At 62.5% G+C, this 52,502-nt stretch carries 52 protein-coding genes and 1 pseudogene; 19 read left to right on the top strand and 34 right to left on the bottom strand.

The window, feature by feature from the left end; translation table 11 throughout:
• Window positions 1–218: 218 nt before the first annotated feature.
• The 7 genes from MJ602_RS15730 to MJ602_RS15700 form a co-directional block, all read right to left on the bottom strand.
• Window positions 219–1,313, bottom strand: a complete 1,095-nt coding sequence (locus tag MJ602_RS15730; protein ID WP_243021713.1) for a protein-glutamate methylesterase/protein-glutamine glutaminase — start codon at window positions 1,311–1,313, stop codon at window positions 219–221.
• A gap of 14 nt (window positions 1,314–1,327) precedes the next feature.
• Window positions 1,328–2,056, bottom strand: a complete 729-nt coding sequence (cheD, locus tag MJ602_RS15725) for a chemoreceptor glutamine deamidase CheD (protein WP_162015228.1) — start codon at window positions 2,054–2,056, stop codon at window positions 1,328–1,330.
• A gap of 60 nt (window positions 2,057–2,116) precedes the next feature.
• The gene (locus MJ602_RS15720) at window positions 2,117–3,016 is read right to left on the bottom strand and encodes a CheR family methyltransferase (RefSeq protein WP_423246721.1); all 900 of its coding nucleotides are present in this window, start codon (window positions 3,014–3,016) and stop codon (window positions 2,117–2,119) included.
• Window positions 3,017–3,102: 86 nt separating this feature from the next.
• On the bottom strand, window positions 3,103–3,588 hold the full coding sequence (locus MJ602_RS15715; RefSeq protein WP_162015226.1) for a chemotaxis protein CheW: 486 nt from the start codon (window positions 3,586–3,588) through the stop codon (window positions 3,103–3,105).
• A gap of 44 nt (window positions 3,589–3,632) precedes the next feature.
• Window positions 3,633–5,747, bottom strand: coding sequence for a chemotaxis protein CheW (locus MJ602_RS15710; protein WP_243021711.1), 2,115 nt, complete (start codon window positions 5,745–5,747; stop codon window positions 3,633–3,635).
• Between the two features lie 39 nt (window positions 5,748–5,786).
• Window positions 5,787–6,149 (bottom strand): response regulator, encoded by a 363-nt coding sequence (locus MJ602_RS15705; RefSeq protein WP_162015224.1) that lies wholly within the window; start codon window positions 6,147–6,149, stop codon window positions 5,787–5,789.
• Window positions 6,150–6,210: 61 nt separating this feature from the next.
• A complete protein-coding gene (locus tag MJ602_RS15700) occupies window positions 6,211–6,657 on the bottom strand; it encodes a hypothetical protein (RefSeq protein ID WP_162015223.1) in 447 nt (148 codons plus the stop codon).
• A gap of 165 nt (window positions 6,658–6,822) precedes the next feature.
• On the opposite strand from MJ602_RS15700, the gene MJ602_RS15695 reads away from it, so the two are divergent.
• Both MJ602_RS15695 and MJ602_RS15690 read left to right on the top strand, forming a co-directional pair.
• The gene (locus MJ602_RS15695) at window positions 6,823–7,941 is read left to right on the top strand and encodes a hybrid sensor histidine kinase/response regulator (protein ID WP_423246720.1); all 1,119 of its coding nucleotides are present in this window, start codon (window positions 6,823–6,825) and stop codon (window positions 7,939–7,941) included.
• Entirely contained in the window at window positions 7,938–8,567 is a 630-nt protein-coding gene (locus MJ602_RS15690) for a response regulator (protein ID WP_162015221.1), read from the top strand. Before MJ602_RS15695 ends, MJ602_RS15690 begins: the two co-directional genes overlap by 4 nt.
• 73 nt (window positions 8,568–8,640) lie before the next feature.
• Here MJ602_RS15690 and fliR read toward each other — a convergent pair whose 3' ends face one another.
• From fliR to fliF, 13 genes are all read right to left on the bottom strand, one after another.
• The gene (gene fliR, locus MJ602_RS15685) at window positions 8,641–9,405 is read right to left on the bottom strand and encodes a flagellar biosynthetic protein FliR (protein WP_243021709.1); all 765 of its coding nucleotides are present in this window, start codon (window positions 9,403–9,405) and stop codon (window positions 8,641–8,643) included.
• A gap of 25 nt (window positions 9,406–9,430) precedes the next feature.
• Complete coding sequence (gene fliQ / locus MJ602_RS15680; protein WP_162015219.1) at window positions 9,431–9,700, bottom strand: flagellar biosynthesis protein FliQ; 270 nt, start codon at window positions 9,698–9,700, stop codon at window positions 9,431–9,433.
• 21 nt (window positions 9,701–9,721) lie between these two features.
• Window positions 9,722–10,480, bottom strand: a complete 759-nt coding sequence (fliP, locus tag MJ602_RS15675; RefSeq protein ID WP_242455275.1) for a flagellar type III secretion system pore protein FliP — start codon at window positions 10,478–10,480, stop codon at window positions 9,722–9,724.
• A complete protein-coding gene (locus MJ602_RS15670) occupies window positions 10,470–10,817 on the bottom strand; it encodes a flagellar biosynthetic protein FliO (protein ID WP_162015218.1) in 348 nt (115 codons plus the stop codon). Before MJ602_RS15670 ends, fliP begins: the two co-directional genes overlap by 11 nt.
• Before the next feature lie 7 nt (window positions 10,818–10,824).
• Window positions 10,825–11,271, bottom strand: a complete 447-nt coding sequence (gene fliN / locus MJ602_RS15665) for a flagellar motor switch protein FliN (RefSeq protein WP_243021708.1) — start codon at window positions 11,269–11,271, stop codon at window positions 10,825–10,827.
• Entirely contained in the window at window positions 11,261–12,265 is a 1,005-nt protein-coding gene (gene fliM, locus MJ602_RS15660) for a flagellar motor switch protein FliM (protein WP_243021707.1), read from the bottom strand. Before fliM ends, fliN begins: the two co-directional genes overlap by 11 nt.
• An 18-nt stretch (window positions 12,266–12,283) precedes the next feature.
• Complete coding sequence (locus MJ602_RS15655; protein WP_243021706.1) at window positions 12,284–12,847, bottom strand: flagellar basal body-associated FliL family protein; 564 nt, start codon at window positions 12,845–12,847, stop codon at window positions 12,284–12,286.
• 176 nt (window positions 12,848–13,023) lie between these two features.
• Complete coding sequence (locus MJ602_RS15650) at window positions 13,024–14,340, bottom strand: flagellar hook-length control protein FliK (RefSeq protein ID WP_243021705.1); 1,317 nt, start codon at window positions 14,338–14,340, stop codon at window positions 13,024–13,026.
• An 18-nt stretch (window positions 14,341–14,358) separates the two neighbouring features.
• Window positions 14,359–14,808 carry a flagellar export protein FliJ gene (gene fliJ / locus MJ602_RS15645; protein WP_243021704.1) on the bottom strand — a complete coding sequence of 150 codons (450 nt, stop codon included), beginning with the start codon at window positions 14,806–14,808 and terminating at the stop codon, window positions 14,359–14,361.
• 14 nt (window positions 14,809–14,822) lie between these two features.
• A complete protein-coding gene (fliI, locus tag MJ602_RS15640; RefSeq protein WP_423246719.1) occupies window positions 14,823–16,232 on the bottom strand; it encodes a flagellar protein export ATPase FliI in 1,410 nt (469 codons plus the stop codon).
• The gene (locus tag MJ602_RS15635; RefSeq protein WP_243021703.1) at window positions 16,213–16,944 is read right to left on the bottom strand and encodes a FliH/SctL family protein; all 732 of its coding nucleotides are present in this window, start codon (window positions 16,942–16,944) and stop codon (window positions 16,213–16,215) included. The genes fliI and MJ602_RS15635 overlap by 20 nt, the downstream gene beginning before the upstream one ends.
• Entirely contained in the window at window positions 16,925–17,920 is a 996-nt protein-coding gene (fliG, locus tag MJ602_RS15630) for a flagellar motor switch protein FliG (protein WP_243021702.1), read from the bottom strand. The genes MJ602_RS15635 and fliG overlap by 20 nt, the downstream gene beginning before the upstream one ends.
• Before the next feature lie 27 nt (window positions 17,921–17,947).
• Complete coding sequence (fliF, locus tag MJ602_RS15625) at window positions 17,948–19,639, bottom strand: flagellar basal-body MS-ring/collar protein FliF (RefSeq protein WP_243021701.1); 1,692 nt, start codon at window positions 19,637–19,639, stop codon at window positions 17,948–17,950.
• Between the two features lie 177 nt (window positions 19,640–19,816).
• Here fliF and fliE point away from each other — a divergent pair, with 177 nt between their 5' ends.
• Window positions 19,817–20,128 (top strand): flagellar hook-basal body complex protein FliE, encoded by a 312-nt coding sequence (gene fliE, locus MJ602_RS15620; protein ID WP_162015209.1) that lies wholly within the window; start codon window positions 19,817–19,819, stop codon window positions 20,126–20,128.
• Between the two features lie 145 nt (window positions 20,129–20,273).
• Here the strand turns inward: fliE and MJ602_RS15615 are convergent, their stop codons facing one another.
• From MJ602_RS15615 to MJ602_RS15600, 4 genes are all read right to left on the bottom strand, one after another.
• Window positions 20,274–20,573 (bottom strand): flagellar protein FliT, encoded by a 300-nt coding sequence (locus tag MJ602_RS15615; protein WP_162015208.1) that lies wholly within the window; start codon window positions 20,571–20,573, stop codon window positions 20,274–20,276.
• Window positions 20,574–20,575: 2 nt separating this feature from the next.
• A complete protein-coding gene (gene fliS / locus MJ602_RS15610) occupies window positions 20,576–21,022 on the bottom strand; it encodes a flagellar export chaperone FliS (protein WP_243021700.1) in 447 nt (148 codons plus the stop codon).
• Window positions 21,023–21,086: 64 nt separating this feature from the next.
• Window positions 21,087–22,499, bottom strand: a complete 1,413-nt coding sequence (fliD, locus tag MJ602_RS15605) for a flagellar filament capping protein FliD (protein ID WP_243021714.1) — start codon at window positions 22,497–22,499, stop codon at window positions 21,087–21,089.
• Between the two features lie 205 nt (window positions 22,500–22,704).
• Window positions 22,705–24,228 carry a flagellin N-terminal helical domain-containing protein gene (locus MJ602_RS15600; protein ID WP_243021699.1) on the bottom strand — a complete coding sequence of 508 codons (1,524 nt, stop codon included), beginning with the start codon at window positions 24,226–24,228 and terminating at the stop codon, window positions 22,705–22,707.
• Window positions 24,229–24,551: 323 nt separating this feature from the next.
• Between MJ602_RS15600 and MJ602_RS15595 the strand changes: the two genes are divergently transcribed.
• Both MJ602_RS15595 and MJ602_RS15590 read left to right on the top strand, forming a co-directional pair.
• Window positions 24,552–26,075: a flagellin N-terminal helical domain-containing protein gene (locus tag MJ602_RS15595; protein ID WP_243021698.1), complete on the top strand. Its 1,524-nt coding sequence runs from the start codon at window positions 24,552–24,554 to the stop codon at window positions 26,073–26,075.
• Window positions 26,076–26,175: 100 nt separating this feature from the next.
• Window positions 26,176–28,362, top strand: a complete 2,187-nt coding sequence (locus MJ602_RS15590; protein ID WP_243021697.1) for an O-linked N-acetylglucosamine transferase, SPINDLY family protein — start codon at window positions 26,176–26,178, stop codon at window positions 28,360–28,362.
• 100 nt (window positions 28,363–28,462) lie between these two features.
• Here the strand turns inward: MJ602_RS15590 and MJ602_RS15585 are convergent, their stop codons facing one another.
• Genes MJ602_RS15585 through rfbF form a run of 7 tightly spaced genes read right to left on the bottom strand, consistent with a single transcriptional unit; the run spans window position 28,463 to window position 34,829 of the window.
• On the bottom strand, window positions 28,463–29,134 hold the full coding sequence (locus MJ602_RS15585; RefSeq protein ID WP_243021696.1) for an LbetaH domain-containing protein: 672 nt from the start codon (window positions 29,132–29,134) through the stop codon (window positions 28,463–28,465).
• 2 nt (window positions 29,135–29,136) lie between these two features.
• Complete coding sequence (locus tag MJ602_RS15580) at window positions 29,137–30,039, bottom strand: NAD-dependent epimerase/dehydratase family protein (protein WP_243021695.1); 903 nt, start codon at window positions 30,037–30,039, stop codon at window positions 29,137–29,139.
• A gap of 15 nt (window positions 30,040–30,054) precedes the next feature.
• Complete coding sequence (locus MJ602_RS15575; RefSeq protein WP_243021694.1) at window positions 30,055–31,143, bottom strand: FkbM family methyltransferase; 1,089 nt, start codon at window positions 31,141–31,143, stop codon at window positions 30,055–30,057.
• Window positions 31,144–31,187: 44 nt separating this feature from the next.
• The gene (locus MJ602_RS15570) at window positions 31,188–32,429 is read right to left on the bottom strand and encodes a class I SAM-dependent methyltransferase (protein ID WP_243021693.1); all 1,242 of its coding nucleotides are present in this window, start codon (window positions 32,427–32,429) and stop codon (window positions 31,188–31,190) included.
• Window positions 32,426–32,989, bottom strand: a complete 564-nt coding sequence (locus tag MJ602_RS15565; RefSeq protein WP_243021692.1) for a dTDP-4-dehydrorhamnose 3,5-epimerase family protein — start codon at window positions 32,987–32,989, stop codon at window positions 32,426–32,428. Before MJ602_RS15565 ends, MJ602_RS15570 begins: the two co-directional genes overlap by 4 nt.
• Entirely contained in the window at window positions 32,986–34,059 is a 1,074-nt protein-coding gene (rfbG, locus tag MJ602_RS15560) for a CDP-glucose 4,6-dehydratase (RefSeq protein ID WP_243021691.1), read from the bottom strand. Before rfbG ends, MJ602_RS15565 begins: the two co-directional genes overlap by 4 nt.
• Window positions 34,059–34,829, bottom strand: coding sequence for a glucose-1-phosphate cytidylyltransferase (rfbF, locus tag MJ602_RS15555; RefSeq protein ID WP_243021690.1), 771 nt, complete (start codon window positions 34,827–34,829; stop codon window positions 34,059–34,061). Before rfbF ends, rfbG begins: the two co-directional genes overlap by 1 nt.
• Window positions 34,830–35,061: 232 nt before the next feature.
• Between rfbF and motA the strand changes: the two genes are divergently transcribed.
• The 9 genes from motA (at window position 35,062) to MJ602_RS15510 (ending at window position 44,319) form a co-directional block, all read left to right on the top strand.
• The gene (motA, locus tag MJ602_RS15550; protein ID WP_243021689.1) at window positions 35,062–35,922 is read left to right on the top strand and encodes a flagellar motor stator protein MotA; all 861 of its coding nucleotides are present in this window, start codon (window positions 35,062–35,064) and stop codon (window positions 35,920–35,922) included.
• A 24-nt stretch (window positions 35,923–35,946) separates the two neighbouring features.
• Window positions 35,947–36,885, top strand: coding sequence for a flagellar motor protein MotB (gene motB, locus MJ602_RS15545; protein ID WP_243021688.1), 939 nt, complete (start codon window positions 35,947–35,949; stop codon window positions 36,883–36,885).
• Window positions 36,886–36,951: 66 nt separating this feature from the next.
• Window positions 36,952–37,338 (top strand): chemotaxis response regulator CheY, encoded by a 387-nt coding sequence (cheY, locus tag MJ602_RS15540; RefSeq protein ID WP_162015193.1) that lies wholly within the window; start codon window positions 36,952–36,954, stop codon window positions 37,336–37,338.
• Window positions 37,339–37,343: 5 nt separating this feature from the next.
• A complete protein-coding gene (locus tag MJ602_RS15535; protein WP_243021687.1) occupies window positions 37,344–37,979 on the top strand; it encodes a protein phosphatase CheZ in 636 nt (211 codons plus the stop codon).
• 112 nt (window positions 37,980–38,091) lie between these two features.
• Window positions 38,092–39,246 carry an EscU/YscU/HrcU family type III secretion system export apparatus switch protein gene (locus MJ602_RS15530; RefSeq protein ID WP_243021686.1) on the top strand — a complete coding sequence of 385 codons (1,155 nt, stop codon included), beginning with the start codon at window positions 38,092–38,094 and terminating at the stop codon, window positions 39,244–39,246.
• On the top strand, window positions 39,243–41,324 hold the full coding sequence (gene flhA / locus MJ602_RS15525; protein WP_162015191.1) for a flagellar biosynthesis protein FlhA: 2,082 nt from the start codon (window positions 39,243–39,245) through the stop codon (window positions 41,322–41,324). Before MJ602_RS15530 ends, flhA begins: the two co-directional genes overlap by 4 nt.
• Window positions 41,321–42,802, top strand: a complete 1,482-nt coding sequence (flhF, locus tag MJ602_RS15520) for a flagellar biosynthesis GTPase FlhF (RefSeq protein WP_243021685.1) — start codon at window positions 41,321–41,323, stop codon at window positions 42,800–42,802. The genes flhA and flhF overlap by 4 nt, the downstream gene beginning before the upstream one ends.
• Window positions 42,795–43,595 (top strand): hypothetical protein, encoded by an 801-nt coding sequence (locus MJ602_RS15515; RefSeq protein WP_162015189.1) that lies wholly within the window; start codon window positions 42,795–42,797, stop codon window positions 43,593–43,595. Before flhF ends, MJ602_RS15515 begins: the two co-directional genes overlap by 8 nt.
• Before the next feature lies 1 nt (window position 43,596).
• Window positions 43,597–44,319, top strand: coding sequence for an RNA polymerase sigma factor FliA (locus MJ602_RS15510; RefSeq protein WP_277950287.1), 723 nt, complete (start codon window positions 43,597–43,599; stop codon window positions 44,317–44,319).
• A 100-nt stretch (window positions 44,320–44,419) separates the two neighbouring features.
• Here MJ602_RS15510 and groL read toward each other — a convergent pair whose 3' ends face one another.
• On the bottom strand, window positions 44,420–46,066 hold the full coding sequence (gene groL / locus MJ602_RS15505; protein ID WP_162015187.1) for a chaperonin GroEL: 1,647 nt from the start codon (window positions 46,064–46,066) through the stop codon (window positions 44,420–44,422).
• Window positions 46,067–46,158: 92 nt separating this feature from the next.
• A complete protein-coding gene (locus tag MJ602_RS15500) occupies window positions 46,159–46,449 on the bottom strand; it encodes a co-chaperone GroES (RefSeq protein ID WP_119964467.1) in 291 nt (96 codons plus the stop codon).
• Window positions 46,450–46,857: 408 nt separating this feature from the next.
• On the opposite strand from MJ602_RS15500, the gene MJ602_RS15495 reads away from it, so the two are divergent.
• From MJ602_RS15495 to MJ602_RS15475, 5 genes are all read left to right on the top strand, one after another.
• Entirely contained in the window at window positions 46,858–47,142 is a 285-nt protein-coding gene (locus MJ602_RS15495) for a DUF4148 domain-containing protein (protein WP_243021684.1), read from the top strand.
• 87 nt (window positions 47,143–47,229) lie between these two features.
• Window positions 47,230–48,525, top strand: a complete 1,296-nt coding sequence (locus MJ602_RS15490) for an SPOR domain-containing protein (protein WP_243021683.1) — start codon at window positions 47,230–47,232, stop codon at window positions 48,523–48,525.
• A gap of 125 nt (window positions 48,526–48,650) precedes the next feature.
• Complete coding sequence (locus tag MJ602_RS15485) at window positions 48,651–49,457, top strand: hypothetical protein (protein WP_243021682.1); 807 nt, start codon at window positions 48,651–48,653, stop codon at window positions 49,455–49,457.
• A 33-nt stretch (window positions 49,458–49,490) separates the two neighbouring features.
• A complete protein-coding gene (locus MJ602_RS15480) occupies window positions 49,491–50,450 on the top strand; it encodes a sensor domain-containing diguanylate cyclase (protein ID WP_243021681.1) in 960 nt (319 codons plus the stop codon).
• A gap of 553 nt (window positions 50,451–51,003) precedes the next feature.
• Complete coding sequence (locus tag MJ602_RS15475; protein ID WP_243021680.1) at window positions 51,004–51,285, top strand: YlcI/YnfO family protein; 282 nt, start codon at window positions 51,004–51,006, stop codon at window positions 51,283–51,285.
• A gap of 939 nt (window positions 51,286–52,224) precedes the next feature.
• Here MJ602_RS15475 and MJ602_RS15470 read toward each other — a convergent pair.
• A pseudogene (locus tag MJ602_RS15470) lies at window positions 52,225–52,440 on the bottom strand (DNA/RNA non-specific endonuclease); the annotation flags it as partial.
• Window positions 52,441–52,502 lie beyond the last annotated feature (62 nt).

Raw genomic sequence — 52,502 nt, 5'->3', positions numbered from 1 at the left:
AACCAGAACCACCGCAAGCAGCAACCTTCTGTTCAGCGAAGCCTTGCATTGTACATCGGTTTTTAACCAACTTTCAAGTCACAAGGAACTTTTTTGCCCCACCGCCCAAATCCAACAAAACCGTCAGCTCCAAGCAGCGAAGCCCACTAGTGTATCACGGAAATGCCTCACTCACCATGCACCCCCTGGATCGCTCGACCCTCCTGACAAACTGAGACTCAGATCCGGTGCATGACCTTGTCGGACTGACTGCGCAGGCGTGCGACCAGGGCAGGCGCAATTTGATTCAAGGGCAGTACTTCATCCGCAGCACCATGGGCGATGGCCTCACGGGGCATTCCAAAGACGATACAACTGGCCTCATCCTGCACATAGTTGTAACTGCCAGCATCCTTCATCTCGCGCATGGCTGTTGCACCGTCCGCGCCCATTCCCGTCAACATGACGCCATAGGCATTTCGGCCCACCATTGCCGCAGCTGACTTGAACAGGACTTCTACCGAGGGCTTGTGACGGTTGACCGGGGGGCTATCATCCACCACGGCCACATAGTTAGCTCCACTGCGGCTGATATGGAATTGCTTTCCCCCCGGAGCAATATAGGCATGGCCTGGCAGAATGCGCTCGCCATTCACTGCTTCTTTGACAGTGATCTGGCACAAGCTGTTGAGTCGAGCAGCAAAACTGGTGGTGAAACCTGCGGGCATGTGCTGCGTGATCACGATGGCCGGAGAATCGGCAGGCATGTGCACCAGTATTTCCTTGATTGCCTCTGTTCCCCCCGTCGATGCGCCGATAAAGATCACCTTTTCCGTCGAGAGCCGCCCTAACAAACCGGCCGCAGGCGTGGTTGGATTGCCACTTGTCACCGCACTGGCCGCAGGATCCCGCGCGGAGGCTCTGCGCACTTGCGCCACAGCAGCCACACGGATCTTGTCCACAATCTGTCCCGCCAGGTCACTGAGGCCCGTCGCCACACCCACGCGAGGCTTGGCGACAAAATCCACCGCCCCCAGTTCCAGCGCTCTAAGGGTCACTTCGGCCCCCTGCTCGGTCAGCGTGGAGATCATCACCACCGGCATTGGTCGCAGGCGCATAAGTCGGCCGAGAAAATCAATGCCATCCATGCGCGGCATCTCGACATCCAGCGTAATGACATCGGGATTGAGTTCTCGGATCATCTCACGCGCCACGAGCGGATCGTTGGCGGTGCCAATGCACTCCATGTCATGTTGGCGATTGATGATCTCGCACAGGAGACTGCGAACCAGCGCAGAATCATCCACCACCACCACTCGTATCTTCTTGCTCATCGAATCCCTGTAGTTCAAAAAAGGTCCACAGACCCGCCCGCAGTGGCAGTGGCAACCGTGGCCGCATTGCCACGCTTTTCCTGCGCCACCAGCTCTTCGGGGTGAGCGTGTGCCAGCCGCTTGACCATGGCCTTGCCCGTCACAGGGAAAAAGCACACCTTGCGCGGATAGATGTCGAGAACATCTTCCGAAACCACCGGGATGCGCTCCGTGTGGAGGTAGTTGACCACGAACTGGGTATTGCGCTCGCCCACATTCATGGTAGTGAAGCTGTGCATAACCTGCGCTCCACCAAAAATCTTGGCCTGCATGGTCTCACGGCGCGCACCGAGCTTGAGCATCTCGTTGATCAACAGCTCCATGGCGTAGGAGCCGTATCTCCCCGACACATCCAAAGAATCCCCCTCCGGCAGCATGAAGTGATTCATACCGCCCACACGCATGCGACTGTCCCACAGACAGGCGGCAATGCATGAACCCAACACCGTCATGATCACCAGATCTTCGTGAGAAACGTAGTACTCGCCCGGCAGCACCTTCACTGCGTTGTACTGGAAATGATGATCGAAGAAGAAGAACGAAGCCTGCCCTGGCTTGACCGGGCGAGATTTCAGCTCATCCAGCGCCACCCGAGGCGCTGGGGAGGCACTGGTGGGATAGATATCGGGAGACAGAGGCGCAATGCGCGGTGCGCGGCGACGGTCAGGCATCCCGGAGGCATGGAGGGGTGGCGCGTTCGACATGGTGTTGACCGGAATGGATGCGTTTATAAAAAGTAGTGGACTGGACAGTAGTTGCGGCACTTAACGGCGCTCATAGACCGTCTTGCCTCGCAGGGTGAAAAGATCGCGGGACTCACTGAAGTTCTCTGCATGCCCCACAAACAGCATGCCCCCTGGCTTGAGAACCCTGTGAATCCGCTCCAGCACACGACGCTGCGTCGGTCCGTCGAAATAAATCATCACGTTGCGACAGAAAACCACATCGAAAGGCTCACGAAACGGCCAATCGTCGCGGATCAGATTGACGCTGATGAAATCGATCATGCGGCCCAGTTCAGGCTTGACACGGACCATGCCCGCATTGCTGCCCTTACCGCGCAGGAAGAAGCGCTGCAAGCGCTCCTGGCTCAAACCTTTGATGGATTCAAGCCGGTACACCCCTTGGGCTGCAGTAGCCAAGACACGCGAATCGATATCACTGGCGGTCAGCTTGAAGGAAGGGTTGTTTCCCAAGGCCTCCATCGCCGTCATCACGATGGAATATGGCTCTTCGCCCGTGGATGCCGCACTGCACCAGACGCTCCAGGGCGAACCAGCGGGCCGCGAACGCAGATGCGCCGAAAAAATGTCGAAGTGATGAGACTCTCGGAAGAATGATGTGAGATTGGTGGTCAGCGCGTTGACAAACTCCTGCCATTCATTCCCGTCGTGAGATTCCAACCACCCCAAATAATCATTGAAACTGGTATGTCCGGTCTCACGCAGTCTGCGCGACAAACGGCTATAGACCATGGCGTGCTTGCCGTCATGCAAACTGATCCCTGCACGTTGGTAGATCAGGGATTTGACCCGCGCAAAATCAGCATCCGTCCAGACGAACTCCCGGCCTTGGGCCAAAGGACCTGCAGTGGACGCAGCAGGCTCACGCGCTGGCCTGCGGCGCTCGGGTGCTAGCTCTGCAGAAGCATCTGTTTGGCGCAACATGCTGGATCTTTCCGATAAGGGCGACCGCTCGGGTCATACGCAGAAGGTGTGGAGGCGCCGTGCCGTGGCACAGCCCCTGTACCTCAACTCGCCGATGCCAGCCCCATGTCCAAGCCAGACATCAGCTTTTCGATGTCCAACAGAATGAGCATGCGCTCGCCCACCGAACCCAGGCCCATGATGCAATCGTTGTCGATCACGCTTTCAATGTCCGGTGCCGGACGAATACTCTCCGCTGAAAGCTCCATCACATCGCTGACGGAATCGACCACGATCCCCACTACACGGTTACGCAGGTTCAGGATGATGACCACGGTGAAACTGTTGTACTCAGCCTTGGAGCAGTTGAATTTCAAGCGCATGTCCACGATCGGGATGATGGTGCCACGCAGGTTCACCACCCCTTTGATGAACGCCGGCGCATGGGCAATGCGCGTTGGTGGCTCATAGCCGCGAATCTCCTGTACCTTCAGGATGTCGATGCCATATTCTTCCTGATCCAAGCGAAAGGTCAGGTATTCACGTGCACCCGTGGTTGTCGTTTCAGTGTTTTTTTCCATCACGTTCATGGGAATTCCTCCTCACTTGAGTGCATTCAAACCAGCTCCGCGCCTCAATGGCGCGCGCGCCTGACCAAGCCGCCAATGTCCAGAATCAAGGCAACCCGCCCATCCCCCAGGATCGTCGCCCCAGACACATTGGGTACCTTGCGGTAGTTGGATTCCAGGTTCTTGACCACAACCTGGTGTTGCCCCAGCAGCTCATCGACCAGCAAAGCGACACGGTTACCGTCGTCTTCGACCACCACCATGATGTTGCTCGACTTGTCCATGTCGAACCGTGGCACCTCGAACACTTTTTCCACCGCAATGACGGGCATGTACTCCTCGCGCACCTTCACCAGTTGCGAGCCCTGGGCCACGGTATTGACATCATCGGGGTTGACTTGGAAAGACTCGACCACGGACGACAAGGGCAAGATGTACACCTCGTCGCCAACACCCACCGACATGCCGTCCATGATGGCAAGGGTCAGTGGCAGACGGACAGACACCTTGGTTCCGTAGCCCTCAGAGGAATCGATCTCCACCGTGCCATTGAGGGCTGCAATATTGCGCTTGACCACGTCCATGCCCACGCCACGCCCGGACACATCCGTCACAGTGTCAGCGGTGGAGAAGCCTGGTGCAAAAATGAGTTGCCAGACTTCCTGATCGCTCATCTGGTCAGACACGTCCATCCCCCGCTCGCGGGCTTTGTTGAGGATCTTCTCGCGTGACAGGCCACGCCCATCGTCGCGCACCTCGATGACGATAGAGCCCCCCTGGTGCGATGCGGACAGCGTGATAGTGCCGTGCTCTGACTTACCCTTGGCAAGGCGTTCTGCGGGCATTTCAATTCCATGATCCCCGCTGTTGCGCACCAAGTGCGTGAGAGGATCGGTGATTTTTTCAACCAAGCCCTTGTCCAGTTCGGTCGCCTCACCCAGGGTCACCAGCTCCACCTTCTTGCCCAACTTGTTGGCCAAATCACGCAACATGCGAGGGAATCGGCTGAATACGATGGACATGGGAATCATGCGAATCGACATGACCGATTCCTGGAGATCCCGGGTGTTGCGATCCAGATCAGCCAAACCAGAAAGCAGCTGCTGATACACGGCCGGGTCCAACCCCTGGCTGTTCTGTGCAAGCATGGCTTGGGTAATGACCAGCTCCCCCACCAGGTTGATCAACTGATCCACCTTGCTTACCGAGACACGAATGGTGTTGGACTCCATTTGTGCCTGGGATCCCGCCTTGGCTTCCACGGCAGGCTTGGGTGCGATGCGTGTGACTGCAGAGGTCGGCTCAATGGCCCCCAAGGCATTGGCGGGTTTGCTGCCTGGCGCACCAGGTGCATCTGCAAAGAAGCCGAAGGCGCCATGTTCAGGGCTCTCTTCCGAGCCGGGGGCGGAGGGAGCTGTTGCAGGTGCCGAGGCATCCTGGATCTGTATCTGCTCCTTGGAGACGTGGAAAGCGAACAGGTCCAACAGATCGTTGTCTGTGGACGAGGTCTCCACAGCAAACACCCGCACCGAGGGGTTGTCGCCAGGCACATCGGCAATGGTCCCAAGGCCGGGAATGTCTCGGAAAAGTTCTTTGATGGCTTCAGCCTGCTCCGTTCGCTCGACCGGTCCAATGCGAATCTGCAAGGACCGAACACCGGGCTTGGCCGCAGGCGCCGCTGGCGCTGCCGGCGCCGGTACTGGCGCTACGGGCACTGGTGCTGCCACAACGGCCTGTAGTTTGGCCGTCTCCACCGGCACCTGCCCTGCGGCAAGCACGCTGATACGTTGCACCAGATCTGCGGTCGAAGGCGGCTCATCCTGGGCGCCGGACTGGTGCCGCGCCAACAGGCTGCGAGACGCGTCAGCAGACTCCAGCAGCACATCCACCATCTGAGGAATGGGCTGGAGTTCATGGCGCCGCAGGCGATCGAGCAGAGACTCCATCTGGTGCGTCAACTCGGCCACATCGGCGAATCCGAAGGTAGCCGCTCCACCTTTGATGGAATGGGCGCAACGGAATATGCCGTTGAGCTCCTCGTCGTTGGCCTGCTCCAAATCCAGATCGAGCAGCATCTGCTCCATCTGGTCCAGATTCTCGGCCGCCTCCTCAAAGAAGATTTGGTAAAACTGTGACAGGTCGAAATCGGCGCCTGCACCTTCTTGGTGAACTTCTGCCATGGGGGACTCCTGTGTGCGTGCCGCCTGCGACCGCGCCGATCAGCGGATCACCTTCTTGAGCACTTCGATCAAGCGATTCGGATCGAAGGGCTTGACCAGCCAGCCGGTAGCGCCCGCAGCCTTGCCAGCCTGCTTCATCTGATCACTCGATTCGGTGGTCAGGATAAGGATGGGAATGGTCTTGAACCGCGGGTCCTCCCGCAGCTTGCGCGTCAGGCCGATACCGTCGAGCCGGGGCATGTTCTGGTCGGCGAGCACGAGGTCGATGTGGTGGGTCTGCGCCTTTTCCAGCGCATCCTGTCCATCGACCGCCTCGACCACCTGGTAGCCGGCACCCGTCAAGGTGAAAGAAACCATCTTCCGCATGGACGGAGAGTCATCTACGGCGAGGATCGAATGCATTTATTGCTCCAACGGTCTTATTGGTTGCTGAATATATCGGGGTTTGCGAGCTTGTCTGCCATCAGAACAAATCGATGGAGCCCGCATCCATCTCACTCTGGGTCACAGGATTGGGTCGATCCGGCGCCATTTCCACAAAGGACGCCGCTTCCTCTCCATCCTCCTGGCCCATGGATTCTGCGGCCAGTCGAAAAGCACAAGACTGCAGCACCTTGGTGGTGTGCCAGATCAATTGCGAGGCCATGTCCTGGAATTGCAGTTCCGTGACTGCGCTGCGCAGGGCCTCGCGGGCCGCCTGAAGTTCCGGTGAATCCCCCACATTGGACTCGGTCAGGTTTTGATTGGCAACGCCAAAGCGCTCCAACAGGTTGTCCGTGGCATGGCTGATCAGCCCTTCAAGGCGGTGCAGGTCATGCATGACCACGAGCAGCGAATCCTGCACTTCGGCAGCCACCATCACAGGCAGGCGAACCTCCGGACCCCCAGGACTTGTTGGCTCTGATTCCATCGCTCCTCCATTGCCGCTGATGGTGACAAGATACACGAATCTCTCTCACCGCCCTACGAGTAAAACCCGAAGCCCTGCCACACCAGTGGCACCCCTGGCCCATTCCATCGCTTACGCTCTCCGAACCAGAGGACCGACAACGTTGTTTGTACCAATTTGTATCCTATGATAGCCCTAACCATGCAAGATGGTGCAACAGATACAACTTTGCGCATCCTTCATTTGGAGGACTCGCCCGCAGATCAGCAACTGACCCGGCTGACGCTGCGCCGTGCAGGCTGGAACGCAGACATCCTGGCCGTCGATACCCTGCAGGCTTTTCAGGATGCACTGGACCACATGGACTGCGATGTGGTGCTGGCGGACTACCATCTGCCCGGCTTTACCGCGCTGGACGCTTGGGCATTGCTGACCCAGCACTCCGATCCCCCCCCGTTCATCCTGCTTTCCGGTGCCATTGGCGAAGCCGCTGCGGTAGAGGCCATCCGCCAGGGCATGGCGGACTATGTGCTCAAGGACGACCTCGCCCGCCTGCCCCACGTCATTGAACGGGCGTTGGAAGTACACAACGCCCGCAAGGCCCAGGCCCGCGCCGCAGCGGAGTTGGCCATGTCACGCCAAAGCCTGGCCGAGCTGACCGAACACCTGCAAACCTCCATCGAGCAGGAGCGCGCCGCCATCGCGCGCGAAATCCACGATGACATCGGCGGCGCACTGACGGCCGTTCTGTTCGACCTGTCCTGGATCGGACGCCATGCGCAACAGGCACCGGTGCAGGAGCACGCCCAAGCCGCCACCGCCATGCTGCAGCACGCCCTGGGGGCCAGCCAGCGCATCATGATGAACCTGCGCCCTCCCATGCTGGACCAGGGGCTGGTGGCCGCCCTGCAATGGCTGGCCGACAATTTTGGCCAGCGCACGGGTATCGCTGTGACCCTGCAACTGTGCAGCGCGCGCATGGATCTGACCGACGCCGTGCAGCTGGTGGCCTACCGCACCGCGCAGGAAGCCCTTACCAACATCTCCAAGTATGCCCAGGCCACGAGTGTGCGCATGGAGCTGACCGATACCGAGGACGTGCTGACACTGGAAGTGACCGACAACGGCCGGGGCTTCGACCCCGCCGCTCCGGCCCGGCCCCGGTCCTTCGGCCTGCAGGGACTGCGCGAACGTGCACGGACCGTGGGCGGCTGGCTGGATGTGAGCAGCCGTCCTGGCCAGGGCAGCTCGGTGATACTCTCGGTGCCCCTGCACCCCCTGCCAGACTCTGGAGAAGTCCCATGATCCGCGTTGTGCTGTGTGACGACCACGCCGTGGTGCGCCGCGGCATCCGCGACACCCTGGCCGAGTCCCCCGATATCGAAGTCACCGCCGAAGCAGGCAGCTACCCCGAGCTGCGCGAAGCGCTGCGCACCGCACCCTGCGACATCCTGCTGCTCGACCTGAACATGCCCGGCCGCAGCGGACTGGAGGTGCTGGCCAGCCTCAAGGAGACACACTCGTCCATCAAAGTGCTGGTGGTGTCCATGAACCCGGAAGACCAGTACGCCGTACGCTGCCTGCGCGCCGGTGCCCAGGGCTATGCCAGCAAGGCCGCTGACCCGGTGGCGCTGATCGAGGCCGTGCACACCCTGGCCCATGGACGCAAATACCTGACGCCCGAAGTCGCCCAGATGCTGGCCGAGAGCGTTGCCCAGCCCGAAGACGTAGCGCTGCACACCACGCTGTCGGAACGGGAGTTGCAGACCCTGCTCAAGATCGCCTCCGGCCGCAAGCTGTCGGAAATCGCCGAGGAACTGATGCTCAGCCCCAAGACCGTGAGCGTGTACCGCGCGCGCGTGCTGGAAAAGCTCAAACTCACCAACAACGCCGAACTCACGGCCTACGCCATCCGCAACGCACTGGTGTAATAGTTACAGAATAAATACGGCGATAGCGCCCTATTTACAAGAGCTAGTAGCTATGATTTTTATAGCATTTCGACTATAAACCGATCGTATCCAACGCCCGCTGGAACAACGTGAGCACAGGCTGCTCCAGCATGGGCAGGGTCGCAGCAATGCCCAGCAGACCCACGCTGAGTGTGACCGGAAAACCCACAGCATAGATGTTCATCTGCGGCGCAATGCGCGAGATGACACCCATGGTCAGGTTCACGAACAGCAGCAACGCAATCATGGGCAGCGCAATCCACAGGGCGCTGGAAAACAGTGCGGCGCCCATCTCGTGCAAGCGCATCTGCTGCAGCGACTGCAGGAAGTTGCCGTCGGTCGGAAAACGCTGGAAGCTCTCAACCACCGCCATCAACACCATCAGGTGGCCGTTGATGACCACGAACAGCAGCATGGCCAGGTAACCATAGAACCGCGCCACAGCGCTGACCTGCGCGTTGGTGGTGGGATCGAAGAAGGCAGCGAAGTTCAGGCCCATCTGCAGGCCCACCACCTCCCCCGCCAGCTCCACGGCGGCAAAGACCAGGCGCATGGCAAAGCCGATGGCCAGCCCGACGGCCACCTGCTGCGCAACGGCACCCAAGGCCTGGGGGCCGTTGATCGACACCACCGGCTGATCCGTCAACACGGCCTGGGCGCAGAGCGCCACGAAGAAAGCCAGGCCAATCTTGGCGCGCATGGGCACGGCACGCATGGAAAACAGCGGCGCCACCGAGAACAGCGCCAGCACACGCAGAAACGGCCAGAGGATGGGCGAGATCCATGCCACCAGTTGCGATTCGGCAAAAGTGATCATGGCGCGGGAGCGGAACGCGCGGTGTTCAGCCGATGACCGAGGGAATGGACTCGATGGTGCGCCGGATGTAGTCCACCAGCGTGGTCACCATCCACGGTCCGGCAATGGCAAACACCGCCACTGCGGCCACCAGCTTGGGCACAAAGGCGAGCGTGGCTTCATGGATCTGGGTGATGGCCTGGAAAATACTCACCACCAGACCCACGCCCATCACCACGCCCAGCACGGGCATGGCAATCATCAGGAGCAGCGTGAGCGCATCGCTGCCGATCGTGAGCACCATCTGGGCCGTCATGGCTGCATTCCTACAAAGTTCCTAAGTGACAAAACTGGCCGCCAGCGAGCCAATGAGCAGGTTCCACCCATCGGCCAGCACAAAGAGCATGAGCTTGAAGGGCAGTGCCACCAGCACGGGCGAGAGCATCATCATGCCCAGCGACATAAGGATGCTGGACACCACCATGTCGATGACCAGAAAAGGGATGAAGATCAAAAAACCGATCTGAAACGCGGACTTGAGCTCGCTGGTGACAAACGCCGGAATCAATACCCGCATGGGCGCCGTTTCGGCGGAAACCGACGCATCGAGCTTGGCCAGCCGCGCAAACAAGGCAAAGTCGGACTGGCGCGTCTGCTTGAGCATGAAGCTGCGCATGGGCGCCTGGGCGCGATCGACGGCCTGCTCAAAACTGATGGCGTCCTTGGTGTAGGGCAGGTAGGCGTCCTGGTACACCTTGTCCAGCGTCGGCCCCATCACGAAAAAAGTCAGAAACAGCGACAGACCAATGATCACCTGGTTGGGTGGCGCCGACTGTGTTCCCAGCGCCTGGCGCAGCAGCGACAGCACGATCACGATGCGCGTGAACCCCGTCATCATCAACAAGATGGCCGGCAGGAACGACAGCGCCGTAAAGAACAACAGCGTCTGGATAGGCACCGAAAAGCTCGTGCCGTTGCTGCCAGAGCCCACCAGCACCGGCAGGCTGCCCCCCGACTGCGCCCAGGCCGACACCTGCCAGGTGCACAGCACCAGCGACGTCAGGACACGAATGGCACGCCACCCTTCACGGCGCATGGTGCGGCTCCGGTGGCGCAGGAATGCGCGTCTGCTCCTGCAGGGCGCGGGCAAAGTCCGGCGCGGGCACAGGCGCGGCGGGTGCAGAGAGCACATGCAGGCACTGGATGTTCTGCGCCGTCACGCCCAACACCAGCAAAGTGCGGGCGTTCTCGGGCCCGACCTCCACGGTCACCACACGCTGGTGCGGACCCACGGCCACGGCAGATACCACCTTGGACACCATGCCCCCACCGGCCATGCCACCGGCTTGGCGCTGCTGCAAGCGCCGCACCAGCCAGGGCAAGGCGGCCATGGCCGCCATGAACAGCACTACGGCGACCAGCGCCTGGGTCATCGCTCCATCAGCCACGGCTGAGCCTGCGCAAACGCTCGGAAGGGGTCACCACATCGGTCAAGCGGATACCGAATTTGTCGTTCACCACCACGACCTCGCCCTGGGCGATGAGGTAGCCGTTGACCAGCACGTCCATGGGCTCGCCGGCCAGCGCGTCCAACTCCACCACCGACCCCTGGGCCAGTTGAAGAATGTATTTGATGGGCACCTTGGTGCGCCCCAGCTCCACAGACAACTGGACCGGAATGTCCAGCACCATGTTGATGTCCTGGGTGGGCGCGTCATTGCTGGCCCCGGAAAAGGGCATGGCCGCACCACCCGTCAGCGGACCGCCCTGCTCAGCGGCACCCGACTCTTCGGTGCGCTTTTGCTCCTCCAGCGCCTCGGCCCAATCGGCAAAAGGGTCGTCTGCGGCGTCGCCGGGCTTGTTGTCGGGGTTTTCTTCAGAGGCCATTCTTCTCTCCCATCCAGCCCGCATCGCCAGTGCGCAGGCACTCTTCGATGCGGATCGCGTATTTGTTGTTGTGCGTGCCGTACTGGCAATCGAACACAGGAACCCCACCAACGGAGGCACGGATGCGCGGCTGGCGATCCAGCTCGATGAAATCGCCGGGCTTCATGGCGAGCAACTGCTCCACGGTGGTATCGGTTTTGGCCAGCTCGGCCACCAGGGTGACTTCAGCGGCCTGGATTTCGCGCGACAGCACACGCACCCAGCGCCGGTCCACCTCGATCGAATCGCCCTGGGTGGACGAATACAGCACATCGCGGATGGGCTCCAGCGTGGCGTAGGGCATGCATACATGGATGGCGCCTGACAGATCGCCGATTTCCAGCTGGAACGCCGTGGACACCACGATCTCGCTGGGCGTGGCAATGTTGGCAAACTGGGGTTGCATCTCGGAGCGCTGGTAATCCAGCTCCAAGGGGTAAATACCGTGCCAAGCCTTCTTGTATTCGGTGCAGATCACATCGACCAGGCGGTTGATGACACGCTGCTCGGTGGGTGAAAAATCCCGGCCCTCGATACGCGTCTGGAACTTGCCCACGCCCCCGAACAAGGTGTCGATGACACCAAACACCAGCGAGGGCTCGCACACAATGAGTCCGCTGCCGCGCAGCGGCCGGATGGCGACGATGTTGAAGTTGGTGGGAACCGCCAACTCGCGCAAGAAGGCGCTGTAGCGCTGTACAGCCACCGTACCCACCGAGATTTCAGGACTGCGGCGGATGAAGTTGAACAGGCCGATGCGAAAGTTGCGTGCAAACCGCTCGTTGACGATCTCCATCGTCGGCATGCGGCCACGGACGATGCGCTCCTGACTGGAGATGTCGTAGTTGCGCACCTCCCCGTTTTCGAGAACCTCTTGCTCGGTCTTCTGGCTCTCCCCCGTGACCCCTTCCAAGAGGGCATCGACCTCTTCCTGCGATAAGAACGATTCGCTCATGGCGTACTCCTGTGCAGGTCACTGGATGATGAAGCTGGAGAACAGCACCCGTCGCACCGGGTTGGCCGCCTTTTTCGCGCGGGGACGTTCTTCCGCATCGTCGGCCTCGGCATCCTTGGGTTTGGCTTTGGCCACTTCAAAACCCAGCGGTCGCGAGACCTCACGCAAGATGTCGTTCGCCAGTTTTTCCTTGCCCTCACGCGTCAGCAGCTCTTCGGCCGTGCGCTGCGAAGCCAGCAGCAACACCCCATTGCGTATGGTGGGCATGTTCTGCTTGACCAGGGTTTCGGTCTTGAGATCCGCCAACTCCAAGGTAATACCCAACTGGGCAAACCGCTCGCCCCCGTTGTCCGCCAGGTTGACCACCAACATGTCCAAAGGCAGAAACACGGAAGGCGTTGCTGGCTCGGCAGCCTTGGCAGGCGCTTCCTCGCCCTCTTCGCTGTGGGCCTTGCTTTTGAGAAACCAGAAGGCACCGCCCCCACCTACGACCAGCAGCAACACCAGCGCGCCGACAATGATCAGCAGCTTCTTGCTCTTGGCGGGCTTCTTGGCGGTATCGGCAGGTGCGTTGGTGGACACGTTGTGGTTCCCAGCTTCAGGTACAGGCACTTGCGGCGCGTTGGAGCAACGTCAATGCCGCAGGCATGGCCCATTATTGGGCACATGCCAATGCATGATAGCCAGAATAAAACGGCAAAACCACGGCATTCTGGGGTGCTGCGCGTGCCTGCCCCCCCGCCCGTGATGCCAGAGGCTCAGACGAAGAGATCCACGGCGCGATCGGTCAGCACACGGACGCCGACCCGGGCTGTGGTGCCCGCCTCACCCGCCCGCGCAGCAGTCCCCGAGGGTTGGCCCGACTGCCCGGGTGACCGCTCCTGCTGACCACCCTGGCGTCCCGCGGACAGGCCCACGGTCAAACCAGCCAGCTCCAGGCCCTGCTGGCGCAGCAGCTCACGCAGTTGGGATTGGTCTGCATCCAGCACATCGCGCGCTTGCGCCTGGTCGGCCATGAGCGACACATGCGCCTCGTTGCCCTGCAAGGCCACGCTGACGTCCACCAGGCCCCCTTCATGCTCCACCGTGAGCTGGGCCTTCTGCAGGTTCTGGTTCACCCAGTACGTCACCTGTTCGGTCAAGGCCTCCTCGGCGGCCACCATGGCCGCTTCGTAAGAGGCTTCTGCGCCCGGCAGCTGCGCGGCTTCCGTGGAGCCCAACTCGGTTCCAGGGGCTGCGCCACCTTGTTGTTGCCCCAGGCTCTGCCCTTGCTCCTGGGAACGTGTGGAATGGGGAGCAGCAACGGCAGCGCCGCCTGCGACCGACGGATCCAGCGCCTCAACTGGCACAGGGCCAGCCTCACGTGGCCCACCAGCCCCACCCAACAAAGCGCCCTGCGCCTGCAAGACCGCAGGCGCCACAGCGCTGGCGGACGGCGCAACGGCCCCATCACCGCCACCGGCCACCGCCAGCTTGGTGGCACCCGCCTTGCCAGTGAGTGCCCTGTCCTGCAAGGAAAGCGCCGCGCCCACGACTGCTGCGCCCTTGCCCCACAGGCCTGCCGACGACTTTGCCGCCGCTATACCGCCGCCCTCGGCAGAGAGAACCGCCCCCCCCGCCACGGCTGCATCCATGCGTGTCGTCTGGGCTACGAGGCCGTCTGCCAGCACTTGTGCAAGCACGCCCGACAGATTGCCTCCCTCGGCGCCCAAGAGATTCACCGCTGCCGGCAAAGCACCGCTCCCGGCTTGCCCCGCCAACGGCACCGCGCCCTGCACACCCGCTGGCTGTGCAGGCAATCCCTGCTGCGCCAGCAACCCCGCCTGCAACAGGCCCTGCGCGATCTCGGCCGAGGTGGGCACGCTATCCTGGGGAGTGGTGCCATCGGACTGCGACAACAAGCCTTCGTTGCCTGCCACGGTGATGGCGCCCTCGTCCCCCCCCATCGCTGCGAGCAAGGCGAGAAACCCCCCGGCCGCCGCGCTGTCGTCGCCAGTCGGAGGCTGTCCGGGCTTCTGCCGAGCGATGGCTGCGGCGTTGTGGGCGGGTTGTCCGGGAACACGTGTGGTTTCCATGATTTTTCTCCTGGGCCTTCAATGGCCGTGGGCGGACGACCGATGCCGCAAGGCGGCACGCTCATCGGTCATCTTCTGGTCCCGCCGGGCCTGCGCCTGGAGGGCTTCCATCTGTCGCTTTTCCAGCAGCTTGCGCAGACTGGCCAACCGGACCTCGGCGTCGCGCAATTGCTGCTGTGCCAAGGCGACTCGCTGGGCATGGTCGTCCACCACGCCCGACTGCAACCCTGCCGCATGGTCCAACCGGCCCATGAAGTGGTAGTGGTGGAACATCACCTCGGGGGCGACAGTGGCCTGCGCCCGCATGCCCCAGCGGCTCTCGGTCTCCTGTGCATAGCCCTGGAGCACCTGCAGTTGGTCCTGGGCGGCGCGCTGCGCGCCCTGGGCATGCTGCAGCACGCGGCGCGCCTCGTCGCGCTGGCGGGTGGCCATTTCCACGGCCACAGACAGTGCGTTGGGCTTGGTCATGTTCTTGCCTCGCCTCACTGTTGCAGCACTGCGCCCATGGCGTCAATGCTGTCTTCAAAGGTGGCGGCCTCGAACATGCCCTGCTGCAAGAAGGCTTGCTGGGCAGGCTGCAGGCGAATGGCCTCGTCCAGCAGCGGGTCCGAACCGCTGAGGTAAGCGCCCACCTGCACCAGGTCGCGGCTCTTCTGGTAGCGCGAATAGATGGCGCGGAACTGCCGCGCCAGCTCGAAGTGATCGCGCGTGACGACGTTATGCATCACGCGCGATGCCGATTGTTCAATGTCGATGGCCGGGAAATGCCCACTTTCTGCCAGGGCGCGCGAGAGCACGATGTGCCCGTCCAGAATGGCGCGGGCGGCATCGGCAATGGGGTCCTGCTGGTCGTCCCCTTCGGACAACACGGTGTAGAACGCCGTGATGGAGCCCACCCCGTGCAGCCCGTTACCGCTGCGCTCCACCAGCTGGGGCAACTTGGCAAAACACGAGGGCGGGTAGCCCTTGGTAGCCGGTGGTTCGCCAATGGCCAGGGCAATTTCGCGCTGCGCCATGGCGTAGCGGGTGAGCGAATCCATGAGCAAGAGCACATGCTTGCCTTGGTCTCGGAAGTATTCAGCCACCGCCGTGGCATAGGCTGCGCCCTGCATGCGCAGCAGCGGGGGGGCATCGGCCGGTGCGGCCACCACCACAGCCCGACCGCGGTCCTGCGCGCCCAGAATGTCTTCCACAAATTCCTTGACCTCACGGCCGCGCTCGCCAATGAGGCCCACCACAATGACGTCGGCCCGGGTGTAACGCGCCATCATGCCCAGCAGCACGCTCTTGCCCACCCCCGAGCCCGCAAACAGGCCCAGGCGTTGCCCACGGCCCACTGTGAGCAGCGCATTGATGGCGCGCACTCCGGTGTCCAGCGGTTCGCGCACGGGGTCGCGATCCATGGCGTTGATCTGGCTGCGCCCCATGGGCTCGGCGGCCACATCCCGCAGGGGACCGGCGTGGTCCAGAGGATTGCCCTGCGCATCGACCACCCGCCCCAGCAGCCCTTCGCCCAGCGGTACACGCAAGGCGCCCACGCGGTTGACGGGCCGCACAGGCTCACCCAGGCGCGGCACGGGCACATACGGGGCCGCAGGCACTACCGCCGCTCCGCTGGACAGGCCGTGGATGTCGCCCGCCGGCATCAGAAAGGCCCTCTCACCCGAAAAGCCCACCACCTCTGCCAGCACCGGCGCTTTGCCAGGCATCTGCACCAGGCACTGCGAGCCCACGGGCACACGAATGCCCACGGCTTCCAGCACCAGACCGGTCAGGCGCGTCAGCGTGCCGCGCGCCTCCAGATCGGGGCCATCGGCAACGAGGGCCCGGGCGCTCCGCAGGTATTCCTGCCAGGGCGATGGAGCAAGGGGCTCAGTCGTGGCGTTCGTCACTGCCGTGCTCCCAGGGCTGCGCCAGGCCCAACGGGGCAATGGCGCGCTGCCAGCGCTTGTCCAGACTGCCGTCAATGACCATGCCCGCCTGCTCCACCAGGCAGCCACCAGGCGCCACCGACGCATCGGCCACCCACTGCACGCGCTGCGCAGTGGGCTGTTGCTGCAAGGCCGCTTCGAGCAGGGCATGGTCCTGCGGGTTCAGGCGCACCGTGGCTGTGCCGCTGTCCACCGAAAGCATGGACAGTGCTTCGCGCACCACCGGCAGCAATGCCTGGGTATCCGCCTGCAGCTCCCGGCGCACGACCTGGCGCGCAATTTCGCTGGCGAGCTCCAGCACGTCCTGCGCGGCCGTTTGCTGCAACTGGTCGAGCCGCATTTGGAAGCCTCGCACAACGGCCTCGACCCGCTGGGCAGCCTCTGCGCCCTGCTGGGCAATGTAATCGTCCAGGCGTTGCTGCCACTCCAGGCTGGCCTGGGCATGGCCTTGCGCCTGCCCCTCGGCAAAGGCATCGGTGCGCGCCTGCTCCAGGGCCTGCTGGTACTCCGCTTCGATGAGCGCAGGATCGGGGGGGGCGGGTTCGGGGGCTTCCTCTGGAACGGGTTCGGAGCCATCGACGGCGCCAAACTTCCACTGCGTGACATCGCCCACCTCCTCGCTCGGGATGAAGCGCGCGTACACCCGGCTGCTTTTAGACGAAGGCGTCGTCACCACCGCCTCCGATCACGATCTGACCCTCATCCGACAAGCGGCGCACGGTCTTGAGGATTTCCTTTTGCTGCGCCTCGACCTCGGACAGGCGCATGGGGCCACGCGACTCCAGGTCTTCACGCAGGGCTTCGGCCGCGCGCGAGGACATGTTGGAGAGGAACTTCTCCCGCAGCTCGGGTGCAGCGCCCTTGAGTGCGACGATGAGCGTCTCGGAAGCGATTTCCTTGAGCACCGTTTGAATGGCACGGTCGTCGAGTTTGGCCACATCGTCGAACACGAACATCTTGTCCATGATCTTCTGTGCCAGGTCGGGATCGTGCGCACGGATGGATTCAAGCACTGCCGTATCGATATTCGTGCCCAGCAGGTTGATGATTTCTGCCGCCGTTTTGACCCCGCCCAAAGAGGTCTTGCGGATCTTGTCGCCACCGGCGAGCACCTTGAACAGCACCTCGTTCAGGTCCTTGAGCGCCATGGGCTGTATGCCCTCGAGCGTGGCCACGCGCAGCATGACCTCGCTGCGCTGGCGTTCGGTGAACTGTTTGATGACGGCCGCAGATTGCTCGTGGTCCAGGTGCACCAGGATGGCGGCGACGATCTGGGGATGCTCGTTGCGCAGCAGTTCGGCCACCGACAGCGGGTCCATCCACTTGAGACTTTCGATCCCCGAAACGTCTCCGCCTTGCAGGATGCGATCGATCAGCAGCCCGGCCTTGTCTTCCCCCAGTGCCCGCTTGAGCACCGCGCGCACGTAATTGCCAGTGTCCGACACCAGCAGGCTTTGCGCCGCAGCCACGTTGGAGAACTTGTTGATGACCTCGTCCACCTTCTCGCGCGAGACGCTGCGCATCTGCGCAATCGTCTCGCCGAGCTTTTGCACCTCTTTGGGAGAGAGGTGCTTGAAAACTTCGGCCGCCTCCTCCTCGCCCAGGGACATGAGGAAGATGGCCGCGTTGTTCAGTCCTTCTTCATCCATGGTTGGTTCTGCCCATTCATGCGTCGATCAGGCAACATCGCCATTGACCCAATTCTTCACGATATTGGCCACCGCCACCGGGTTGGAACGCGCCAGGGCACGCGCCTCTTCCAGGCGCAGTTGCTCTGGTGTGGCCACCGCCTGTTGGTCCTGCTTGGCAGGCGCGGGCAGTGCGGGCCGCTCGGGCGTATCGGCCTCCACCGCATCCAGCTGCGCGCCCGCCATCGGAATGGCCTTGGGTTGGCCCAGTGCCTTGAGCGCAGGGCGCACCAGACCCAGCAGCACCATGGCTGCGAACAGCGACATGCCCAGAGGCCACGCCAGGTTGCGCGCCAGCTCCACGGTTTCGGGCTGCTTCCACAGCGGCGTGTCGTCGGCCACCACCGTGGCGGGCTGGAAGGGTGCATTCATCAGGTTGACCGAATCGCCCCGATCCTTGTTGTAGCCCACGGTTTCACGCACCAGGGCGGTCATCTGCTCCAACTGCTCGGCCGAGAGCGGCTTGTTCTCCACCTTGCCCTTGTTGTCCGTCACGCTCTGGTAGTTGATCACCACGGCTGCGTTGACGCGCTTGATGGCCCAGTTGTTGCCGCGCGTGACACGCACCGTCTTGTCCACCTCGTAGTTGGTGGTGGATTCACGCTTGGAATTGCCCGAATCCGTGCCCTGCTGCTGCCCTGCCGCCTGTGGTGCCGGGTTGGCTCCGTTGATGGGCGCTGCCGACGGCGCCGGTGGTTGATTGGCCACAGCCCCCGCCACCCCCACCCCGGTGGAGCTGCCAGAAGCGCTTTCTTTGGTCTCCAGCACCTGCTGGCTGCGAATGGCCGATGCCTCGGGCGCCTGGTTGGGGCGGTACTGCTCCTGGGTGGAATCGGTCTGGCTGAAATCCAGCTCGGCCGTCACCTGTGCCTTGATGTTGTTGCGTCCCACCACGGGCTCGAGGATTTCCATGATGCGACGCGTGTACTGCTGCTCGATCTGCTGCACGTACTGCATTTGCTGGGCATCCACCGCATTGCCGCTGCCCGGCTCGGGCGACTGCGACAACAGCTTGCCCGTGTCATCCAGCACGCTCACGGCGGTGGGCGGCATCTCCGGCACACTGGAAGCCACCAGGTGCACGATGCCGGCCAACTGGGCGCGGTCCAGCACCCGGCCTGGATACAGGCTCACCAACACCGAGGCGGAGGGCTTTTGCTGCTCGCGGAAAAAACCATTTTGCTGCGGCAACGCCAGATGCACGCGCGCGCTCTGCACGGAGGACAGGGACTGGATGGTGCGCGTCAGCTCACCTTCGAGCCCGCGCTGGAAGTTCAGCCGCTCCTGGAACTGCGTCACCCCGAAACGGTTGCCTTCCATCAGCTCAAAGCCGGACACCGTGCCCTTGGGCAGCCCCTGCGACGCCAGGCGCAGGCGTACATCGTGCACGCGATCCGAAGGCACCATGATCGCGCCACCGCCCTCGGTATGGCGATAGGGCACGTTCATCTGCGAAAGCTGGGCAATGATGGCACCACCGTCCTTGTCGGACAAATTGGAGAACAGGACGCGGTAGTCCTGCTGACGCCCCATCACCACGGCGGCGATGGCAGCGGCCACCAGCAACACCACGCCCAGCCCCAGGCGCAAGCGCTGGGTGCGGTCGAGTGCTGAAAACCGCTGCATCCACGCTGGTGCAGCGGAGGGAGGGGTCATGGGCACTTGGGCGACTGCGGACATTGTGGTTTCCAGTATGACAGGCCCGGGAACAATCCTGGCGTGGCATCGATTATTCGGCCACCCCCCCTCTGTCGGCGGCTGGATAAGCCGCCCCTTTGTCCATCATTTCGCCCCGATGGACCGGCCCACCGCCCCTACGATAGCCCTCATCCCCCATTGCCCCCCGGACTCACTGCCATGGACCTCCGCATCCCCAGCTCCACCACCCCGCTTGCGGGAGCCGGCATTGCGCGCCGTGCGCCCGCCAGCCCCCAGGAAACCCAGTCCGCCGGTTTCTCCGACGCGCTCAAAGGCGCACTGCAATCCGTCAGCTCGGCCCAGAACCAGGCCAGCCGTATGCAGCAGGAAGTACAACTGGAAAACCCCGCCGTAAGTCTGGAAGAAACGATGGTGGCCATCCAGAAAGCGCAAATCGGCTTTCAGGCCACCTTGCACGTGCGCAACCGCATGGTGCAGGCTTACACCGACATCATGAACATGCAGGTGTGAGAAAGCGTGGAAAGCCCCACGCATCAGCATATCTGTTTGCTACTATTTTTATAGCTGTTTGCGCTGGTATCTATTGGCCTAGAGGCCAATTTTTGCACTAAGCAACCGCAACCCACACCCCCCGGCGTCCAGGCGATCACACTGCTCAGTGCATCATCTGCGGTTGGCCTTCGAACATGTGTTCGAACTGCGCCAGCCAGGGCTCTGCCAGGCAGCGGATCTGGGCATCGTTGCGCAGAATGCGCTGCATGATGCGGGTCTTTTCCTTACGGTGCTCAGGGAGCAGCTCATGCTCCTGCGACTTGAAGCGCAGTTCTTCGATCAGCACCGCACAGGCACCCTCGTAACGCACCACACCATCCCAGTCACTGGCCTGCGCCGCCTCCAGCATCTTGCGGCTGCTATCTTCGATGGCCTTGTAGTAACCAATCAGTACTTCAGACATGGTCAGGCTTCCTGCAAAACCGAACGGGTGGAATCCACAGCCTCTGCGGGAGCCGCTGCGCCCTTCATATCCATCCACGCCTGGGCCACGGGCTCGATCAGGCGCTGCACTTCCTGCATGATGGCATCATCATTTCGGACATTAGCCAGCGTCAACCTGAGCACACAGTAGTCGTACAAAGCACCCAGGTTTTGCGCCAACTCCCCGCCATCCACCCGGTCGAGTCCGGTATTCAGGCCCTCTTCGATGATGCGAATGGCCTTCGAGATGGCGTTGCACTTGCCCAGCACATCGCCCCGCGCCATGGCCCCACGGGCCGACGCAATGGCCCCGAGCGCACCCTGGTAAAGCAAGGCCACCAACTGGTGTTGGTCCATGGTGTGCATGCTGGTTTCAACATTGATGCGCTGGTAGGCGGAAGCGGCGCGGGGGCTGTGGGTGGCGAACATGCTCTGCATCCTTGTGGCAAGTTACCTTGATTATCGGCAAACGTGGGCAAAACTGAAGCCCGCCTCACTTGCTGGAGGTCTTGTTCCAGGTAGTCACCTGCTGACCAATATAGGCGTTCAGAGCATTGAGCGTTGCCAGTTGCGAGTCCAGTGCGCTGTAACGGCGGTTGAGCTGCGCCTCGACATTGGCCGCCTTCTCATTGACACGCACCTGCTCCTTGGAGTTGCGCGTCAGACTCTGCTTCAGGCTGTCATCCTTGGTCTTGAAAAAACCATCGGTGGCCAGCAAGGTGGTGGTCAGCGCCTTGATCTTGACAGCGATGCCCTGTGCTGCACCGGTCTCCGTGCTGCTGAACATCTTCTTTAGTTCATCCGGATTTGCCATGGCCGCAGAGAGCTTGGTCGAATCGATCGTCAGGCTGCCGCCGCGCTGCTGGGTGATGCCAATGGCAGACAACTGCTGGTACTGCCCCGAGGCCGTGCTGATCGACTGCATGGCGGTCCGCAGACTGCTTTGCAGGGTGATGATCGTCGAATCGCCCTGCAGCAAACCACTCTTCTTGGTGGCGGCATCGTAGGTCGTGGCCTCGTTGATCAGGTCGTTGATGGCGTTGTAAGCCGCTACGAAATCCTCGATATTTTTCTGCACCGCAGAAGAATCCTTGGTGACTGTGATTTCCACCGGCGCCGTGGTCTCCGCCAAGGCATTGAAGGTCACTCCCGATACGGTGTCAGCAAAGGTATTGGTGGCAGAGCTCACTGGAATCAGATTGACGGTGGCCTTCGCATTGGCAGCGTACTGCGACACGGTACTTCCCGCCACCAGGCGCGACAGACCCGCCGCATCGTCGTTCACACCATCGCTATCGGTCACCGACAGGCGAAAGCCTGCATCCTCGCCCGTGTTCTTGCCGCGCAGCAGCAGGCGCTCTCCCGAAGCATCCTTGAGAATGGCCGCCGTCACACCCGCATTGGCACCATTGATCTTGCCCGCAATGTCCGACAAGGTGTCGGTGGCTGCAATGGTGATGTCCACAGGCGTGCCCGTCCCCGGCGTGAAGGATGCGGGAGCCACAGTCCATTTTCCGAGCTCAAGTCGCAGAGTGCCCGCACCCAGGGCTCCACCGACAGGGAGCAACGCCGCCGAGGCCGTCGCCTGCGCCTTGGCCAGGCTTTGCACTTCGACATTAAAGCTGGTGGGCAAGGTACCGCCCACCGCAGAGGCGGTCACCGATTTAGTGTCAGACGAGGTGGCCTTCACACCATTCCAGCCCGTCAGGCTGGTGAGCTTGCTGGTGGCATCGGCAAAAGCGGAAACCAGCGACTTGACCTGCCCAAATGCAGATATCTTGGTCTGCACTGTGGCAGCCTGGAGCTTGAGGGAATCCAGGGGCTTCTTTTCCAAGGCCACCAGCTGAGAGACGATGGACTTGACGTCCAGCCCGCTACCGATGCCCGGAGATGAAATCGTCGCCATACCGACCTCCTGTTCTTTCAACCTTGCATTGTGCGACTGCAAGGGTGGGAATGAAACCCCGTCAACCACCCGGTATCACGGGCTTATTCAGCGACCAAGCATCCAACCGAAAGGCAAAACGGCGGCGACGGTGGTCACACCGGCGCCGCCTCCCCTGGCTGGAGCCCGGCGCCTCGCAGCACGCCGGGCTTTGCCCCTGCCTTGCTTACCGCAGCAGGGCCAGCACCCCCTGGGGCAACTGGTTGGCCTGCGCCACCATCGCGGTGCCGGCCTGTTGCAGGATCTGGGCACGCGACAGGTTGGCCGTTTCAGCAGCAAAGTCGGCATCCAGGATGCGGCTGCGCGAGGCAGACATGTTCTCGGACGTCACCTGCAATGCAGCAATACTGGTTTCAAAGCGGGATTGCAGTGCGCCCAGCTTGGCTCGCTCGCCAGCAATGAAAGCCAGTGCGGAATCCACCGTCTTGAGCGACAACGTTGCCTTCCCGAAGGAGGTGACATCCAGGTCCGACACCTTCTTCAGTCCCGAGTTGAGGGTGGCGCCAGCAGCCCCCAGCGCCGTGGTCGTGGTGGAAACGGCACTGAAGGACTTGTCGGAGTCCAGCGTGATGTAGCCCGAGACACCCACGTTTTCCACGTTGGTCGTGGCGGCAAGCGCCGTTGCCGTACCTGCGGTGGTCACGCTACCACTGCCGTCACCCACCAGCTTCTGCATGGTGACCGTACCGGCATTGGCCGAACCCGTGCTACCAATGGCAATGTTGTTGCCCGTGGCGTTGGTAAGAATAATGCCCGATGCATCACTGTTGAGCGAGGCAACCACCCCAGTCTTGGACGACTGCTCGTTGATGGCGGACACTGCTGCCGACAGGCTTTCAGCACCAGAGGTTGCCGTCAGCGAGAAGGAAATCGTCACCGGATCGGATGCACCGTTTTCCGACTGCATCTTGATGCCGTAGGCACCGATCGCACCAAAAGTGAGCTGCGCCTCGGTGCGTGCAGTGGCTGTCACGCCGGTGGACTGCGTCTGCTGATTGATCGATTGCGCGGTCGTCTTGGCCGTATCGTTGGCGGCGACCGTGATGTTTTTGCTGCCCAGGGAGCCGTTGATCGCCAGGGTACCGCCGGCCACACCGTTGGAGGTGAAGGCATTGGCCAAGGTGGCGATCGTGGCCGTTGCGCTGGCGCCCGACGCCGAGCTGCCCGACACCTGGTTGTTGCCATACACGCTGGTGCGCAGGTTGGCTGTGGCCGCCACGATGGTCTGGTTGGCATTGGCACCCACTTGGAATTGGGCGGTACCAAAAGCGCCATCCAGCAGTTTTTGGCCGTTGAATTCCGTGGTCTGGGCGATACGATCGAGCTCGCCCACCAGTTGGCCCACTTCCTGCTGCAGCGCCTGGCGGTCGCTGGCGCTGTTGGATGCGTTGGCCGACTGCACCGCCAATTCACGCACACGCTGAAGAATGTCACCTGCGGCCTTCATTGCGCCTTCAGCCGTTTGCGCCAGCGAAATGCCGTCGTTGGCATTGCGCGTGGCCTGATTCAGACCACGGATCTGGCTGGTAAAGCGCTCGGAGATGGCCAGGCCAGCGGCGTCGTCCTTGGCGCTGTTGATGCGCAGACCCGAAGACAGGCGCTGGATGGAGGTGTTGAGGGAGGTCTGGCTCATGCCCAGATTGCGCTGGGCGGTCAGCGAGGCGACATTGGTATTGATGGTGGAAGCCATTTGCAAATCTCCTGAAAGAACTGGCTGAACATGGCGTTGCCGCCGACCGGATGCCAGACACCTGCCTGGCCCAGGGTTCCAAGCACCGCCGGGGCGGACCGTGGAACGGCGGGCTTTTACGTCCCGTTGCAAGTGTTTTCGGAGGCCGCGTCCAAAACTTTAGGCCCAAACACCCAAGTTGGCGGGTTTTTTGGCGCTTTATCCAGCCAACAGCTCATGCGGCGCTGCCCACAATCCATTCCATCGTTCCCGTCTTGTCTGCTGGACGGTGGAATCCCCAACCGGCGCAGATGAATTGATTTCAGCCTTCAAGGAGCACCTCCATGGCCGCCACTATCAATACCAATGTCGCCTCGCTGACCGCCCAGCGCAATCTGGGCATGAGCCAGACCTCCCTCAACACCTCCATCCAGCGCCTGTCTTCGGGTCTGCGCATCAACAGCGCCAAGGACGACGCCGCTGGCCTGGCCATCTCCGAGCGCTTCACCAGCCAGATCCGTGGCCTGAACCAGGCCGTGCGCAATGCCAACGATGGCATTTCGCTGGCGCAAACGGCGGAAGGCGCAATGAAATCGGCTAGCGATATCCTGCAGCGCGTGCGTGAATTGGCGGTGCAGTCAGCCAACGCATCCAACAGCGCCAGCGACCGCCAGGCGCTGCAGCAGGAAGTGGGCCAACTGGTGGGCGAGCTCGATCGCGTTGCCCAAAACACCGAATTCAACGCACAAAAGTTGTTGGATGGCACCTTCGGCACCGCACATTTCCAAGTAGGCGCCAATGCCAACCAGACCATCGTGGCGGCCACGGCCAACCTGCGCACCAGCGTGTATGGCAACAACCAAGTGTCGGGCAGCTCGGCGTCGGGCGCCAGCGCAACGGCCACGATCGCCACCTTGGCCAATGCCTTCACCTCCAACGGCGTGGTCGGCGGCACCCTGGCGATCAACGGTTCCTTGGGCAGCAAAAACATCACGGTCGCGGACAACGATCCAGCCAAAACGACGGCGCAATCGATCAACCAGCAGACTCAGTCCACCGGCGTGAAAGCCACTGCGCGCACCGAGGCGCAGCTCACTTTTGGTGCGATCGGTGCCTACGGCATCAAATTGCAGTCGGAAAACGGCGCATCCGATCCAGTGACGATTTCCTTCGCACTGACAGCAAACACTGGCGCCGAAGGTCTGTCGGCAGCGGTGTCGGCCATCAACGAGCAGTCGTCCAAGACTGGGGTGGTTGCCTCGCTCAACAGTGATGCATCGGGCATTATTCTTACCAACGCCACCGGCAACAACATTGCCATTGGCAGCACGGGCTCTGCCAACGCGAGCACAATCACTGTCCAAAAGTTGGTGGGCGACGGCAGTGGTGGCGTGACGACCGCAGGCACGGCCACGGCGATTGCCGCCACGACCAACGTGGAAAACGTGGGCGTCTCGGGCTACATCACGCTGGACTCCGACAAGTCCTTCAGTGCCGTTTCCACCACGACCACGGCGTTGGGAGCGGCTGGTGCCACCCTCAACTCTGGGCTGAAGAAGGTCTCGGACCTGGATGTGTCAAGTTTTGGCAAAGCGACTCATTCGCTGAAAACCGTGGACTCCGCTTTGGCCTACATCGCCAGCGAGCGCGCCAAGTTGGGCGCATTGCAAGCACGCTTTGAAACCAGCATCGCAGCCTTGGAGATCACCTCCGAGAACATGTCCGCCTCGCGCGGACGCATCATGGACGCCGACTTTGCCGCAGAAACGGCCAACCTGTCGCGTGCCCAGATCCTGCAGCAGGCAGGCACCGCCATGGTGGCACAGGCCAACCAGATACCCCAGGGCGTGCTAGCCTTGCTGAAATAAAAAGTAATTGCGGCCGCCGAAAAAGTGCTTTGCTCGTTCGGCTGCATCCATTGACTACAACTCACCGCAGTGGCCAGGCTGCGCGGAGGTTCTCACCGAAATGAAGCCCACCCGCCACGACCCCATGGCTGGTCGCCTGCAAGCCGCGCACGCGGCGGGCAATTGGCCACTGCTGATTCGTCTGTGCCGCCAGACCTTGCGCACCCATCCGCGCCATCTGAAGGCATTGCGTTTTCTTGGCTTCGCCCTGCACGAGAACGGTGACAACAACGCCGCCCTCGAAGCCTTTCAGAAAGCGGCCTCCCTGCTCCCCAATGACGCTGAATTGCTGGTCAACTACGGGAATTTGCTGCTGACGCTGGGGCGCAATGGTGAGGCACTACCCATCCTGGAAAAAGTAGTCCAACTCCGACCGGACCACAGCACATGCTGGTCTCGCCTGGCACAGTGTTGCTATTTGCTGACACTGCACCAACAAGGCTTTGATGCCAGCCAGCGCGCACTGGAAACCGCACAAAACAAATATCAGCGCGCAGACGCACTGATGCAGTCGGCAACCCACCGGCGCGAACTGGGCCAGATCCGCGAATCCATCGCCGACTGCAAGGAAGGGATCGCCTTGTTCCCGGACGTGCCCCACAACTACACGAACTGCTTGCTGTTCATGCTGGCAGATCCCGATTGCACCATGCACGACGTGCTGCAATTGGCAAAAGCCTACGAAGCACACTTTGGCGCCCCATTACGGCCGCAATGGCCCGACTTCGCAGATATCGACCATAGCCCCTGGCGCCGCCTTCGTATTGGCTTCGTATCCGCCGATCTGCGAAACCACTCCGTCATGTATTTCGTTGAAGGGCTGCTGGCGCAACTGGATCGGCGCATGTTTGAAGTGGTGGCGTTCTACAACTTCCCCACGGAAGACATCATCACGGAACGTGTACGTCACCACGTTGATCAGTTCGTTTCCATCCACGGCCTCACCCCAGCAGCCCAGGCACAAACGATCAAAAGCACAGGCATTGACATCGTCGTGGACTTGGCAGGGCACACCGGCAACAACTGCCTCCAGGCACTGGCGCACAAACCAGCGCCCATCCAGGTGTCTTGGCTCGGCTACCCCGCCACCACCGGCCTTCAGTCGATGGACTACAAGTTCACCGATGAGATCACAGACCCTGCTGACGCCGACCAAGAGTACAGCGAAAGACTCTACCGCCTGCCCACATTGTTTTGTTGCTACCGCCCCATGATTCGTGGGCCGTTGCTACGCTACCAGCCCAAGTATCTCGTTCGCCCAACCCCTGCACTGGCAAACGGCTACGTCACCTTTGGTTCGTGCAACAACTTGGGCAAACTCACAGACGAGGTCTTGTCCCTGTGGGGGCGCCTGATGGATGCCGTACCCAACGCTCGTCTTCTGATCGAGGGCAAGAACCTGGACATCCCTGAAACCGCAATGGCTTTCGGCGCACGCTGCGCTCGTATGGGCATCCCGCAGGAACGCCTCGAACTGGTGGGTCTGGATCTGCACAACCAATACTTGACCTACCACCGCATCGACATTGCGCTTGATCCCTTCCCACTCACTGGCGGCACCACGACCTTCGATCTTTTATGGATGGGCGTTCCCTTGGTGTCAATGGAAGGTCAACATTTCAGAAGTCGCCTGAGCACCGGAATATTGAGCTACCTGGGTCGTACGGAATGGCTGGCACATGATGAAACCGCTTACTTGCAGATTGCCCAAACACTTGCCAGCGACATCGCGGAGCTCAACCACCTGCGCCTGAGCCTTCGCCAACAGGTGGAACAGTCACCCCTGATGCGCGAAGACCTTCACACCCACTATTTCGGAGAAGGCCTGCGCGTGATGTGGCTCCAGTGGCTCGCGCAGCAACAGCACCCGAACGACGAGTCAGGACAACAGCAGGCGCTGACGCAATGGGTTCAGGAATACCCGCCGGAATGGAATGAACCACCCACGCCTGGCGTGGGGCTGGAGCCAGGCAAACGCGTCCCTCTGCCCGAAGCGCATGCCCTGTTGCAAGACCTGGTCGAGCAAGCCAAAACCCAAGCAGCACCCAGCGGCAATACCATCGAAGACCGCCGCTGGATCAACGTCACAGAGCTGGCGGAAAAAGTACTGTGCGCCGCCCCCCATGACCCCGTAGCACTGGCCTGCCTGGCCGAAGTAGAGCACGCCCACGGACACACCGACTTTGCCGTGACCTATCTACGCTACGCCACCGAGGCGATGGCGATCCAGGCTCCCGTGCTGCAGTAAAAGCCTTCGCGGCACAAATAACGGCAGCTGCCGCGCGAGTGCCTGGCGTTTGATGCATAGGCCAGCACCATCACACCCGCCAGGCTGGAGGCAGTCCGCGTCAAAGTGCGGGGGGCGAACGAAAAATGTCTTCCAGAACGTTGCGCCTCGATGGCTTGCACACGATCCCAGCCCCCGTAGAGGCACCAAACACCGTACAGCGTCCCGGCGTATCCGCGTTGACCAGGCTGGTACCCTGTGCCAGCACTGTGCCAGCACCCACCTGACAGCGCCCGATGATGGCCGTTTGTGGATACATCACAACCCCCTCACCCAGCACGGGTGCCACTCCATGGTTCTTGCCTACAGTGGAGTTTTGGTACACCACTAAATAGTTGCCATAAGTGGCCTTGGCAAAGACGATGCCGACGGAGTGCCCAATGAACATCACCTCCGGCATCTCGATCTCGTAGAACAGATCAATCCCGTTGAGCGCCTTGTTCAGGCCAAACAGCTTGGTGCACAGCGTGCGGTTGCCTGTCGCCTTCCAAATCGTATTGGCCAGGTAATACAGAAACAGCGTGTACTGGGTGGAATGCAAATGGTCAAACTCATTGGGCGTCCACCAACGCACCTCGTTGATGCAGCGGCCCAGCCGCGCCAATGCGGCATCCATATGGGCCGCCAGCACCACCGAGGCATCGGCATCCAGCCCATCGGGGTAGAACGTGGCCAATTGACGGGCCACGTAGGTGGCGAGTTCGTTGCGTGACAAATGCAGTGGCTTGAGCATGCTCAGGCTCCTTGGCCAGTGGCCCACAGTGAATCCAGCGCCGCCAGCAGCCCACGGGGGTGCCATTGCAGCTCAGTGCGCAGGCGCTCAGTGCTAATGCGCGGCGTGGGGGCTGGACGGGTATCCAGCAAGGGCTGCACGGCACAACCCCAGCGCTGCTTCAGGTATTCAAACAGTTCGGCATTGGACACGTTGACCCCAGAGGCCACGTTGTACACCGGTGCCCGCCCCTGCACCGCAATGCGAATCAGGGCATCGACCACGTCGTCCAGGTGCACGTAGTCGCGGGTGAAATGGGGCGATGACTGCACGGAGATTTGCCCGGCCCCTTCAGCACGGGCCTGCATCACCTGCCGCAGCAAGGCGGGCAAAAAGCCATCGGCATCCTGCGGCCCCTCGTACACGCACGCCAACCGTGCCACGCGGGCCCTGGCCTGCCCCGCCACATGGCACAGAGATTCACCCAGTCCCTTGGAGAGGTCATACAGATGGCGGGGGTTGGCGGGGTCCATGGGCAGCACGGCATCCTCGCCGGCCTCGCTCTCCTCCCCCAAATACCCCAACCCGTCATACAGCCGGGTGGACGACAAATAGACCAGCGACTGCAGCGTGCCCTGCGCCAGCCCGTGCTGCAGCACCTGCGCCAGGTGACTGACATGGGCTTGCACTGTGTCGAAGGGGCGGGCCAGGTAGTCTGCCGTGAGCCCGGCGCAGTACATCACATGGCCCAGTACATAGCCATGGCCGTGCGGCGGCTGCCAGGGCCACGCCTCATGGCGGCCCGGTGCCCAGACCTGCGCGCCACGCGCCCGCAAGGTGGTGCACAGCCGCTGCCCCACAAAGCCGGCCGCACCCACTACGGTGAAGTGCTGGCCTTGCAGATCAAGGTCATCCGCACGCGACATCAAAAGCACGCCCCGTCAGAACCCACCCACGGGGTGGTGCAGGAGCGGGTCCTTGTGCGGCAGCAGCTTGGGGCTGACACCCGCCACGATGCGGAAGGCGCTGCCCTGCACACGCGCCGCGTCGTGCACAGCCAGCATGTTGAAGCCATGGGGCGGGCCGTCCAGGTACACCGAATCGAGCGGTACCAGCTCCACGGGTTGGCCGGGCATCTCGCGGTGGGAGTTGATGTCGCGCACCGCGTACACGGTGTAGCCCAGATCCAGCAGCAGGCGACACAGGGGCGTGGCGCGCAGGCCGTGCGACCAGTCCACATACGTGCGGTGCAGTTCGAACACCACGTGGGGCTTGTCCCGGGCCAGCACTTGCTGCGCGCCTTGCAGCGCCGCCAGCTCGGCCCCTTCAATGTCCAGCTGGATCAGGCCGATGCGGCGGCCCTGGCGCTGGGCGTAGTCGTCCATGGCCACAGTGTCAAAGCCACTGCCGTCCTGCACGCTGACCATGTTGGCAAACGAGTCAAATCCGTCAAGCCGCATGCGCTCGCCGCTGCGACTCCACAGGCCCGCCACATTCACCACCACGTTGGTTAACTGGTTCAGTTCGATATTGCGCTGCAGCATCGCGGCCTGCTGGGGGTTGGGTTCAAAGCAGTGCACCTTCAGATCGCGCCCGGCGATCTGGCGGGCCACCAGCACGGCCTGGTCGCCAAAGTACGCGCCACCCACCAACACATCCCCTTGCAGATCACGGCCCAGCTCCAGCAGCAGCTTGGTGGTCTGGGGCTCCCAGACATGGGTGGGGTGCTCCGAGTCCGACAGCAGAAAGTCGCGGGCGATCTTGGTGCGGTACAGAAACTGAAAGCGCGTGCCGTCGGCCAGCACCTTGTCGTACTGATCGGTGTCCAGGTGCAGGGCGTCGATGATGGGGCCCACCACCTCGTCACGCACCGAGCCCGCGCAGGCAATGTGCCCCTCGCACTCGCGCAGCAGGGCGATCATGCGGGCGCGCAGCGCCGGGTCGCGCCCCAGGGTTTGCATGGCAAGCTGCAGGCGCTTGCCGTCCAGGTCACGCGGGTCGTTGCTGGTCATGGCGGGGGTGGCAGTCATGGCGCGAGGCTCCTCACATTCAGGCACTCAGTTAATTGGGCAATTCAAAACACTTCCAGCCGGGGCACGGCCACGGCAAACTGGCCGTCCCAGCCGCGCACAAAGTCCAGTTGCACGGCCACTTCATCCCGAAGGTTCCAGGGCAGGATCAGCACCCGGTCAGGCCGGTGCGCGCGCAGGTGGGCTTCATCGACGATGGGGATGCGGCTGCCCGGCAAATACTGGCCCTGCTTGGCGGGGTTTTTGTCCACCACGTAGGGCAGCAGGTCGGGCCGCACGCCCGCAAAGTTGAGCAGGGTGTTGCCCTTGGCAGCAGCGCCGTAGGCCCCCACGGTGAGGCCATCGGCCTGGCATTGCAACAAAAACGATAGCAGCTCGCGCTTGATCCGCAAGGCCTGGGGCTGAAAATCGCTGTAAAAACCTTCCCTCACCATGCCTGCTGCCGCTTCCGTGGCCAGCAGTTGCGTCACGCGGGCGGCGCCTTCGGGCGTGGCCTGTGGGTGGGCGGTGGCATCGGCCCGGGCGGCGAACACGCGCAGGCTGCCGCCGTGGGTGGGCAACTCCTCCACATCCACCACCACCAGCCCATTGGCCGCAAAAATGCGCTGCACTGCGGTGAGTGAAAGGTACGAGTAGTGCTCGTGGTAGGCCGTGTCGAACTGGCAGCCCTGCACCATGCGCAGCAGGTGCGGAAACTCAAACGTCGCCACGCCGTGGGGTTTGAGCAGGCGGGTGAAGCCGCCCACAAAGTCGTTGATGTCGGGCACATGGGCCAGCACGTTGTTGGCGGCGATCAGGTCTGCCTGTCGGCCAGCGCGGGCCAGCTCATCGGCCGGGGCCACGCCAAAAAAACGCTCCACCACATCCAGCCCCAACGCCCGCGCCGCCTTGGCCGTGCTGGCCGTGGGCTCGATACCGTAGCAAGGTATCCCGGCCTGCTGCACATACTGCAGCAGGTAGCCGTCGTTTGATGCGACCTCGACCACGCAACTGCCCTCGCCCAAACCCAGGCGCTGCTGCATGGCCTGCACATAGGCTTTGGCGTGGGCGAGCCACGATGTGGAGAACGAGCTGAAGTAGGCATAGTCGTGCGTGAACAGCGCCTCGCGCCCGGCATGGTCTTCGGTCTGCACCAGCCAGCAGTGCGTGCACACCAGCACGCGCAGTGGGAACCAGGTCTCGGGCGCGCGCAGGGCGGCTTCGCTCAGGTAGGCGTTGGACGGCGGGGCGCTGCCCAGGTCCAGAAACGGCAGGTGCAGCGGCTGGCCGCAGTGTCGGCACTTCACAGGTGCACTCCTTCAAACGATGCAGTCAGCAGCGCATGGCTGCGGTCGCGCTCGGACATTTCGCCCACGGGCAGCGGCCAGGGCAGCGCCAAGCGTGGGTCCAGCGGGTTCAGGCCCGCTTCTGCGCCGGGCGCGTAGGCGGCAGAGTGCAGATACAGCAGCTCGGCATCTTCCGTCAGCGCCTGAAAGCCGTGCGCAAAGCCGGGCGGGATGAGCAGCGCGCAGGCGTTGCCCGGCGACAAGCGCTCAGCGTGCCATTGCAAAAAGGTGGGCGAGCCTGCGCGCAGGTCCACGGCCACGTCCCACACCTCGCCGCGCAGGCAGCTCACGAGTTTCATCTCGGCATGGGGCGGGCGCTGGTAGTGCAGGCCGCGCACGCTGCCGCGCTGGCGCGTGAGGCTGTGGTTGATTTGGGCGATGGGCTGCGTCCAGCCTGCGGCGGCCAGCTCGTCGGCGCAGAACATGCGCTCGAACAGGCCACGCGCATCCTGCAAGGGCTGGCGCTGCACGCGCACCAGACCGTGCAGGGGCAAGGGGGTGCAGACAAAGCGGGCACTCACGCGGTGGCCTCCCAGGCATTGAGGTCGGCAAGACACAGGGCACGGGCATCGGCCCCGCCCTGCTGGGCCCGGTACCAGGCCATGGTGCGCTCCACCGCCGTGGTCAGTCCCCAGCGGGGCGCCACGCCCAGCGCCTGGCGGGCGTGCGCGGTTTCCAGCGCCAGCCAGCCCGCCTCGTGCGGGCCTTTACTATGATTTTCATAGCTGGTTGCGCTTTCTGGATAAGCGCTAGAGGCCATTTTGACCACATACCCCACGGTGGCCGCCTCGTGCGGCAGCGGGCCAAAGTTGTAGGCCCCGGCGCGGGCGGGGTCGGCCCACAGCCGCTCGGCCAGACACAGGTAGGCGGCCAGCGGCTCGATCACATGCTGCCAGGGGCGCGTGGCTTCGGGGTGGCGGATGGTGAGCTGCTGCCCGGCGCTCCAGGCGCGCACGGCGTCGGGCAGCAGGCGGTCGGCCGCCCAGTCGCCTCCGCCGATCACATTGCCCGCCCGCGCTGTGGCGACGGCCACGCCTTGCGCGGCCAAAAAGGCATCGCGGTAGCTGGCGGTGATGATCTCGGCCGCCGCCTTGCTGGCACTGTAGGGGTCGTGGCCGCCCAGCGGGTCGTCTTCGCGGTAGGGGTAGGCCCATTCGCGGTTGCGATAGACCTTGTCGGTGGTCACCACCACCACGGCGCGCACATCGGCCTGGCCCCGCAGCGCATCCAGCACATGGGCCGTGCCCATGACGTTGGTGGCGTGGGTGCCCAGCGGGTCGGCATAGCCTGCGCGCACCAGCGCCTGCGCGGCCAGGTGCAGCACGATCTGCGGGCGAGCGGCCTGCACATGGGCGGCCACGGTCTGGGCGTCGCGCACGTCGCATTCATGGCTGGCCTGCATATCGCCTGCCACGCGGGCCAGGGTGAACAGGTTGGGCTCGGTGGCGGGCGCGAGGGCCAGGCCCGTCACCTCGGCCCCCATGCGCGCCAGCCACAGGGCCAGCCAGCTGCCTTTGAAGCCGGTGTGCCCGGTCAGCAGCACGCGCTTGCCGCGCCAGAAATCAGGGGTGGGTTGCACGCGGTGGGGCATCACCAGGTCTTCCACGGAGCCTGGCCGCTTTGCCACAGCTCTTCGAGCAGGTTTTTCTCGCGCAGCGTGTCCATGGGCTGCCAAAAGCCCGTGTGCTCAAACGCCTGCAACTGGCCGCTTTGGGCCAGGCGCTGCATGGGCTCCAGCTCCCAGCTGGTGGCGTCGTCTTCAATCAAGCCGATCACTTCCGGCTGCAGCACAAAAAAGCCGCCGTTGATCCAGCCGCCATCGCCCCGGGGCTTTTCCTCAAAGCCTGCCACCGTATCGCCGTTGCGCACCAGCGCACCGTAGCGTCCCGGGGGCTGCACCGCCGTCACGGTGGCTTGGCAACCGTGGGCGCGGTGGAAGGCAAATTGCGCCGTCATGTCCAAGTCGGCCACGCCGTCGCCATAGGTAAAGCAGAACGGCTGGCCGGGCTCCAGATACTCCTGCACGCGGCGCAGGCGCCCGCCCGTCATGGTGCTTTCGCCTGTGTCCACCAACGTCACACGCCAGGGCTCGGCATGGCGGTGGTGCACTTCCATGCGGTTGTTGGCCATGTCAAAGGTGACATCCGACATGTGCAGGAAGTAGTTGGCGAAATACTCCTTGATCACATAGCCCTTGTAACCCAGGCAGATGATGAAGTCGTTGACGCCGTGCGCAGCGTACATCTTCATGATGTGCCAAAGGATGGGCCGCCCGCCGATCTCGATCATCGGCTTGGGACGCAGGTGCGATTCTTCAGAGATGCGGGTACCCAAGCCACCCGCGAGCAGTACGGCTTTCATATGGGCAGCATAGGGCAGTCCAGCGCGGCAAAAAAGCCGAACTTCACCCTATTCGCCCCACAAAACCATTGATTGCGTCCGCGAACCTCGACAACAATGCCAGAAAACCACCCCTTGGCTACCCCTCGGATTGCTCGGGAGGGCTGCAATCCGATACATTTGGTCATAGGCATATTTCAAAGGCAGAGGCATCGGCCCTCGCCCCAACCAACGCCGCAGAGCTGCTCAAACCATGTTCGTCATCATCGGCTACGTCGTTGCCTTCGGCTGCATCTTTGGGGTGTACATCCTGCACGGCGGCAACATTTCCGTGATTCTCAAGGCGCTGCCCTTCGAGACAGTCACCATTCTGGGCGGCGCCCTGGGGGCCTTCGTGGTCAACAACCAACCCAAGGTGCTCAAAGCCACCCTGGCTGCCATCCCGATGGCGCTCAAGGGTTCCAAATACACCAAAGCGCGCTATCTGGAACTGATGGCGATGCTCTACGACATCCTCCAGAAAGCCCGCAAGGAAGGCCTGATGGCCATCGAAAAGGATGTGGAAGCGCCGCACGAATCAGAGATCTTCAAGAAGTACCCCACCCTCAGCGCCGACCACCACGTGATCGAATTCATCACCGACTACCTGCGCATGATGGTGTCGGGCAACCTCAATGCGCATGAGATTGAGGCTTTGATGGACAACGAAATCGAAACCCACCACCAGGAGGCCCATGCCCCGGTGGCGGCACTGGCCCGTCTGGCGGGCGCACTGCCAGCCTTCGGCATCATTGCGGCCGTGCTGGGCGTGGTCAACACCATGGGCTCGGTGGGGCAACCCCCTGCGGTGCTGGGCGGGATGATCGGCTCTGCGCTGGTGGGCACGTTCCTCGGCATCTTGCTGGCCTATGGCGTGGTGGAGCCTCTGGGCGGGCTGGTGGAGCAAAAAATGGAAGACGCCGCCAAGGAGTTGCAATGCATCAAGTCCACGCTGCTTGCCAGCATGCAAGGCTACAACCCGGCCACGGCCATTGAGTTTGGGCGCAAAGTGTTGTTCTCTGGCGACAGACCCAGCTTTATCGAGCTGGAAAGCCACGTCAAGGGCAAAAAATAAGGGCACATCCAGCGGCAGACGGCCATGGCAGAAAAGAAGCTCCAGCCCATCATCGTCAAGCGGATCAAGAAAGGGGGCCATGCGGCCCACGGCGGCGCCTGGAAGATTGCCTATGCCGACTTCGTGACCGCCATGATGGCCTTCTTCCTGCTGATGTGGTTGCTGGGCTCCACCGCCAAGGGCGATTTGCAGGGGATCGCTGATTACTTCAACTCGCCGCTCAAGGTGGCCATGGCGGGGGGCGATGGCGCGGGCAGCAGTTCCAGCATCATTCCCGGCGGCGGCAACGACCTGAGCAAGGTCCACGGTCAGGTGCGGCGCTCGGACTCCAGCGAAGCCAAGCGCCCACGCATGACGGCGGAACAAATGCGCGCAGAGATGGCCCGGCAGGACGAGGCGCGCATCAAGGCACTGCAAGCCAAGATAGACGCCGTGATCACCGCCAACACACTGCTCAATGAATACAAGTCGCAAATCCGCATGGATGTGACACCCGACGGGCTGCAAATCCAGCTGGTGGACTCACAGAACCGCCCCATGTTCGACAGCGGCAGCGCTCTGGTCAAACCCTATATGCGCGACATCCTGCGCGGCATCGGGTCGTCCTTGGTCGAGGTGGAAAACCGCATCAGCCTGGCGGGCCACACCGATGCCGTGCCCTACAGCAACAGCGAGCGCGGCTACAGCAACTGGGAGCTGTCGGCCGACCGCGCCAACGCGTCGCGCCGTGAACTGGTGGCCGCAGGCATGCCTGACGCCAAGCTGGCCCGTGTGGTGGGGCTGGCCGCCAGTGATCTGCTGGAACCCGACAACCCCAAGGCCCCCGCCAACCGGCGTATCACCATCACTGTGCTGACCCGTGAGGCGGAAGAGAGGCTCCTAGGGAAAAGCATTCCCATCGTCCCTGCGGAGGAATGGATCGAAGAAAAGAGCGACAATCCTGCTAAAGGCGACCAGAGGTAACAACTTGTCACGCTCGCGGTCTTCCCACACAATCCTCCAAGAAATACCCGATCGAAAGGGTCCCAAGTGACCACACCCCTTCGTTTCCTGATTGTTGACGACTTCTCCACGATGCGACGCATCGTCCGCAACCTGCTCAAGGAAAGCGGCTTTACCGAGGCCGACGAGGCCGAGGACGGGGTCGCTGCGTTGAACAAGCTGCGCAACAGCAAGTTCGACTTTGTCGTTTCTGACATCAACATGCCGAACATGAACGGCTTTCAGTTGCTGGCTGAAATCAAGGCCGATGAAAAACTCAAACATCTGCCTGTGCTGATGGTGACGGCCGAGGCGCGCAAGGAAGACATCGTGGCGGCCGCACAGGGCGGCGCGGCAGGCTATATCGTCAAGCCGTTCACCAAGGCCACGCTGGAAGAAAAAGTCACCCTGATCATCAAAAAACTGGGGTTGTAGGCGCCATGGACCACGGCAACACGCAGGATCCGACGCCCCCGGCGGGCGACAACCAGGACATCCACCACAAGATCGGGCATCTCACGCGCCAACTGCACGATGCCCTCAAGGAACTGGGATACGCCGATCAACTGGCTGCCACCGTGGGTGAACTGCCCGATGCGCAGAGCCGTCTGTCCTACATTGCCCGGCTGACCGGCGATGCCGCGGAAAAGGTGCTCAACCGCGTCGATCAAGCCAAGTCGCACAATGACAACCTGGCCGCCGAAGTGCGCGAGGTGATTGCCGCCATGGTCAAAAACCCCGTAGCCGCGGTTGCCACGGGCAGAATCATGAACTTCCTCAGGGACGTGGAGCGGGCCACCCAGACCACGGACGAGCACCTGACCGAGATCATGATGGCCCAGGATTTCCACGACCTCACCGGGCAGGTGATTGCGCGCGTGGTCACTTTGGCAGGCAACATCGAACAGCAGTTGGTGCAGTTGGTGATCGAAACGGCACCGCCCCATGCCATCCCGGCGCCCCCGGAGCCCAAGCGCGAGCACCTGGCCGGCCCGGTGGTTGACCCCGAAGGCAACCCGGACGTGGTCACGGACCAGTCGCAAGTGGACGACCTGCTCGCCAGCCTCGGTTTCTGACCCGACATCCACCCCATTTCCAAGCCTGAATAAGCGCGGCCTGCCGCCGCTTTTCAGGCTTTAGTTTTGCCCCCCCCTGGCCACAATGGCATGACAGACCCGTCATGCCATCATGGAATCGAGCCAGGAACGCAATCTACCCGCCACCGAGCGCAAGCTGCAGAAGGCCCGCACCGACGGCCAAGCGGCCCGCTCGCGGGATTTGTCGCACCTGGCCATTCTGGGCACCGGCGCGCTGGTGATGCTGTCGCTGGCACCCCTACTACTGGAACACCTGCTGCAAGGCATGGGGCAGCAACTGGTATTTGATGCTGCCACGGTGCAGTCCCCCTCGTCCATGCTGAACCGCCTGCAGCACATGGCCGCCACAGGGCTGATCGCCAGCGGCGTGTTTGCACTGCTGACCGCTGGTGCGGCACTGCTCTCCGCTGTGTTGGCAGGGGGGTGGATCTTCAGCACCAAGCCCATGGCGCCGCAATTCAACCGGCTCAATCCACTGACCGGATTTGCCAACCTGTTTTCCAAGCAGCAGTTGGCCAACGTGGCCAAGATGGTGCTGATGACCGCCATCCTGTCCAGCGTGGCCTGGAACTACATGGGCCGCAGCATCGACGAAGTGGCCATGCTGGTGCTGCAACCGTCCAACCTGGCATTGCGCCATGTGGCCCACTGGCTGACGCAGGGCCTGGGCCTGCTGTTGCTGGTGGTGTTTCTCGCCGCCATGGTCGATGTCCCCCTGCAGGCTTTCTTCTTCAAGGATCGGCTCAAGATGTCGCACGAAGAAGTCAAACAGGAGCACAAGGAATCCGACGGCAACCCCCTGCTCAAGAGCCGCATGCGCCAGCGCCAGCGCGAGATTGCCGATGGCTCCAGCATACCAGCCGTTCCCAAGGCCGATTTTGTGGTGATGAACCCCACCCACTATGCGGTGGCGCTGCGCTATGACGAGCACACCATGAATGCACCCCAGGTGATTTCCCGCGGCACCGACCTGCTGGCCTTCAAGATCCGCGACATCGCTCAGGCGCACAAGATCCCGGTGCTGCAATCGCCCGCCCTGGCTCGTGCCCTGTACGCCCATGCCGAGCTGGACCAGCCTATCCCTGCCCAGTTGTACGCCGCCGTGGCCCAGGTGCTGGCTTACGTATACCGGCTCAAGGCAGCCCTGCGCGGCGAAGGCCGCATGCCAGACACCATGCCCGATCCCCACATTCCGCCTGAACTCGACCCGCACCACCGGGCCGCCACCCAAGGGCTGCAGCCATGAAACTCTCGCTCCAATCCGCACAGCAATGGGCCGGGGCCAACAGCGCCGCCATGCAGGGCCTGTCGGCCCCACTGCTCGTGGTCGCCATCCTGGCGCTGATGGTCTTGCCCATCCCGCCCTGGTTGCTGGACACTTTTTTCACCATCAACATCGCCGTGGCCTTGATGGTCATGATGGTGGCGGCCTACATGCTCAAGCCGCTGGACTTTGCTGCCTTCCCCACCGTGCTGCTGCTGACCACGCTGATGCGCTTGTCGCTCAACGTGGCGTCCACCCGTGTGGTGCTGCTGGAAGGCCACACCGGCCCAGGTGCAGCGGGCGCGGTGATCGAGGCCTTTGGCCACTTCCTGATTGGCGGCAACTTTGCCGTGGGCCTGATCGTGTTCTCGATCCTGGTGGTCATCAACTTCATCGTGATCACCAAGGGTGCCGAACGCATTGCCGAGGTGTCGGCGCGCTTCACCCTGGACGCCATGCCCGGCAAGCAGATGGCCGTGGACGCAGACCTGAACGCGGGGCTGATCGACGAAAAGGAAGCCAAGCGCCGCCGTGCCGAGGTGCAGGAAGAAGCCAACTTCTTCGGCTCCATGGACGGCGCCTCCAAGTTCGTGCGCGGCGATGCGGTTGCCGGCATTCTGATTCTGCTGATCAACATCGTGGGTGGCTTTGCCATCGGCATGCTGCAGCACGGCCTGTCGGCAGGCAAGGCAGCCGACACCTACATCCTGATGGCGGTGGGCGATGCGCTGGTCGCCCAGATTCCCGGCCTGCTGATCTCGGTGGCTGCGGCCATGGTGATTTCCCGTGTCGGCAAGGAAACCGACATGGGCCAGCAGATCGTGCACCAGTTGCTGACCTCGCCCCGCGTGCTGGGCGTGACGGCAGGCATCCTGATCTTCCTGGGGTTGATCCCCGGTATGCCCCATGTGGTCTTCCTGGCCGTGGGCTCGCTGTTGGGCTACTTTGCCTGGGTTCTGATGCAGCGCGCCAAGGTTCCACCACCCGAGGAAGCCCCTGCCCCGGTGCAGGGCGACGGCGAGGCCACATGGGACGACCTGCAGCCCGTGGATCTGCTGGGACTGGAGCTGGGCTACCGCCTGATTGCACTGGTGGACAAGACCCGCCAGGGCGACCTGCTCACCCGCATCAAGGGCGTGCGACGCAAATTCGCACAGGAAGTGGGCTTTCTGCCGCCTCCGGTCCATGTGCGCGACAACCTGGAGCTCAAGCCCAGCGGCTATCGCATCACGCTGCGCGGAGTGGTGGTGGGCGAAGGCGAGGCCTTCCCCGGCATGTTCCTGGCCATCAATCCCGGTGGCATCACCACCCCGTTGATCGGCACCCCCACCACCGACCCCGCCTTTGGCCTGCCCGCCCACTGGATCGACGAACGCCAAAAGGAAGCCGCGCAAATGGCTGGTTTTACCGTCGTTGATTCGGAAACCGTCCTGGCCACCCATTTGTCACACTTGATGCAAGTGCAGGCCGCCAAGCTGCTCTCCCGTACCGAAACCCAGCAACTGGTGGAGCACGTGGCCAAGCTGGCCCCCAAGCTGATCGAAGAAGTGGTTCCGAAAATGGTCTCGATTGCAACGTTCCAGAAAGTGCTGCAGCTGCTGCTGGAGGAGTCGGTGCACATCCGCGACATCCGCACCATCATCGAAACCCTGGCCGAGTACGCAGGCGCCATCACCGACCCGGGCGAGCTGGCCCGCCGCGTGCGCATCGCACTCTCGCCCGCCATCGTGCAACAAATCTACGGCCCCACACGGGAACTCAACGTCATCGCCATCGAACCGGGCCTGGAGCGCCTGCTGATGCAGGCGCTGGGCAATGCCAGCGGCCCTGCGCTCGACCCCGGCGTGGCCGACCTGCTGACGCAGAAGGCCGCAGAAGTCGCCCTCAAGCAGGAGGAAATGGGCATGCCCGCCTGCCTGCTGGTTCCCGATGCGATCCGTGGCGCCATCTCGCGCCTGGTGCGGCGCATGGCCCCCCGGCTGCAGGTGCTGGCGCACAGCGAGATCCCTGAGACCCACACCATCCGCATCGGCCCCATCCTCAAAGGAGCATCGGCATGAACATCAAACGCTTTCACGCGGCCACGTCCCGCGAGGCGCTTGCCAAGGCCCGCATGGCTTTTGGTGACGGCACCCTGATCCTTTCCAACCGTCCCACCCCCAATGGCGTGGAAGTGGTGGCCACCACGGAAGAATCGCTCGGCGCACTCGACAGTGCTGCCGAAACCGTGACCGAACGCCGCCCAGAAGCTGCCCCCACCCCAGCCGCCGGACGCAAGTCGCTGCAGGAACGTGCGGCGCTGTCCGGTCCGCGCAGCCCCATCAAGGAAGACACGGAACAGCTGGCCATGAGCACCCTGTCCTTCCAGGACTATGTGCGTGAACGCATGTTGCGACGGCGCAGCGAGGCCTTGCAGCAGGTCAGCGGCGTCTCCACCGCCGAGATCGAGCGCGCGCCCGAAGCACCCCCGGCGAACCCTGCAACGTTCAAGAAGCACAACCCGCTGCGCCAGGTCAACCATGAGCTGCCCGTGCGCACGCCACGCCGTGAAGCACCTCCCCCCGTATCCCTGGCCGCCCCTGCCGTGGACACCCAGGGTCTGATGCAGGAACTGCACTCCATGAAGGAGCTGATCGAGGACCGCTTCAACACCTTGTCGTGGCTGGGGCAAGCACGCCAGGACCCCATCCAGTCCAACCTGATGCTCAAGCTGATCCGCGCCGGATATTCACCCACGCTGGCGCGCGCCGTCTTGGAACGCATGCCCGAGGGCATGGACGCCGCCGAGTCGGTACGCTGGCTGATGGACGTGCTGGAGCACAACCTGCACACCGACGCCGGCCAGCCCGCCATCTACGAAGAGGGTGGCATCTTTGCCCTCGTGGGCTCCACAGGGGTGGGCAAAACCACCACCACGGCCAAGCTGGCAGCACTGTGCGCCCGCATCCACGGCCCCGGCAGCGTGGGTCTGATCACCCTGGACACCTACCGCATCGGCGCCCATGACCAGTTGCGCAGCTATGGCCGCATGCTGGGCATCGTGGCCCACCTGGCGCACGACCGCGCTGCACTGCAGGACCTGCTGGGCCTGCTCAGCGGCAAGAAGATGGTTCTGATAGACACCACCGGCATCGCCCCACGCGATCCCCGCAAGCGCGACATGCTGGAGGTGCTGGACCTGCCAGAGGTGCAGCGCCTGCTGGTGCTCAATGCCAGCAGCCACGGCGACACGCTGGACGACACGCTCGCTGCCTTCAAGACCGCCGGGGCGCAACAAGCCATCCTGTCCAAGATCGACGAAGCCGTGAAACTCGGCCCCGCCATTGACGCGCTGATCCGCCACCAGATGGTGCTGCGTGGCGTGACCAACGGCCAGCGCGTCCCGGAAGACTGGGAATCGGCCAATGCCCATCAGCTCATCGCCAGCTCGATGCGCGCTCCGGCGCGCTCGGCCTTCGACCCCAAGGCCGCCGACCTGAGCTTCTTCTTCACTCCGTCCAGCGAGCCTGTGCTGGAGAAGGGACTGGTCGATGCTTGAGTTCGGATTTCACCAAGGCGCGGGGCTGTCCAGCCACATGCCCCAAAACGACTTGCAGTTGCTGGCCATGGCCAGCACGCAAGACACCAACGGCGGCATGGAAACGCTGTGGCAGTTGTGCCTGCACCTGCAACACCTGGGCTACCCGGTGGTGGTACTGGATGCCACCGCACCCGAGAACCCGCGCAGCCCCGGCCTGCAGCAGCTGCTGGCGCACAGCGCCCGCGCGCAGGACATGCGCCCCGCTGCAGGCGCCGCCAACACCCTGGCCGTGCTGCCTGCCAAGCTGGGCCTGCAAACCCTGCTGCAGCAAGCCGAGCCCGGACAACCCCTCCTGCCCTTGCTGCAACCGCTGCTGCGCAGCTACGCGCTGGTGGTGCTGCACGCCCCCATCGACGTACTGGCGTCGCCCCTGCTGGATGCCAGCCTGGCCACACCACTGATTCTGATGCCGCCCGGCCAGAACGGCGTGATTGCTACCTACCGCCAGCTCAAGCTGCTGGCCCTGCACGCGGGACTCAACGGCCTGGTGGCCTGCATGGCCCGCTCCTACCCGGCCCAGCAGTTGCGCCTGGCACAGGACTCGCTGGAATCGCTGCGCCGCTGTGCCATGCGCCACCTGGGGCAGCAACCGCGCACCACGCTCATCCGCGCCGATCGCCCGCAGGAACTGCAGCGCCTGGCATTGCAATGGCTGGAAAATGCCTGCACTATCAGCGCACCGGGCACCTTCTCTGCGCTACCATCCATTCCCAAAGCAGGCTTCCCCACGTACATCGCCCAGAGCCATTGAAGTGACATACACCGCCAAAGGCCAGCTTGATCGCAATGCCATGCTCCAGCAGTATGTTCCGCTGGTTCGTCGGCTTGCGCACCACATGATCGCCAAGCTGCCTGCGAACGTGGAGCTGGACGACCTGATCCAGGTCGGGATGATCGGCCTGAACGACGCGCTGACACGTTTCGAATCGGCCCAGGGCGTGCAGTTCGAGACCTTTGCCACGCAGCGCATCCGTGGCGCCATGCTCGACGAATTGCGCGAAAACGACTGGATGTCGCGCAGCTCACGCAAGAGCCAGAAAGACATCGAAAAAGCCGTCCAGCGCCTGGAACAAAGGCTCGGACGCAGCCCCCTCGAATCCGAAATTGCCGTCGAACTGGACATGAGCCTGACCGACTACCAAAGCCTGCTGAGCAAGGTGCGCGGCACGCAGCTCGTCTATCTGGAAGACATGACCCGCGGCGGGGAAGACGACGAGGGCTTTCTGGACCGGCACGAAACCCCCGACTCCGAAGCCGACCCCATGGCGCTGCTGCGCAACCAGCGGCTGCGCAGCAGCCTGGTCGGTGCCATCCAGTCACTGCCCGAGCGCGAGCAGTACATCATGGGCATGTACTACGAGCACGATATGAACCTCAAGGAAATCGCCGCCGTGCTGGGCGTGACCGAATCGCGCGTCTGCCAATTGCACAGCCAGGCCATTGCGCGCCTGCGCGCCAAGATGCGCGCACACTGAGCTTTCGCGAAAAGCACTCCGCCACACCGACCGCTCGGACATGAAAAAGGGCCGCTTGCGCGGCCCTTGGAGCGAGAGAAAAGTGGCTCTCAGGCAGAGCTTACATGCCCATGCCGCCCATGCCGCCCATGCCACCCATGTCGGGCATGCCGCCGGCAGGTGCGTCGTCCTTCGGAGCTTCTGCCACCATGCACTCGGTGGTCAGCATCAGTGCAGACACCGAAGCGGCGTTCTGCAGTGCGGTGCGAGTCACCTTGGTGGGATCCAGAATACCCATTTCGATCATGTCGCCATAGGTGTCGTTGGCAGCGTTGAAGCCGTAGTTGCCCTTGCCAGCCAGCACGGCATTGACCACCACGCTGGGCTCGCCACCGGCGTTGGCCACGATTTCGCGCAGGGGGGCTTCGATGGCCTTGAGCACCAGCTTGATGCCGGCGTCTTGGTCAGCGTTGTCACCCTTGATCTCGCCAGCAGCCTGACGTGCGCGCAGCAGGGCCACGCCACCGCCGGCCACGATGCCTTCTTCCACGGCAGCGCGGGTGGCGTGCAGGGCGTCTTCCACGCGGGCCTTCTTTTCCTTCATTTCGACTTCGGTGGCAGCGCCAACCTTGATCACGGCCACGCCGCCGGCCAGCTTGGCCACGCGCTCTTGCAGCTTCTCGCGGTCGTAATCGGAAGTGGCTTCCTCGATCTGGATGCGGATCTGCTTGACGCGCGCCTCGATGTCGGCAGCCTGGCCTTCGCCGTCGATGATGATGGTGTTTTCCTTGCCCACTTCGACGCGCTTGGCCTGGCCCAGGTCGGCCAGCGTGACCTTCTCCAGCGTCAGGCCCACTTCTTCAGCGATGACCTTGCCGCCCGTCAGGATGGCGATGTCTTCCAGCATGGCCTTGCGGCGGTCGCCGAAGCCAGGAGCCTTGACGGCGACGACCTTCAGAATGCCACGGATGGTGTTGACCACCAGCGTTGCCAGGGCTTCGCCTTCGACTTCCTCGGCGATGATCAGCAGGGGACGGCCAGCCTTGGCGACTTGCTCCAGCGTGGGCAGCAGGTCACGGATGTTGCTGATCTTCTTGTCGAACAGCAGCACGAAGGGGTTGTCCAGAATAGCAGCTTGCTTTTCGGGGTTGTTGATGAAGTAGGGCGACAGGTAGCCGCGGTCGAACTGCATGCCTTCAACGACGTCGAGTTCGTTGTTCAGGCTCTTGCCGTCTTCCACGGTGATCACGCCTTCCTTGCCGACCTTGTCCATGGCGTTGGCGATGATTTCGCCGATGCTGGAGTCAGAGTTGGCGGAAATGGAACCCACCTGGGCGATTTCCTTGGAGGTGGTGGTGGGCTTGGAGGCCTTCTTCAGCTCTTCGATCAGGGCAGCCACGGCCTTGTCGATACCGCGCTTCAGATCCATGGGGTTCATACCGGCGGCCACGTACTTCATGCCTTCGCGCACGATGGCCTGGGCCAGCACGGTGGCGGTGGTGGTGCCGTCGCCAGCGTTGTCAGAGGTCTTGGAAGCAACTTCCTTGACCATCTGGGCGCCCATGTTTTGCAGCTTGTCCTTCAGTTCGATTTCCTTGGCCACGGACACGCCGTCCTTGGTCACGGTGGGGGCGCCGAACGAGCGCTCCAGCACCACGTTGCGGCCCTTGGGGCCCAGGGTGGTCTTGACCGCGTTGGCCAGGATGTTCACGCCTTCAACCATGCGTGCGCGGGCTTCGCCGCCGAAAACTACGTCTTTTGCTGCCATGTTTGGCTCCTACAGAATTTGAATCAAATAGGCCGCTAACGCATGTTTATCAAGCGCCAGCAGCTATGAAAAAGTGAGTGAAGCGAAAGGAATTACTTCTCGACGACCGCGAACAGGTCGTCTTCCTTCATCACCAGCAGCTCGTCGCCATCGACCTTGACGGTCTGGCCGCTGTACTTGCCGAACAGGACGCGGTCGCCAACCTTGACGCTCATCGCGCCCAGTTCGCCCTTGTCGTTCTTCTTGCCCGGGCCCACGGCCAGTACTTCACCCTGGTCGGGCTTCTCGGCGGCGTTGTCGGGGATGAAGATGCCCGAAGCGGTCTTGGTCTCGCTCTCGATGCGCTTGACAATCACGCGGTCGTGCAGGGGGCGAAGTTTCATTTGTTGCTCTCCTAGACAAAAGGATGTTTTCACTGGCGATGCCCCCCGACTACCGGGGAGCACAAAAACCCAGCCGAGGCATTGTTAGCACTCATGGCTGACGAGTGCCAATGATAAGGGCAATTCAGCGGCTTTCAAGGGGTGGGGCTTTGGCCCAGGTCGGGCATTCAGGCGCAACAAGCATGCATCCCACGGGTCGATGCAGCGAAATTCAAGGGCATCGACTGTTCCAAAAAACGGAACAGTCAGTTTTATACCGGATGGTTTTTCTTTGAACCACTGAGGCGTACAGTTCAACCCATCGATGAACCACCGCCCCAGGCGACTCACCGAAGGCGGATGTGAACCAGGCACTATGCCCCGTACGCATCCGGTGACTCACCCATCGTTGATCCAAAGGAAACCACCATGTCGTTCTCTCGCACTCTCTCCATCGCTGCTGTTGCTGCTTTCGCTTCTGTGGGCGCCCAGGCCGGTGAACTCTACGGAGCAGGCTTTGACACCCAGGCGCCCTCGACCCTGAGCCGCGCCGCCGTGCACGCCCAGGCCGTGGAAGCCGTCGCGCAGTTCAAGAACTATGAAGTCGTCAATGCCGAGCCAGCCGCATCGTCCACCGTGAGCCGCAGCGAAGTGCGCAGCCAGGCCGTGGTCGCCAACCGCGCAGGCACCATTGCCTCCGGCAACCGCAGCTGATAGCTCCTGCCTGATGCCCTGCCCGCACGGCCCCAGGCCCTGCGGGTTTTTTGTTGTGCGCACAATGCTTGGAGTGCAGGGCTGCGCATGACAGAATCAACCCTCATGCCCGCCTCCACGGACTTCCTCCACACCCAACAGCCTGCAGGCCCGGCCGAGAGCGCCATGAACACGCTCTACCGCGCAGCGCTCGGGCCCATCCGGCCCGAAAGCTACCTGCCGCGTTTCGAGCGTTTTGACACGCTGGGCCGCACCCAGCCTGGCTGGAATTGGGCCGCCAGCCTGTGCACGCTGAACTGGATGGCCTTGCGCCACCTGTGGACGCCCGCCCTCATCTACGTGGCCGCCGCCGAAGGACTGGGGCTGCTGCTGTTCGGCGCCATCCGCACCCTGCTGCCCTGGCCGGAACCCGTGCAATGGGGCTTGGTGGGCGCCTATGCCCTGCTTGCCTTTGCCCTGCCGGGTCTGTATGGCGACGCCATCCTGCACACCGAAATCCGCAAACGCATCGCCCGTGCGCTGGCCAGCACCCGCAGCCTGCCCGAAGCCTGCGCCCAACTGGAACAGCAGGCCGCCAGCAAGCGCCGACTGGCGGGCCTGGCGGCGCTGAACGCGGGACTGCTGGGTGTTGCGGCACTGGCTTACCAGTTTCTGCCCCAGGGCAACCCCGCAGAAACACCTGTGCCCCCTGCCATACCCGAGGCCCCGGTACCCAGCATCAGCGCCAGCGCACCACAGCAAGCCGCCAGCGGCGCACTCCTTTCCCCGCTGCCCGAACCTGCCCCCACTGCGTCGGCCAGCGCCGCCACCGTAGCGGCCAGCGAACCAGCATCCGCCCAGCCAACGGCCAGCACGCCTGTTGCCGCACCACCCGTTCTGGAGCAGCTGCCGCCTCCCTCCCCCATGGCAGCGCCCACTCCCGCCGCTTCGGCGACCACACCACAAGCCTCAGGAACCAGTCCCCGCAGCGCTGCGGTCAAACCTGCCGCCAAGCCCACACCTGCAGCGCGAAAACCCGACAGCAAAGCAGTCATCGGCCCGCAAGTCCCTTCCAGCGCACCCGAGGCGCCCACACCACAGGCCACTGGGGCATCGGCCCCAGCGACCGGCGAGACCCTCCCGCAGGTCGGGAGTCAGCCGGGCTACTACATCAACGTGGGACTCTTTGCCGAAGAAGCCAATGCACGCAAGGCCCAGGCCAAGCTGCTCAACGCAGGGCTGCCTGCCTTCCGCCAAAGCCTGGACACACCCAAGGGCCAACGCATCCGCGTGCGCGTGGGCCCCTACCCCAGCGCAGCACAGGCCCAGGCGGCGGCGCGCAGCATCAAGGCGCTGCACTTGGATGCTGTGGTTTTTCGGCAAGGCGCCTCCGAGAACCGCTGAAGTCAGCAGGCGCCATAGCTATCTGTACGGATACAAAAAGTCACAGTCCACTGCTACCATGGGTCGAAAACATACGGTGCACTTGGGCCACCCCCCGCACCTTGCATAACCAGGAGCGCTGACCGATGCCCGGAACCCATCTTGAAGCACCGCTGTTCATCAAGGAGATCAGCGAATCTGCGGTGGACATTGCACGCACGCCCTTTTTCTTCAACGATGGCGGCGCCCCCACATTTCTGGATGCGCCACCGGCGGGTGCCACTGCCTTGACACCGGCGGCCACCGACCCCGCCATGGCCCAGGGCAACGAATATGCCGTGGCCCAGGTGATCGGCGTCAAACCCAACCCGCCGTATGGCTTGGAAACACAACTCGGCTTCGCTGCAGAGCAAGTGGCCTTTGCTCCCCTTTGGGCCACGCGTGACATTGCTGCCGCCTTCGGCATCACGCTGGTGGAGCCGGGGCAAGTGGTCCAGGTGCGCAGCCCTGTGGTGCACCTGCAGCAGATCGAATACGAGTACGGCGTGTTCGCAGGACACTGGTCTCCCTACCAGGGCACAGGCAACAGCCTGCTCAGTGTGGTGTGCACAGACCTGGAGCACCACGACTTTCCCCATGTGTTCGCATCCACGGACGCCAGCCAACCCCTGGTGATCTCGGTTGGTCGCTATTGGCCCCGGCTGGGCCGCATCCGGCTGGCAGACCTCTGGGTGCCACGCGGCAGCGCGCTTTACATTCCCCCCAAACCTGCGCTGGACAACCCCGAATGCATTGACCTGCACAACAACCGCAACTCTGCACGCGCCTGCTGGGGCAACATCCATCAAGGCAGCATCACCACCCACACGCTGCTGCAAAAGAACCACGGATTTTTCTACTGGTACTGGAATGCCATTGCCACCACGCATGGCACACCAGAGAAAGTGCGCTAGCAACGACTGCACCATTGCGAGGAGGAACCCGGCATGTCCTACATGGGTGAACTGAACAACGACAGCGCGGTGTACCGCACCCTTCTGGAGTCCACCAAGGCGATTCCATGGAGGATCGATTGGGCCAGCAAACGCTTCTCCTACATCGGCCCACAGATCGAAGAGCTGCTCGGCTGGACGCCCGAGAGCTGGATGAGCGTCGAAGACTGGGCCGCCCGCATGCACCCCGAGGACCGCGAGCATGTGGTCAGTTTTTGCGTCGCTCAATCCCAGGCGGGAGTGGACCACGAGGCCGACTACCGCGCACTGACCAAAGACAATGGCTACGTGTGGATCCGCGACGTGGTGCACGTGGTACGCACCCCACAGGGCGAACCTGAGGCACTGGTCGGCTTCATGTTCGACATCAGCGAACGCAAAAAAACCGAAGAAAAGCTCCTAGCGTTGCAAAAGGAACTGGAGGCCCTGTCCTTCAAGGACGGACTGACCAACATTGCCAACCGCCGCCGCTTTGATGCGTGCCTGCAGGTGGAATGGGAAAGCGCGCGCACCAACCGCCATCCGCTGTCGCTGCTGCTGTTCGACATCGACTACTTCAAGCAATACAACGACCTGTATGGCCATGTGCGCGGCGACAAATGCCTGGTGGACATCGCGCAGACCCTGAGCCTGGCACTGGATGGTCCCCGCGACCTGGTCGCCCGCTATGGCGGAGAAGAATTCATCGTGCTGCTACCTCAGGCCGATGCCAACGTCGCCCTCAAGGTGGCCGAACGCTGCCAACGCCTGGTGCAGAAACAGGCCATCGCCCACGCGCAGTCACCCCATGGGGAGCACATCACGGTGAGCATTGGCGTGGGCACGCTGATCCCCAGCGAGGGCTTGAGGCCCTCGGACTTCATCGACGCCGTGGATCAACAGCTGTACGCAGCCAAGAAGAACGGTCGCAACCGGGTGGAGGTTGTGACACTGGGAGACGTCACTCCACCGTGACGCTTTGGACGAGGCACAGGCGTGTGCCGCCACTCACTTCGCTGCGAAACATGAGTGGCCTCCAAGCCCAGAAACCTCGCGCCTGCGGCGCCGACGCTACGCGTCGGCCCATAGCGCGCCGGTCATTCAACCGTCACGCTCTTGGCGAAAAGACAGGTTGTGCCGCCACGTCACTTCGCTGCGCGAAATGAGTGGCCTCCAAGCCCAGAAACCTCGCGCCTGCGGCGCCGACGCTACGCGTCTATTCTGGGCAATTAAAGTCGTAAACATAGGCCCAGCATCCATGCGGGTTTCCAGGCGATCGATTCTTGCGGGGTGCCGACTAAAGTCGTAAACACCCAGAGCTCTCGGATTCTAAAGTCCTGTTGGAAGCTGGTGCGACCAGAAGCTTTGTCCAGCAGTTGATCTGGACTGACTTGGGGCACTTGACTCTACTGGAAGTTATGGTAGCGGCTGATGCTCTTTGAATCGCCCGGGGCGGTTCATGGAGCATGCACGGCATGAAAAGAAAATGCAAACTGACCCAGTATCGCAAACGCGATACAGTCAAGCCATGAAAACAGCCACGATCCCACCAATTCGCATCGAGCCAGCATTGCGCCAAGAGATCGAGCAAGCGCTTGGCGATGGCGAAACCATGGCTTCGTTGGTCGAAAGTGCGGTACGAACAGAGGTGTCTCGCCGCCGCGATCAAACCGAGTTCGTGCGTCGTGGCTTGGCTTCAATTGCGCGGTCAGAGGCGGATAGCGACTGGATTCCAGCGGAGACCGTTTTGGCCAAACTTGAAGCAAAGGTTGCTGCTGCGCGAAAGCGGCAAGAGGGCCTTAGCAAGTGAAGTATCAGATCGTTTTCAGCCGCGAGGCCGAAGAGGATCTTGAAAGATTGTTTGATTTCGCCTTTGGGTGAAAACTAAACAGTCTGACTGGTGTTCTTGAGAATCCAACTAATGCGATTGAGACAAGACGGCAGGCGTGCCAATTTTTGGCCATTTGCCCGTTTAGTTGCCGCAAAACAGATGATGGGCCATTTGTGCGAGAGCTGATTTTGCCTTTTGGTACAGCCGGGTATGTCGTACTACTTGAAATCAAGGCTGCTGGTCGAGTCCACATCGGCACCATTCGGCAACAGAGAGAAAGCGACTACCACTGAGTGGTCAAACACTACCCCTGAGTGACACTTGATCCCCGCCTTGGTTCCCCCGCCCGAGAGGGCCAAGCCGATTCGTGGATTCTGAGAGCCATCACGCGGGTTGCAGAAGCACGCCACGAGCGCATTCACGGCCCTGGCGCTGGCCAACATCTACCATTGCCGGGGGCAATTGCTGGGGCAGGTGCACACGTAAGGGCGGGAATCGGAGCCGAGTTCAATGGGTCTAGTTCTTCGAGACCACCAATTCGAGAACAAGTGACCGCTGTCTGGATTGTTTTCGGTGCGCATTCCCTATACGCTTTGCTTTGGTGAGTACCCTCTGGAGCCAAACCGTGTCCATCAGTCCTTCGAGCAACCTGCGATCTCCCATTCACTCCAAGGTGTCCTACACAACCACCATGGTGCGAGGGGACAAGGTTCACCTCCCCCCACAACTCTCCGGCTTCAAAGTGGGACAACGTGTCTTCTTTGCAATGCGAGACGGCGAGATCCGGATCCACCCCAAGCCCGTCAGAGTCGTTGCAGGGAGATTGCTTTCTAGCCGTGTGCGCCATGCTGTGCGGTCACATGCCATGTGGGGCCCCAGAAAGCGTATTCAGTGAGCGCTGGCATGTAGCGCCAATGCTCACCGGCCTGCTGTAGGCAAGAACTCCACGCCAGTACGTCGCACCAACTCACGGTAGCTGATGGGGGCCGACACTCGCTCACCTTCCCGGTTCTCTTGCCAGTGTGCCCAGCTGCGGCCTGTAGTGGCGTCATACACGAGCTTGAAGAGGTAACGCGGTACGCGCACTCGTCCTTCTCCAATCGTCGGCGCGTCGGGCTCAAACACCGGCCCTGAACCGCCCCGGGTATCGAGGAGGCCGGTTGGTTTAAGTTGACACCTTTGTCGAGGTGTCGCTG

The organism is Simplicispira sedimenti (assembly GCF_022760965.1).
GTDB classification, from domain to species: Bacteria; Pseudomonadota; Gammaproteobacteria; order Burkholderiales; family Burkholderiaceae_C; genus Simplicispira; species Simplicispira sedimenti.
The sequence above is the reverse complement of the archived record's forward strand: the minus strand, read 5'-3'. Positions and strand labels throughout refer to the sequence as shown.

Bases quoted from the DNA above. Each gene is read 5' to 3' on its own strand.
- MJ602_RS15730 (WP_243021713.1), bottom strand. From the start codon at position 1,313: ATGAGCAAGAAGATACGAGTGGTGGTGGTGGATGATTCTGCGCTGGTT.
- cheD (WP_162015228.1), bottom strand. From the start codon at position 2,056: ATGTCGAACGCGCCACCCCTCCATGCCTCCGGGATGCCTGACCGTCGC.
- MJ602_RS15715 (WP_162015226.1), bottom strand. From the start codon at position 3,588: ATGAACGTGATGGAAAAAAACACTGAAACGACAACCACGGGTGCACGT.
- MJ602_RS15710 (WP_243021711.1), bottom strand. From the start codon at position 5,747: ATGGCAGAAGTTCACCAAGAAGGTGCAGGCGCCGATTTCGACCTGTCA.
- MJ602_RS15705 (WP_162015224.1), bottom strand. From the start codon at position 6,149: ATGCATTCGATCCTCGCCGTAGATGACTCTCCGTCCATGCGGAAGATG.
- MJ602_RS15700 (WP_162015223.1), bottom strand. From the start codon at position 6,657: ATGGAATCAGAGCCAACAAGTCCTGGGGGTCCGGAGGTTCGCCTGCCT.
- MJ602_RS15695 (WP_423246720.1), top strand. From the start codon at position 6,823: ATGATAGCCCTAACCATGCAAGATGGTGCAACAGATACAACTTTGCGC.
- MJ602_RS15690 (WP_162015221.1), top strand. From the start codon at position 7,938: ATGATCCGCGTTGTGCTGTGTGACGACCACGCCGTGGTGCGCCGCGGC.
- fliR (WP_243021709.1), bottom strand. From the start codon at position 9,405: ATGATCACTTTTGCCGAATCGCAACTGGTGGCATGGATCTCGCCCATC.
- fliQ (WP_162015219.1), bottom strand. From the start codon at position 9,700: ATGACGGCCCAGATGGTGCTCACGATCGGCAGCGATGCGCTCACGCTG.
- fliP (WP_242455275.1), bottom strand. From the start codon at position 10,480: ATGCGCCGTGAAGGGTGGCGTGCCATTCGTGTCCTGACGTCGCTGGTG.
- MJ602_RS15670 (WP_162015218.1), bottom strand. From the start codon at position 10,817: ATGACCCAGGCGCTGGTCGCCGTAGTGCTGTTCATGGCGGCCATGGCC.
- fliN (WP_243021708.1), bottom strand. From the start codon at position 11,271: ATGGCCTCTGAAGAAAACCCCGACAACAAGCCCGGCGACGCCGCAGAC.
- fliM (WP_243021707.1), bottom strand. From the start codon at position 12,265: ATGAGCGAATCGTTCTTATCGCAGGAAGAGGTCGATGCCCTCTTGGAA.
- MJ602_RS15650 (WP_243021705.1), bottom strand. From the start codon at position 14,340: ATGGAAACCACACGTGTTCCCGGACAACCCGCCCACAACGCCGCAGCC.
- fliJ (WP_243021704.1), bottom strand. From the start codon at position 14,808: ATGACCAAGCCCAACGCACTGTCTGTGGCCGTGGAAATGGCCACCCGC.
- fliG (WP_243021702.1), bottom strand. From the start codon at position 17,920: ATGGATGAAGAAGGACTGAACAACGCGGCCATCTTCCTCATGTCCCTG.
- fliF (WP_243021701.1), bottom strand. From the start codon at position 19,639: ATGTCCGCAGTCGCCCAAGTGCCCATGACCCCTCCCTCCGCTGCACCA.
- fliE (WP_162015209.1), top strand. From the start codon at position 19,817: ATGGACCTCCGCATCCCCAGCTCCACCACCCCGCTTGCGGGAGCCGGC.
- MJ602_RS15615 (WP_162015208.1), bottom strand. From the start codon at position 20,573: ATGTCTGAAGTACTGATTGGTTACTACAAGGCCATCGAAGATAGCAGC.
- fliS (WP_243021700.1), bottom strand. From the start codon at position 21,022: ATGTTCGCCACCCACAGCCCCCGCGCCGCTTCCGCCTACCAGCGCATC.
- fliD (WP_243021714.1), bottom strand. From the start codon at position 22,499: ATGGCGACGATTTCATCTCCGGGCATCGGTAGCGGGCTGGACGTCAAG.
- MJ602_RS15600 (WP_243021699.1), bottom strand. From the start codon at position 24,228: ATGGCTTCCACCATCAATACCAATGTCGCCTCGCTGACCGCCCAGCGC.
- MJ602_RS15595 (WP_243021698.1), top strand. From the start codon at position 24,552: ATGGCCGCCACTATCAATACCAATGTCGCCTCGCTGACCGCCCAGCGC.
- MJ602_RS15590 (WP_243021697.1), top strand. From the start codon at position 26,176: ATGAAGCCCACCCGCCACGACCCCATGGCTGGTCGCCTGCAAGCCGCG.
- MJ602_RS15585 (WP_243021696.1), bottom strand. From the start codon at position 29,134: ATGCTCAAGCCACTGCATTTGTCACGCAACGAACTCGCCACCTACGTG.
- MJ602_RS15580 (WP_243021695.1), bottom strand. From the start codon at position 30,039: ATGTCGCGTGCGGATGACCTTGATCTGCAAGGCCAGCACTTCACCGTA.
- MJ602_RS15575 (WP_243021694.1), bottom strand. From the start codon at position 31,143: ATGACTGCCACCCCCGCCATGACCAGCAACGACCCGCGTGACCTGGAC.
- rfbG (WP_243021691.1), bottom strand. From the start codon at position 34,059: ATGCCCCACCGCGTGCAACCCACCCCTGATTTCTGGCGCGGCAAGCGC.
- rfbF (WP_243021690.1), bottom strand. From the start codon at position 34,829: ATGAAAGCCGTACTGCTCGCGGGTGGCTTGGGTACCCGCATCTCTGAA.
- motA (WP_243021689.1), top strand. From the start codon at position 35,062: ATGTTCGTCATCATCGGCTACGTCGTTGCCTTCGGCTGCATCTTTGGG.
- motB (WP_243021688.1), top strand. From the start codon at position 35,947: ATGGCAGAAAAGAAGCTCCAGCCCATCATCGTCAAGCGGATCAAGAAA.
- MJ602_RS15535 (WP_243021687.1), top strand. From the start codon at position 37,344: ATGGACCACGGCAACACGCAGGATCCGACGCCCCCGGCGGGCGACAAC.
- MJ602_RS15530 (WP_243021686.1), top strand. From the start codon at position 38,092: ATGGAATCGAGCCAGGAACGCAATCTACCCGCCACCGAGCGCAAGCTG.
- flhA (WP_162015191.1), top strand. From the start codon at position 39,243: ATGAAACTCTCGCTCCAATCCGCACAGCAATGGGCCGGGGCCAACAGC.
- flhF (WP_243021685.1), top strand. From the start codon at position 41,321: ATGAACATCAAACGCTTTCACGCGGCCACGTCCCGCGAGGCGCTTGCC.
- MJ602_RS15515 (WP_162015189.1), top strand. From the start codon at position 42,795: ATGCTTGAGTTCGGATTTCACCAAGGCGCGGGGCTGTCCAGCCACATG.
- groL (WP_162015187.1), bottom strand. From the start codon at position 46,066: ATGGCAGCAAAAGACGTAGTTTTCGGCGGCGAAGCCCGCGCACGCATG.
- MJ602_RS15500 (WP_119964467.1), bottom strand. From the start codon at position 46,449: ATGAAACTTCGCCCCCTGCACGACCGCGTGATTGTCAAGCGCATCGAG.
- MJ602_RS15495 (WP_243021684.1), top strand. From the start codon at position 46,858: ATGTCGTTCTCTCGCACTCTCTCCATCGCTGCTGTTGCTGCTTTCGCT.
- MJ602_RS15490 (WP_243021683.1), top strand. From the start codon at position 47,230: ATGACAGAATCAACCCTCATGCCCGCCTCCACGGACTTCCTCCACACC.
- MJ602_RS15485 (WP_243021682.1), top strand. From the start codon at position 48,651: ATGCCCGGAACCCATCTTGAAGCACCGCTGTTCATCAAGGAGATCAGC.
- MJ602_RS15480 (WP_243021681.1), top strand. From the start codon at position 49,491: ATGTCCTACATGGGTGAACTGAACAACGACAGCGCGGTGTACCGCACC.
- MJ602_RS15475 (WP_243021680.1), top strand. From the start codon at position 51,004: ATGAAAACAGCCACGATCCCACCAATTCGCATCGAGCCAGCATTGCGC.